This window comes from Pontibacter sp. YIM B11418 (genome assembly GCF_059278805.1).
On sequence record NZ_JCAEMH010000005.1, the window covers coordinates 173,014 to 230,684 of the forward strand.

The following is a 57,671-nucleotide window of genomic DNA, read 5'->3' on the forward strand; positions in this document are numbered from 1 at the left end:
ACTGCTGCAACCGCCATCTCAGGTACTTCCCGTGAACCGGCCGGTACCATTATTCAGGTGCAGCGAAACGGCACCGCGCTGGGCAATACGGCTGTAACGGCTACTGGAAATTGGACATTCACATTACCTAGTGGCGTGACATTGGCAGAAGGTAACCGCATCACAGCAACAGCCACTGCACCAAACCGCCCGGTTTCAGAGGCTTCCAATGCTGTGATTGTTACTGGCGCTGTATGTGCGACGGCGCCTCCGACAATTACCGGAGCGGATGGTCCTAGAAGAGTACTAAATGGTACTTCAGCACCGAACGCTATTATCCGAATCTATCGAAATGGCATACTATTAGCTAACTCCACTGGCGCAAATTTTGTAACTGCCACTAATACAGGCGCCTGGACATTTACTGTTTGCGCACCTGGAGGCGGTAACGGAAATAATAACTGTATTGGCAATGGCATATTTACAGCAACACAGCAGATAGGCACAGGTTGCCAGTCAAATCCATCAGCTCCATTTGTTAACTTACCTACTACAGCAACCAGCCCAGCTACCACTATCACCTCACCCGTTTGTGTAAGTTCGCCTACCGTCTCCGGAACAGCGGCGCCAGACGCTTTCGTGACCTTGTTCCTCAACGATCGCCCGATATACCTGGTAACAACAGCAGATAATGCTTACACAGCACAAGCAGATGCTGCTGGTAACTGGAGTTTCACAGGCAATTTAGGTTTCACTGCCGGAAACATTTTATTCGCCAGAGCCAGAACGGCAACTACTTATTATGGACAGTCAGCTAATGTAACTGTAACAAGCTGCGAAACAACAGCACCCGTTATCTCCGGAGATTACTGCGGCGTGACGACTACTGTTACCGGCACATCAACAGAGCCTGCCGGCACCGCGATTCAGGTATATGCGGGTGGCACAGCGGTAGGCTCCCCAACTACTGTCAACGATAACGGCTTCTGGTCTGTGACAGGGCTTTCCATACCACAGGGAACAGCCTTCACGGCGCGGGCCACTGCCCCAGGTGGTACGCAAAGCCTGGATTCCGAGCCTGTAACCGCTACGGCACAAACATCGGCAGAAGGCCTGACCATCAACAGCCCTATTGTTGAAGGCGCTGCTACTATCTCAGGTACAGGCCCTAGTGGCACACAACTGACACTCTATATCAACGGCACGCCATTCACACCAATCTCTATACCTGAAAATGGCAGTTGGAGCATCACAGGCTTTTCACGCTCAGAGATATTCCCGGGTGCTGACATAAGCGCTACTGTGACGGCCCCAGGCCAGTGCGAGAGTGAATTTGCAGAGAGCGTGATCGTAGAGTGTCAGCCACTGACTACTACCTTCAATGTTTCTTCCAGCACGCCAGCCACTATCTGTGGAGGCAGCACGCCTGTAGTCGTAAACCTGGCCGCGTCACAGTTGGGCGTCATCTATACCTTACTGGCTGATGGAGAAGTATCCGGCGCTTCTGTAATGGGTACGGGCGACGCAATTACTATCATGTCAGGACCTATTAGCAATACAACAAGCGCTAACAGGGATGTGGTGCTCTCCGTGAGAGCCCGCCGAATCACTGGTGCTACAGGTGAGAACCTGCCTGCAAGCTGTGAAGCCATCCTGAACGAAACGATCACCAGATCTGTGCTGCCCCAGGCGCCAACCGATTATACTGTGGAGCCTCTTACAAGCAATGTTTGCGCAGGCTCTGATGTCATACTGCAGCTTAGCTCCTCTGCATCAGGCTATACCTATCAGTTGCTGAATGAGGCAACTGGAGAGCTGGTTGGAAGCCCGATTGCGGGTACCGGATCAGCGATCAACCTGTCAACAGGTCCGGTTAACTTCAATGCAACCTACAGTGTTGTCATTACGAACAATGACAATCAGTGTGTGCTGACGGATGCAGGGCGTTACACGGCTAACATCTCCGGGCCAGCCATCGACAGACCGGTGTTTGCCACCAATGCCAGGGTATGTATCGGAGGTCCGGCAGTAATCAATGTGTCTACCCAAGCTAATGCCACCTATCTGTATGATGTATTTCAGGTTGCCCCCGGTGGTTCTGAAGAACGAATAGCAAATGACTTGCAGGGCACAGGCAATATAATCTCTGTAACTTCAGCAGCATTGGATATACCTGGAACCTACACCTTTTACGTGGAAGTGTCGAGCCCTTTCTGCCCGGCCCGTAGAGTATTGCAAACCGCAACCGTAGAGGTAACGAACAACCCAGGTATAGCCAACGCCGGCGAGGACGCAACAGTCTGCGGCAGTGAAGCCGTCCTTGCCGCTCAATCAGCCGCACCGGGTGTGGGTACCTGGTCTACTGTGACCAAACCTGTGGGAAGTGCTGATCCGACTTTTGCCAACGTAAACGACCCGAACTCCACTGTCAGCGGCCTGGTATCTGGTCCATATGAGTTCCGCTGGTCGGTAGTAACCTCCTGTGGTGGCGCCCCAACTCCGCCAGTGGTAGATATTGTCAGAATCACGGTGAACTGTGAAGCTTCTTACGTGGTGTTGCCTCCTAAATACCGGGATGAGTATCTCCCAGGCGACACCCTGGCTTACACAGTGGACACAGATGGCGGCATTGAGGCTGCTACCCTGCTGAGCGGCACGCCTCCTCCTGGCTTTGTGTTCTCTCCTACCACCGGTAACATCACAGTGGGCAATCCAGATTTACTTGTAACGGGCATTTATGAGCTCAACGTCAGACTGGTTGATAGCTTGGGCGATGTTACAGACTTGGTAGTGACAATTTTGATCAATGAAAACTCCCCCATCATCATCCCGCTCCCTGTAGAGTTGGTATACTTCACGGCTACTGTCCGCAACAACCAGGCGCACCTCGAGTGGTTGACGGCTTCGGAATTGGACAACGACCGCTTTGAGATAGAGCGCAGCCTCGATGCGAGAAGCTTTGAAAAAGTGGGCACGGTGAAAGGCAAAGGCACGACCAGTCTGGAGACCAAGTACCAGTTCACTGATCGCACACCGGTGCAGGGCACGGTGTACTACCGCCTCAAGCAGGTGGATACGGATGGGCAGTTTGCCTACAGCAATGTGATTGCGGTAAATGCCAAAGGACTGGCGCGCGAGCTGGCCACGCAAGCTTATCCGAATCCGTTCCAAGACGTGATCAAGGTAACACTCACAGTACCGGAGGCACAGGTCGCCGCCATGACCATCTACGACATCAATGGTCGCCGCGTCATAGTCAAAGACCTGGATCTGGATGCAGGGGTGAACGTGCTGGAGCTTCAGCTAGGCCAATTACAGACGGGCATGTATATCCTGAAAGTGGTGGGCGAAGGTATGGAGTCTACTACCCGTATCATGAAGAATTAAGAACCAGGTATAACATCCACAGAAAAGGCAGCCGCAAATGGCTGCCTTTTCTTTTTTGACTGCTTATGACACATCTGCCCTGAATTCATTAAATTTGCAGCCGGATTTTGCTCATCTTATACCTTGCAAAAGGATATACCTGACCAGCTCCCGACTATACCTTTATTTCAGACTGATTAGATGAAAGTTTTAAAGTTCGGCGGCACCTCTGTAGGGTCGGCTGAAAGAATGAAAATGGTGGCGGACCTCATCAACGATGGGTCGCCTAAAATAGTGGTGCTCTCGGCCATGTCGGGTACCACAAACCAGCTGGTACAGATAGCGGAAACGCTCTACCAAAATGCCAACCAGGAAGCCAATGCGCTCATTGATGCGCTACACGATAAATATAAACAGGTAGTAGAAGATCTCTACCAGACCGACGAAAAGAAAAAGCAGGCGCTCGAACTGATCTCCCTACATTTTGATCACATCCGTTCTTTCACACTCGACCTCTTTACCATTTACGAAGAGCGAGCGGTGCTGGCACAGGGCGAATTGCTATCAACGGCTTTGTTTCAGTTCTTCCTCGAAGAACAAGGTATAGCATCGGTGCTTTTGCCTGCCCTCAACTTCATGAAGATCGATGAGAACGAGGAGCCGGACACCGCCTATATCAGCAAGAACCTGAAACTGGAACTAGAGAAGTACCCAGACACCACCTTGTTTGTCACACAGGGATACATTTGCCGCAATGCTTTTGGCGAGGTGGACAACCTGAAGCGAGGCGGATCGGATTACTCTGCTTCCCTAATCGGTGCGGCAGCCGATGCCTCCGAAATCCAGATCTGGACTGATATTGACGGGATGCACAACAACGACCCGCGTGTTGTCAAAGACACCTTCCCGATCGCAGAACTGTCGTTTGACGAGGCGGCGGAGCTTGCTTATTTTGGGGCCAAGATCCTGCACCCCTCCAGCGTACAGCCAGCCAAGCAGAAGAACATTCCGGTGCGGTTGCTCAACACCATGCAGCCTCAGGCGCACGGCACCACCATTTCAGCTCGGACCGGAAAAGGCGGCATCAAGGCGGTGGCAGCCAAAGACGGCATCACGGCGATCAAGATCAAGTCAGGGCGCATGCTGCTGGCCTATGGTTTCCTGCGCAGCGTGTTCGAGGTATTCGAAAGGTATAAGACTCCGATCGACATGATCACGACTTCAGAGGTGGCTGTGTCGCTGACTATTGATAACCCGAAGTTTTTGACCGAAATTACCCGCGAATTGCAGGAGTACGGCCAGGTAGAAGTTGACCAGAACCAGAGCATCATCTGTGTGGTGGGTGATTTTATTGCCGAACGCAGCGGCTCGGGACTGAAGATTTTTGAGGCGCTCAAAGACATACCGCTTCGCATGATCTCCTATGGCGGAAGCAAGAACAACATCAGTTTATTGATCAACACAACCGATAAAGAAAGATCCCTGATCCTGTTGAATGAGGGCATCTTTGAAAGGAACCAGAAAAATGCTTAATCTCTCTGTGCAGGAGTTGCAACAGCACGCTACTCCCTTTTATGTATACGACCTCAACCTGTTGCGCCAAACCCTGCAGCAGGTCAGCCAGGAGGCCGCCAGGTATAACTTTCAGGTACACTATGCCCTGAAGGCCAACACAAACGGCCCGATCCTGGATGAAATGCGCGCTGCGGGCTTCGGAGCTGACTGCGTGAGCGGTAACGAGGTGAAGTGCGCCATCGAAAGTGGCTTCCCGGCGCACCATGTCGTATTTGCAGGCGTGGGCAAGTCGGATGCTGAGATCAACTATGCGCTGGATCAGGACATTTTCTGCTTTAACTGCGAGTCGAGCCACGAACTGATCGTGCTGAACGAACTTGCGGAAGCCAAAGGCAAAACGGCCCGCATCGCGCTACGCATCAACCCGAACGTGAATGCCAATACGCACAAGTACATCACAACTGGGCTCGAAGAAAACAAGTTTGGTATCAATGCCTGGGAACTACCCGACGTGCTGGCGCTCCTCAAAACGCTGCCTAACCTGTCGCTGATCGGGCTGCATTTTCACATCGGTTCGCAGATCACAGATTTGTCGGCATTCCGCAATCTGTGCACGCGCGTGAACGAGTTTCAAGAGTGGTTTGAATCGCAGCAAGTACAGTTGGAGCACATCAACGTGGGTGGTGGACTTGGGGTGGATTACTACAACCCGGACGAGCAGCCTATACCTGATTTTGAGGCATACTTTTCTTTGTTCAACCAGTTTCTGGAACTGCGCCCCAACCAGCAGGTACATTTTGAACTGGGACGCGCCCTGGTTGCCCAGAGCGGTACGCTTATCTCGAAGGTGCTTTATATTAAAAAAGGCGTGTCGACTAACTTTGCCATCCTGGATGCCGGCATGACCGAGCTGATCCGCCCGGCGCTGTACCAGTCGTATCACAAAATAGAAAACCTGACCAGCAAGGGCGCCGAAGAGCGCTACGATGTGGTGGGCCCCATCTGCGAGTCGTCCGATTGCTTTGGGAAAGCGGTAGTGCTGCCTGAAACAAACCGCGGTGACCTGATTGCGATCCGCACGGCAGGCGCTTATGGTGAGGTGATGTCTTCTTCGTACAATTTGAGAGAGAAGGCCGCTGCCGTATACCTTGGGTAGCCCTTGAATTTCCCCATTTACAAAATGAAAGCCCCGCTTCCAATTTAAGGAGGCGGGGCTTTCTCACTCTTAACCCAAAACCATCACAATCTGGTATTTTACATGGCCAGCGAAACCACAAAATCTGGCTCTGCATGTTTTATAAGCGGATGCTTGTTGAAAAAGTTTGCCATTTCAAGGGCATTGCCCTGTGAGTTCTTGTTGGCGCGTAACACAAAAGTATCTTCGCTCAGGGCGTTCACCACCTCAGTTCCGGTGGCCCCGCTCAGGCGTTTTAGCACCTGTTCAGCTGGTTGCTTGCCTTCTTCTACAATCACTATGAATTCGTTCGATACACCTAGCAGCTGTCCGCCTGCCGATTCAAAATAAGGGGCGGCGTAGTCCACAGCCGGGTCTTTTGAAATTTCAGAAAGCGCCACTTCTACCTGCCGGCAGTTGAGGCCCGCAGCCAGTTTGGCCGGATACAGCCGGGCGGAGTTTGTCTGGATCGGCTGTCCGAGTTCCTCTATAAACCCATGACGTGCCGCTGCGGCCGTGGCCTGCTCATGACTCAGTTCGTCGCTGAACGACAGAAGAATCATGCCACTGTAAACCGTGCCCAGCGATTTTTCTGCACCATTATAATAATAGGTATGCGCAGTGCAGGGTATACTACCGGCAGCCTGCAGCGGATTTAGCAGACCGGGGTCAAAACGCACGTTCCGGATAGGCGATACGTTGTCGTTCCTACAGGATGAAAATATAATTATCAGAAGTAGAGAGCTGAGCCAGGGTATATAGATTTTCATTGCTTTCAGGTATTTTGAATCGTCCATAAATATTCATTGTACGATAGACAAACCACAAACAGATGAAAATGACTGCGCTATTTATATAAATGTTTTATAATACTAATATAAAGGCTCCAACCCAATTAATTGCATGATACATATACAATTAATATACAATTTTAAATTACAATTATTAAATAAAACAAATTGAATTATTCTTATACAACCGACGCACCTGAATAAGTTTTCCAAATTAGCTCGCTTGGCTGAGCATAAGTTAAACTTATAAGCTTCCTATAGGTATAGCCTCTGTTTGACTAAACACTTCTGGTATTATATCAAGCGGTACACTTGCCGGTATGGACGCTACGAAAATACCTCGTTGGTTCAGCAGGGCCTGATGTTGCCTTAGTTGCTGTGGCGTCAGTGACAGGATGACCTGACTTTGGTCTGGCGTTTGGTGCTGGATGGCAGGCTGCAACAGTTCCAGAAGCTCCGCAATACGTTCTTCCGTGCCTTGTAGCAAAACGGTGAGCTGCCCATCTCCGGATGTGGCAGTCATCTGGCTGGTGCAAAGCTTGGGGTAGGTATAGCGGTATCCGCGCACAGCCGCTGCAACATCTGCCCATACAGCCGATCCTGTTGGGTGACTGCCGGCACCACGCCCTTTCAGGAACTGTTTCCCGGCGAACTGCCCCTCTATCTCCAGTCCATTAAATTCCGCTCCCACCTCATACAAAGCATCACCCTCAGGTATAAACGTTGGCAGCAACTGTAGTGCAACCTCTCCGTCTGCGGCAGCTTTTAAAGACCCGACCAGCTTGATCCGGCAACCTAATGCATCGGCCAGTTCAACGGCTTCGGAGGTAATATGGTGGATACCAAAGTGCAGCACCTCATCCGGGTGCACCAGCAAACCATAGGCATGCGCCGCCATAATGCAAAGTTTGTGCAGCGCATCCGTTCCCTCCACGTCCAGCGACGGGTCGGCCTCTGCAAATCCCAGTTCCTGCGCCTGCGCCAGGGCAGACTGAAAATCACCGTGCTCTGCGTGCAGCTTACTTAATATATAATTAGAAGATCCATTCAGAATCCCGCGCACTTCCACCAGCGGCTCCGAGCCATAGTAGGCCTCAAGTGTGCGCAGCACAGGTATACTGCCGCACACGGAGGCTTCATACAACAACACACCTCCGTGCCGCTGCTGCAGCTGGATCAGTTCCGGCAGGTTTTCGGCAACCACTTTTTTGTTGGCCGACACCACGGTTTTGCCCTGCTGCAGGGCTTGCCGGATTATAACAAGCGCCTCTTTGGGATCGCTGATCAACTCTGCAATGATATCGAGGCTTGGATCCTGCAGTACCTCCTGCACATCATAGGTGAAGGCGGAGGCTGGCAGGGAGCGTGGTTTTTCTTTGTCCCTGACACAGATACTGCCGATTTCCCAGCCACGGTGCCGGTTCGCTTCCACCACATCATACAATCCCTGCCCAACGCAGCCAAAGCCGATCAGTCCGATGCGTTTTTTAAACTTCTGTATTTTCATAGTGAATGTGCTTTACTGTTTCTGTTTCATAAAATTCCCGGATGGCCTGCGTGAGCTGTGCCGTTTCCACCAAAAAACCGTCGTGCCCGTAGCCGGAGTGGAGGAGTGCGAAGCGGGAGCCCGGCACTAGCCGGTTTAGTTGCGCCTGCTCTTCTATCGGAAAGAGCAGGTCAGTGTCCACCCCGACAAAAAGCGCTTTGGCCTGAAGTCGACCCAAGGCCTTCTCGACTCCTCCCCTGTCGCGGCCAATGTTATGCGAGTCCATGGCTTTGGAGAGGAGCCAGTAGGTATAGGCATTGAAGCGACTGGCCAGTTTTTCACCTTGATATACCTGGTAAGAGGCCGCCCTGAAATCGTCGGTGATGCTGTTGCCCGGCTCCTGCTGACTCTCTTCGTAGCAGGTATAGTGCCTGTAAGAAAGCATGGCGATGGCACGGGCCGTTTTGAGTCCCGCTATACCTGCTTCCCGTGTATTGGTCGCCCAGGTTGGGTCCTGCCGGATGGCCATGCGCTGGCTTTCATTGAAGGCGATGCCCCAGGCCGAATGCCGCGCATTGGAGGCTACCTGGATCAGATTTTGGAAAACCTCCGGCTGTAAAATGGCCCACTCCAGTGCCTGCTGCCCGCCCAGCGAGCCGCCTAGCAAGGTATGCACCTGTGCTATACCTAAGTCCTGCCGCAGCAGATCGAAGGCCCGCACAATGTCGCGGTTGGTCAGTTGCGGGAAGCTGTGGTAGTAGGGTTGCAGCGTTTCCGGATTAACTGCAAGTGGTCCCGTGGATCCATAGGAGCCACCCAAGGTGTTCGCACAAACCACAAACCAGTCCACCGGGTCGTATAGTTTTCCCTCGCCAAATAATTCGCCCCACCAGTCAGTGAAGTCCGAGCTGCCCGTGAGGGCGTGGCATACCCACACCACATTGCTTTTTTCTCTGTTGAGTTGTCCATAGGTTGTATAGGCCAGTTGGAAGCCGGGAAGCGAGGCTCCCGACTCCAACTGAAACTGTTTCTGGTAATGAAAATTTAATTGTTCAGGCATTATGCTTCGTTCAAAACGGCTTGGTTGTTCTGCTGACCTACCTTAGCGAAAGCCTGTTCCAAGTCAGCGATTATATCATCAAGGTGCTCTATACCTGCGGACAGGCGCAGTAGCGTTGGCGTTACACCCGCACTCTGCTGCTCCTGCTCCGAAAGTTGCTGGTGGGTAGTAGAGGCCGGGTGTATGATCAGGGTTTTGGCATCGCCCAGGTTGGCCAGGTGACTGATCAGTTGCAGGCTGTTCACAAAAACTTCCGTCTGCTTTTTGTCCCCTTTCAGGTTAAAGGAGAGCACGCCGCCATACCCTCTTTTCAGGTACTTCTTGGCCAGGCCGTGGTACTTGCTGGAAGGCAGTCCCGGGTAGTTCACGCTTTCTACCTGCTCGTGCTGCTCCAGCCACTCGGCCAGCGCCTGCGCATTCTGCACGGTGCGGTCCACCCGCAGTGAGAGTGTCTCCAGACCTTGCAGCAGCAGGAAAGAGTTGAAAGGACTAAGCGCCGGACCAAAATCTCGCAAGCCCTCTACTCGTGCCCTGGTGGCAAAGGCGATGTTGCCAAATGGCCCGTCAGCGCCGAATACCTCCCAGAAGTTGAGTCCATGATAGCCTTCTGACGGCTCCGAGAACTGCGGAAATTTGCCGTTGCCCCAGTTAAAGTTGCCGCCGTCCACGATCACGCCGCCAATGCTGGTGCCATGCCCGCCGATCCACTTGGTTGCCGACTCTACTACCACGTTAGCACCGTGCTCAATTGGTCTGAACAGGTAGCCACCTGCCCCAAAAGTATTATCCACTACCAGCGGAATATTGTTTGCTTTGGCCACTGCAGCGATGGCCTCAAAGTCAGGAATGTTGAAGCGAGGGTTGCCGATCGTTTCCACGTAGATCGCTTTCGTGTTTTCGTTGATCAATTGCGCAAAGCTTTCCGGTTCGTCGCTTTCGGCAAAGCGCACCTCTATACCTAACCGCTTAAAGGATACCTTGAATTGGTTGTAAGTACCGCCGTAAAGGAAGCTGGAGGATACGAAATTGTCGCCGGCCTGCAGGATGTTGTTTAGCGCAATGAATTGCGCTGCTTGTCCCGAGGCCACGGCCACTGCCGCCACACCGCCTTCCAAAGCGGCAATGCGCTTCTCAAACACATCGGTGGTCGGGTTCATGATGCGGGTATAGATGTTACCGAACTCCTTCAGCGCAAACAGATTGGCTCCGTGCTCGGCGTCTTTGAAAACGTAGGAAGAAGTCTGGTAAATGGGCACAGCGCGGGAACGGGTGGTTGGGTCGATTTCCTGGCCGGCGTGTAATTGAAGCGTTTCGAAATGAAGTGTATTAGGCATAGTCGTGCTGTTTAAAATTTTGAAAAATATAGAATAGATTAGCTTGTTTTAAGACAAGAAGAATGAAATGGCTACAGTCGGACGCTCACAGGATCTACCTGAGGCACGACGGCATTGCAGCAAAAAGTTTGGGGGTTGGTCGCGCTAGCAACAGCAGCAGCAACACATGCACATTCGGCTACAGCAGGTAGTAGCACAGGTATAGGCATGCGAAAGAACCGGGCTTTGAGCTGCCAGTGTAAAAAATAAAAGAAGTTGTGTTGGCTTGGTTCCCTTTTCCATAACGTTATCAATTTATATACATCCGGACTTCCGGAATCAGGAATTAGCACCTTGCTCGGGGCTGGTTGCTAGCGCTTCACAGAGCCTGTCTCTCCGCGCTTCTTTATAAATCGATACCCACAAGGGATATCAGACTTGATGATGCAAAGCTAGAGCAGCATTTTAAATAATCCAAATAATTATTTAAAATAATTGCAAGTTCCTCTAATAAATCAATTTCACACATCTGCCTATCAGCAACTTACATACTGTATAATACAAACCATTTATACCTGTTGATTTACTATCTTTGAATAAGTATAATTGCTTTCTCATAACAATACGAAGCTATACCTGTTGTGCAGGTATAAAATACCTGACAAACCCTGATGAAGATACTCCTGACCGGCGCAAACGGCTACATTGGCAAACGACTCCTGCCTGTGCTGATAGAGGCACAACACGAGGTCGTTTGCCTTGTCCGGGACCCGCGTCGCTTCGAGTTGCCTGAGAGTCTGCAGGATAAAGTACAGGTGGTAAAAGGAGATCTGCTCAAGCCGGAAAGTTTGCAGGATTTACCCCGTAACATAGACGCCGCCTACTACCTGGTGCACTCCATGGGCTCCGGCTCCGCAGACTTTGGGGAGGCCGAGAAAGCTTCTGCTTTGAACTTCGTCAACTACCTTGATACAACTAGTGCCAAGCAGGTGATCTACCTCAGCGGCATTGCCAACGACGCGCATTTGTCGAAGCACCTGACCTCACGCCGGCAGGTGGAGGACGTGCTCGCCCAGGGCAAAGCGAGGCTAACAGTACTCCGCGCCGCGATTATCATCGGTTCGGGCAGCGCTTCTTTCGAGATCATCCGTGACCTGGTGGAGAAGCTTCCGGTAATGGTAACACCCCGCTGGCTCAACTCCCGCTGTCAGCCCATTGCCATACGCGATGTCATGTTTTACCTGATTGAGGTGCTCGGCCGCACCGACTGTTATGACAGGCGTTTCGAGATTGGCGGGCCTGATGTGCTCACCTACAAGCAAATGCTGTTGCAACTGGCTAAAGTCCGAAACCTGAAACGACGCATCTATACCTTGCCAGTGCTCACACCCAAGCTTTCTTCTTACTGGTTGTACTTTGTCACGAGCACCAATTACACATTAGCCCGCAGCCTAGTGGAGAGTCTGCGCAACGATGCGGTGGTGAAAGACAGCAGCATACAGCAGTTGATCCCGCACAAGTGCCTGAGCTACGAGAGTGCTCTCAATCTGGCTTTTACCAAGATGGAACAGAACATGGTAGTCTCGAGCTGGAAGGATGCACTGGTGAGTGGCAATATGCAACTCGATTTTATGGATTTTGTACAAATACCAGAACACGGCGTGCTCACCGACCGGCAGCGTATGCGCTTCGACAGAGCCCCTGAGGAGGTGATGGATAACATTTTGCGTATCGGCGGTGAGCGTGGTTGGTACAAGACTGATTTCCTGTGGGAGCTACGTGGCCTGCTCGACAAAATGGTGGGCGGCGTTGGCTTGCAGCGCGGCCGAAGACACCCAATCGACGTAAAGACCGGCGATTCGATCGATTTCTGGCGCGTGCTGGCTGTGGATTACAAGGTTGGCCGTCTGTTGCTTTATGCTGAAATGAAACTTCCCGGCGAGGCTTGGCTGCAGTTCAGAATAAGCCGCGAGGCCGATGGCAACTACCTGGAACAACTGGCCGCTTTCCGCCCGGATGGGTTGGCTGGTAGGCTATACTGGTATGCCATGCTCCCTTTCCATTTTGTTATTTTTAAAGGAATGGCGCACAACATCATTCATTACCAGGAACCGCTTATTGACAAATTATCACCGCCAACACAACATTCTCGATAATGTACAAACAATAGATTTCATAATATAAAACTATCACTATACTTAAGAGTATATAGCAGTGTCTTTACTCAGATGCTTACCTCTTCTGCGCAGGCATTTTACATTTATACCTATACCTTATCACGCTCACCGAGAAAAAATATTTTAACTTTGCCTTTCTCAAACCTAACAGACCTAATGGAGGCCATAAAAGAAACGAATTTCTCCTTCGCCGGGCAGACCGGTTTTTACAGAGGCAAAGTACGCGACGTTTATTATTTTGAAAACCGACTAGCCGTTTTAGCAACAGACCGTATTTCGGCTTTCGATGTGGTGCTGCCAAGAGCTATACCTTATAAAGGTCAGGTATTGAACCAAATAGCGAGCATCAATCTGAAAGCTACTTCGGACCTGGTGCCGAACTGGGTGCTATCGACGCCAGACCCGAACGTGACCATTGGCTACCGCTGCGAACCTTACAAAGTAGAGATGGTGATCAGAGGATACCTGGCCGGGCACGCCTGGCGCGAGTACAAAGAAGGCAAACGCAGTGTGTGCGGTGTGGCGCTTCCTGAAGGCCTCCGTGAGAACGACAGACTGCCAGAGCCGATCATCACCCCGACCACCAAAGCTGACGAAGGACATGACGAAGACATCTCGCGCGAAGAAATTATAGCAAAAGGCATTGTATCTGAGCAAGAATATATTAAATTAGAAGCTTATACCCGGGCACTCTTCGCGAGAGGCACGGAACTGGCCGCGCAGCGCGGACTGATACTGGTGGATACCAAGTATGAGTTCGGCAATTACAATGGCGGGGTATACCTGATTGACGAGATCCACACGCCGGACTCTTCGCGCTACTTCTATCTGGAAGGGTACGAGGCGCGCCAGCAGAACGGCGAATCGCAGAAGCAACTGTCGAAAGAGTTTGTGCGTCAGTGGCTGATCGAGAACAATTTTCAGGGAAAAGAAGGGCAAACCGTGCCTGAAATGACCGACGAAGTGGTGCATAGTATTTCGGACCGCTACATTGAGCTTTACGAGGTTTTCACGGGGCAGCCGTTTCACAAAGAAAGTTACGATAATGTGCTCTCACGCATGGAGAATCAGATCGTAGAAAACATTTTTAACGAGAAAAATTAGAATTATTAACGTGGATTTTGGTACATTCGCGTTTAAATCCTTTACTGGTAGATCTATGAAGTACACGATTGATAAGAAAGAAAACTACACGATTATCACGATAGACGAGAAGAAACTTGATACTTCAATCGCTCCGGATTTGAAATCTGAGTTCGTGAAATTGAATGCCGAAGGGATCACCAACCTGATTCTTGACCTCAATAACGTAAAATATACTGACTCTTCAGGCTTGAGCTCTATCCTGATTGCGAACAGACTTTGCAACTCCTCTAACGGTTTGCTGATTCTGACCAGCCTGCAGGACCATGTGATGAAACTGATCACGATCTCTAAACTAGAGTCTGTGCTTAACATCCTTCCTACGGTGGAAGAGGCGATCGACCGTGTGTTTCTGCACGAGATCGAGCAGGACCTAACCAACAAGGAAGACTAGCAAACCCTACTTTGTGGATTTCGAACTCAGAATACTTGGCAGTTCGTCGGCCACACCCTCGGCAAACCGGCACCATACCGCCCAGTTGCTGACCATCGACAATCAGCTTCATCTGATTGATTGCGGAGAAGGAACCCAAATGCAGCTGATGCTTTACAAAATAAAGCATCAGCGCATTTCTAACATCTACATCAGCCATCTGCACGGCGACCATTACTTTGGTCTGGCAGGTTTACTTTCTACCATGCACCTGCAGGGCCGCCAGCAGCCACTGCATCTCTTCGGCCCTCCCGGCCTTTCCGAAATCCTTAGTCTGCAGCTCAAATACTCCGGCACCAACCTGTGCTATAAGCTTATCTTTCATGAGCTGGACACGGGCCTCTACCGCAAAATTTACGAAGACAAGAAGATTACGGTGCACACCTTGCCTATGGAGCACCGCGTGCCTTGTTGTGGTTTCCTGTTCCGCGAAAAACCAAAGCCACGACCGTTGATCAAAGAAAACCTGCCCGGCTTTTTGACGCCACCACAACTCGTGCGCCTGAAGTGGGGGGAGGACGTGCGCGACGAGCAGGGCCATGTGCTGGTGCGCAACTCCGTGGTAACACTGGAACCCAAGCGCAGCCGCAGTTACGCCTACTGCGCCGACAGCAGGTATAAGCCCGACCTGCTTCCCTATTTAAAAGGCGTAGACCTGCTCTACCACGAAGCCACCTTTACGGACGAGTTGCGTGAACGCGCACACTATACCTTCCACAGCACTGCCCGACAAGCCGCTGAGATGGCCGCCGCCGCGCAGGTGCGCCACCTGCTGCTCGGTCACTTCTCGGTGCGCTACAAAGACCTGACGCCCCTGCTGGAAGAGGCAAAAGAAGTGTTTCCGAAAACCGATCTGGCCGTGGAAGGCAGTATTTTCTGTGTGCAGGAATAAGCACGGCAACTCTCTGCAGCTGCAGGATTCTTAATCGCAAAATCGTTAACTTGCTGCACCATTTCTATACCTATGGCGGCAACCCCTTCTCTCGAGAAAAAACGCACAAACCTGTTCCTTGTCCTGAGTGGCATCTTTCTGGCCAATGCCCTGCTGGCGGAACTGATCGGTGTGAAGATTTTTTCGGCGGAAGCGCTTCTAGGAATGCCCGGTGCCCAGATCGGTCTTATGGGTGAGAAGTTCGACTTTAACCTCACGGCGGGCGTCATCATCTGGCCGGTCGTGTTTGTAACCACCGACATCATCAATGAGTATTTTGGCAAAAAGGGCGTGCAGAAAATCAGTATCCTCACTGTCATCCTGATCCTGTATGCTTTCCTGGTGATCACGATAGTGACGGGTCTGCCACCTGCTGCGTTTTGGCTGGAACTCAACAACCAGGATGCAGCCGGCAATCCTTTTGACATCGACTATGCCTTTAACTCCATTTACAGGCAGGGGCTGGGGATCATTATCGGCTCTTTGGTGGCTTTCCTGATCTCGCAGTTTTTGGATGCTACCGTGTTTCACTGGCTGCGCTCCTTTACAGGCAGCGGTAAGATCTGGCTACGGGCAACGGGCTCTACGCTGGTGTCGCAGCTGATCGACAGTGTGGTGGTGCTTTTCGTGGCCTTCTACATTTTCGGCAATTGGCCGCTTTCGTTGGTCATGTCGGTGGCTGTTATCAATTACATTTATAAATTTTTCATTGCCATAGCCCTCACCCCGCTCCTATACCTAGCGCACTATCTTATAGATGGTTATCTGGGCCACCGCACCACTGAAGCCATGATAGAAGCAGCTGCCAAAGAAAGCGAGGAATAGCCTGTGTTTTAAATAAATTTGCTTTTGAGCTGAATAGGACCCTATCTTTGTGGTCTTGCAAAACAAAATGGCTGCACACTTAGCACATACACAAATTTTCATTACGGGGTACGTCCTGCACGATCTCTAATAGTCGCCATTCCTGAAATTGGGCCCGTGTAGCCCTCCTATTCCTAATTTATTTCATTTTCTAAAGGAACATCTATGTTCAGAGGCATCCTTTTGGTATTCCTCGGAGCGTGTAGCTTCGGCATACTATCCACATTCGTAAAACTGGCTTACCAGGAAGGCTATACCTTGGGTGACGTTACCGGCACACAGGTCTTCTTTGGCTTCGTTATACTTTGGAGCATCGTATTGGTACGTCACTTAATGGGCCACCGCACCCTCGGCGTTTCAACCATGGACAAACTGAAGCTGGTGGCCATGGGCACCAGCACGGGTATGGTAAGCATCTTCTACTACAAGTGTGTGCAGGCGGTACCGGCCTCTATCGCTATTCTGCTGCTGATGCAGTTTACCTGGATCAGCTTGCTGCTGGAAGCGGTGATCAAGCGCAAAATGCCACAGCTCTCGCAGGTTATCATGGTGCTACTGGTGCTGGTGGGCACGGCCATGGCAGGCAGGCTTTTCTCAGGCACTATACCTGACTTCGACCTGGCAGGTATTGGCTTCGGGCTGCTGGCGGCCTTGTGTTATTCGGTATTCCTGATGATCAATGGTGCGGCTGGCAACCACTTGCACCCGACCACCAAAAGTGCGCTCCTGCTAACGGGTGCTACCATACTGGTGCTGAGCATTTTCCCACCGATGTTCCTGTTTAACGGGGCTTTGAGTGATGGCCTGCTCAAGTGGGGATTGTTGCTGGGTGTGTTCGGCACCGTTATTCCGCCGCTGTTCTTTGCCTACGGTATACCTAAAACCGGTCTGGCACTAAGTGCCATCCTCAGCTCGGCAGAGTTGCCGGTGGCGGTGGCCATGTCGTACTTCGTGCTGCAGGAAGAAGTATGGACGGTACAGTGGCTGGGGGTGGCACTAATCCTCCTGGCCATTATTATAAGCAACCTGAACAGGTTATACCGGTCGCAGAAAAATAAAAAGCTGGCAACAGCCTAAACCCTATAAGATTGATTTTTTACTTAACCCCAAGCAAGCCTATGATGTAATTGACTTAGAACAATAAGATTTGATTTGATTTTTTTTGAATGGCTGGGTGTCTGCTCTTAAGTGAAGCGCCTGGTCATTTGCTTTTTAGGGGAATCCATGGCCGCCAAACTAGTGCAATTTGTACCTGACGTCTACCTTTCCCTCAACCCCGCCGCACCGCTTTCGTATCTCACATCCGGGCACAAGGCCAGGTGGCAGCCGCCGCTGCATCGCCTTCGCTACAGCACACAATAAATTATATTTTCAACAGTTAAATCAGTTACAGTCGGCTCAGATTCATGCTTCTGAAAAACTGGTATATTTTCTGATAGGATCAGCCCGAACGATAAACACGAAACGTCATGAAAGCAATAATCGCCCTTTTCGTCCTATTCTCTCTCAGCCTCGGTCTTCAGCAAGTACAGGCCCAATCTGGCAGAAGCTACCAGGAATGGCTGGAGGAAAACCGTGCCGGTGGCAAGAAAACGACAGCAAAAGCCCCGGCCAAAAGCAAAGCCAAACCTACGAAAGCCGAGGCCACTGCAGCTGCAGAGCCTGCCCTGGAGGCAGCTCCTGTACTGGCGTCACCAAGCGGCACTTTCCGGGGCACACTGGCCTGCAAAGACTGCCAGGGTATTAAAACAGAACTCACTCTGAATGGCGATTCCAAAGGCTCGTTCACGATGAAGCAAATCTACATGGGTAAACCGGCAGACAAAAGTGTGGTGAACAGCAGCGGCAAGTGGTTCCTGGCCAAAGGCAACAAGCAAAACCCCGACGCCGTGGTGCTGCAACTTATACCTACCGCCGGCGACATAGACCCGATGTATTTTCTGCAGGTGAGCGATACGGAGGTGAAGCTGCTGACCAAAACGCAGGACGAGATCGGAAGCTCAAAAAATCACTCACTCAGGAAACTTTAAGGCTACAGGTATAGAATTGTCGTAGTCGGGCTAGGCGTGTTCTCAGCAATTTGCGTTATTTTTGCAGCTGTAAATCATTTTCCCGACTATGGCACGATACCTTACGGGCATTCAGAGCACAGGCCGTCCGCATTTGGGCAACCTGCTGGGTGCTATCCTCCCCGCCATCGAACTTTCGAAGGCATCGCAGGAGCAGGCGCTTTACTTTATAGCTGACCTGCACTCACTTACTACCATCCGCGACCCACAGGTGCTGCGCCACAACACCTACTCGGTAGCCGCCGCCTGGCTGGCCTGTGGCTTCGATACTGATAAACACATTCTCTACCGCCAGTCAGACGTGCCAATGGTAACCGAGCTGACCTGGTACCTCAACTGCTTCGCTCCCTTCCCGATGCTGGCCAATGCGCACTCATTCAAGGACAAATCGAGCCGCAGAGGACTTGCTGACGTGAACGCCGGTCTGTTTACTTACCCGGTGCTGATGGCAGCCGACATCCTGATGTATGACGCCAACATCGTACCGGTAGGCAAAGACCAGATCCAGCACCTCGAGATTACCCGCGACATTGCCAGTTCGTTCAACCACATTTACGGTGATACGTTTGTGTTGCCGGATGCGAAGACGGATGAAACGGTGATGACTGTGCCGGGCGTTAACGGCGAGAAAATGAGCAAGTCTTACGGCAACATCATCGATATTTTTGAGGCCGACAAGCCGCTGCGCAAAACGATTATGAGCATTGTGACGGACAGCACGCCGCTGGAAGATCCAAAAGATCCGGACGAGGACACGACCTTCAAACTTTACAGTCTGCTGGCATCCCCGGAAGAGATTCTGCAGATGCGCAACAACTACCAGAACGGTGGCTACGGCTATGGACATGCCAAGCAGGCGCTGTATGAGCTGATTGTGCGCAAGTTTGCCAAAGAGCGTGAGCTGTTCAATTACTACATGAACAACTTGCCTGAAATCGACAAAAAACTGCTCGAAGGCGCCAATAAAGCGAAAGCCATTGCCACGCCGGTTTTGGAGCGCGTACGCCAGAAGCTGGGCTACTAAACGCTATACCTGCCAAATGCAAATCGGCTGCTGAATGATTTCAGCAGCCGATTTGCATTTATACCTATACCTTAGGTTTATACCTATCTTAGGCTCCGGTTCCAATCGGGCGCTCGTTGCGCGACCATTCGCTCCAGGAACCCACATAGAGTGTTGGTATACCTAAGCCGGCATAGTCCATGGCAAGCGCTGTGTGGCAGGCTGTAACGCCAGACCCGCAGTGCACCACCACATGTTCCATATCGCGACCGTCCAACACGGTTTCGTATTTTTCCCGCAGCACTTCAGGTGATAAGTAGGTGCCATCTGCTGTCAGATTTTGTTGAAAAGGAATGTTCGTAGCTCCCGGAATATGTCCGGCTATCAAATCAATTGGTTCAGTCTCACCACGGTAGCGGGCCGCATCACGCACATCCACCACCAAATAGTTTGGGTCTTTAACAGCCTTCGCAACTTCCTCCATCGAAATGGTTGGCAGTTCCCAAGCCTTGAATGGGTATGGTTCGCCTTGCTTTGGCTGTTCTTCTCCGCTGCCCACAGGTATACCGGCCGCTATAGCCGCCTGATAGCCGCCATCGAGCACTTGTACCTGTGTGTGTCCGGCAGCGCGCAACATCCACCAGAACCGGGAAGCAGCGTTGGCACCGCTCATGTCATCATACACTACCACATGGCTGCCATGCGCTATACCTAAGCGACCCAGCAGTTCGGCAAATTTTTCAGGTTCTGGCAGCGGGTGGCGTCCTCCCTGGGCTGCGTCTGGTTTAATATCTGCCAGGTCTTTGTCCAGGTCTACATGCAGTGCCCCGGCCAGATGCTCTTGTTCATACTTGGTACTGCCATTGGGGCCGGAGCGGGCATCGATCAATACCAGGTTTTCATTTTTGAGGATAGAAGCAAGTTCTTGGGCGGTGATGATTGGAGACATGGTATGGTGTGTTTGATGGTGAAAGGCTACGGTATCAGATATGCAAAAAGTACGATGCGTAAACTTACGCAATCACGTGGAGGACTTCTTTATACTCTTCTTGTTTTCAACGGTTATTTCTGAGCCTTCTGCCAGCATCACCGAAGCAGGTGTTTGGCTACTTAAAAAACCAAAACCGGGCCCGTATACCTGCCCAAAATCAACTGTTATGCTATAGTCCAGCACCTCGTATACCTGCCATCTCGGGTGAGTTACCTCGTACTCGTTCGTTTTCGTGTTGCTTGCTTTGGCATAGCCCCAATAATGCTCCGTAATAAATTCTGCTTCACTTAAAGGAGTAATTTCAGTGGCTTGTATACTCGCTTGAACACTGATGTTTTGCCATTTGGCGTTCATTTTGCAGCCATACGAAACGAGCTGTTCGCTTGCAGTTTCACGCCACTCGTGCCGCATCGGCAGCGTTTGATAATTCTCTTTATATACCGTGTTGGCAACAAAGGTCAGTGCAGGTTTCGGAACGATCTCTTTGATAAACACGACGCCCCGTTTCCATACCTTGTCCTCCAGTCGCCGGACATAAAACCGAAGATTGACCTCTTCAAAGTTTACATGAAAGGGAATTTGGATATTCAGCAGCTTTGTGTTTAAAAACATAAACCCCACCAGACTGACATAACATTTGCCGTTCCATAAATCTAACTCGGTGCCATACGGCAGGTAAGGCGCAAGCACCGATTGGTCCACCTCGTAGTTTGCCAGCACTAACTTACGCCACTCTGCTTTCAGGAAACTCATTTTTGTGGAGATTTTATATAGCTAAATAGCAATCTATCCGGCTCATAACCAGCCGAGAGTAGCGGCTTATTGCCTTGCTTATTTACCGAATTGTCTCAGATGATGGTCCGAATGTTTGTATACCAGTATGCCAATTTCTTCCTTCGTCATTTTTCCGAAAAAATCGTGAATGAAGGTGGGGTTGTGGTAATTTTCATATGCCTCGGTCAATGATATCCATTTCAATTTTTCTGCTTCCAGATCTCCGCCCGTTTCTTTCGGTTTGAACTGGGAGGAAGTAGGTATATTTTTATCAAAAGGCTGCTCGTCCTTTATCATTTTCCGCAAGGCTATTTTGCCAAATACTTTACCCAGAAAAGCCTGCTTGTAGGTATGGCTGTCCCTTCCCAGGATCCATCCGTTCCAGTAGGTATTGTGCTCAACCATTTGGTGAATATTCATTTTGCCCCATTGAGGGCTGCTGTCAGCAGTGATGGACGCTACTCTGACAATGATTTCGTCCCGGGTTGGCTTGTCAAAAATGGATTTCATTTTCTGCTCGATTTCATAGCTTTTACTTTCTTTAGATTTGGGTCGGCAGCAAATTTTTCATATTCTGCCGTTTCCACCCCATAGATGGCAATTTTACCTTCGCTGTCGCAATGGACTCCAAAGCCGTAGGTTTTTGTCAGAGGAGATGCTCTGAAACAGGCTTGTCCCTTTGAGAAGAATTGTTCCCTTGCCTGGGTGTATTCGGCTTCGGCCAGATCATTTCTAGTTGCAAAAACATGAAATAACACATCGTCAGAAGTATACCTGTAAGGATGCCTGGCGATCAAATCATACTGCATTTCGGCAATCATTTTTTTGTCACCTTTTGATGTCGGCTTTATCCCACAATCTGTTTTTGAATCCTCTGCCACTTGAATAAAAGTGTCAAAATAATTTGTGGTGTGAACTTTCATTGTGGTTTGATGAGGTTGCTGTTTGTAAAATCCGCTGACGGTCTGCGCATGTAACTTGTAACGGTTTTCAACAAACTTACTTAAAAGCACAAAATCTGAATTTACCAATTTCCCGCCATATGTTATATGCACTGTTATTCGCTGGTCTTTTTCTTCGCCCTTTGTTGCTTTTTATGATCCAGACGTTGTATATAAAAGTCGTAGCTTTTTTTGATCAAATTCTCGATTTGGGCGTCAATGTCCTTTTCGTTTTCAATAATAATATGGTGTGTCCAATAACCTTTCTTCGGCTGTACGGATGCAACTATTCTGTCATTCGTTAATTTTTCGCCGGTAACGATCGTTAGCACTAAACTGCCCTCCGGTCTATTAGCGACCCACATTTGAGGAAGCCATAGCCAAATGTATTTATAGATTTCACCAAATGATATCTGTGTCTTGGAGACCTTTATTTCGGGAGAACAATTCCTTTCGATAGCCTGTCGAATAAGTCTGAACAATTTAAATGAGGATTCTCGCCCCTTAAAGAATTCTATAATAGCATCCTCAGTTTTGTCCGCCATAGTTCGAAGCGTTTAGTTATCACCCGGGCTTGTATTATGTGTTTGTGTAAAAGGCGAGCGAGTCATAGCAAAAGTATGCCTTCTATGCCTTGTTAGCAGTCAGTAATTCTTTTATAGTGCATGCCAAATTTCACGATGTACATTAGCTGTAAGCGTGATTCTATGCCTTGCTATTTCTGGTGATTTAAAGTTAAGTACTGGCAAATTGTACCCATAAGTTAAATTAACTGCACCCAATAAACTTATTCCAGCTTCTGGTAATAATCTCAAGTCCAACCTTTTATCATCTATGTAGCCAACTACATTACCACGCACAGCTATCAATAAACCCGAAAGTTCAAAACCAAGCTTAGGAGCATAGATAAATCTGTCCTTGTTTATGTTAGCTTCTATACCTACTCTAGGTCCCCAAATGGCGTTGCCACCATGCCCAATGTATTGGCTTGCATACATCAAGTTTATCTCTCCAAGGAATTGTCCCTGATATGATATACCTGGTGATAAAATCAACTTTGGTTTATCTTTTATCGGTGTGTCCTGTCCCTTGGCTGATAGTACAGTAACACATACTATAAAAAAAGCCAAAATTGTTTTCTTCATAAATTACTTATTCCTGCTAACGTGCTGGGCTATAAGGTGGTGGTGCTACCTTATATGTTTTGTTGTAAGAAGATTTTTATTCTATAATCAACTCGCTATTTTCTTCTTTTGCTTTTCCAATAGCTTCAAATATCACTTCGAATAAATCTTCTCCGTCTGAAGTCACAAAATAGGTAGATAGGTCTGTGATGTCTGAACTAATATCATCACCCCATGGCGGTTGCTTCAACAAGTCCGTTTTATCCCAAACTACCTTTGATGGCTCAAACTTTTTTAAGCGTTCCCGAATGTCCTTTAATTCTTTTTCGGCATTTTCTAAATTCTTAACAGACAGTTTGCCATTGTAGAATTCCTTCAGAATTGTTGGGTATTTTTTCACAAACCAACTTCTTGCGAGACGAATCTCAATAGTGTCAAAGAAGCAGATCAAGAAGTCCTTTGAGCCTATTTCATAGATAAACTGATTTGTTCTTAAATGTACTCCCATCTTATTTTAGAAATTACTTACAACTTTACTATAAAAGGAGCTATTCGGGTTATTGGCACTATATGCAGAGGTTAGTTTATTATACCTGGGATTCCATTATGGAGTCGTTCATCCATAGCATAATACTAATATAAGAAATGTTAGCAGTAGCCAAAGCATAGAGGCGAAGTTTCTTACGACTTCATGGCATGTTGTGAGCCGGAAGCATGCTCTACCCGTTTAGTCATTTGAGTTAATCTTTAGAACCACTATTTTAATGCCCGACTTCCTGCATAGAGTCAGCAAAGCCTTTCTCTAAACGCACCCAAACGTGACTAAACGTTTCAAAAAACGGATGCTCGTGACTATACACGAAAAAACCACACGTACCCTTATTACCTAAGAGCACGTGTGGTTTTATCACAAAGCAGACCGCAGCCTGCTACTTTTTTCTAAAGCTATACCTTACTCAGCTTTCCAAAGCTCACGCTCCTGGTCGCCGATCAGCACCACGAAACGGGCAGGGTTGGCGGTCAGCACCAGGCGCATCTCTGTACCCGGAAACTCATCTGACTCTACCCATACACCCTCTTTTTCGCCATTGGCGTTCAGGATGCCACCTTCCAGCGTATTGGCCAGGTAGGCAGTGGGCAGCAGGATATCCGCGTCAGAGCGTAGCTTGCCGTGCACTTCTTCCAGCGCGTCTTCCAGGTAGTCGCCATACTCCTCGTTGAAATCATCTTCCATATCGTGGAGTTCCTCTTCCATATCGTCGTAGCGCTCGTCGTTGTAGTCCAGCGCGTTCAGTTCTTCTTTTTTGCTGATGATAGCCACCAGCGAACTGTTCAGTGCATTTGCGTTCATAGCGTCGTTCTGTTTTTTACAAAGTTGGAAACATGCTCTAGTAATTGCAAGAATTAACAATGATAATTTGCCCCAAGAGTCCTTGGGTTTTGATAAACGTTTAAAAGCTGTATTTTTACAGCATCTTATGATTTAAACCATATCTATACCTATGGCAACAGATATTCTGCCCCTGAACGGCACCGACCATATTGAGTTTTATGTGGGTAACGCCAAGCAGGCTGCTCACTTCTATCAGACAGCTTTCGGCTTTAAGCTGGTAGCTTACGCAGGCCCTGAAACGGGTGTGCGCGATCGTGCTTCTTATGTGGTGCAGCAGGAGAAAATCCGTTTGGTACTGACTACTTCACTGGACCCGAACTCAGATATTGCCCAGCATGTGCACCTGCACGGCGACGGCGTAAAAGTGCTGGCCCTGTGGGTAGACGATGCCGAAGCCTCTTTCCGCGAGACGGTAGGTCGTGGAGCAAAACCAGCCCTGGAGCCGAAAACACTAACCGACGAGTATGGCGAAGTGAAAGTAGCCTCCATCCATACCTACGGCGATACCATCCATACCTTCGTGGAGCGCAAAAACTATAGCGGTGCGTTCATGCCGGGTTATGTGCCACGCCAGAGCGAACTCGACATTGAGCCGGTTGGCCTGAAGTATGTAGACCATTGCGTAGGCAACGTAGAACTGGGTCGTATGAACGAGTGGGTGAAGTTCTACGAGGATGTGATGGGCTTTAAGCTGCTGCTCACCTTCGACGACAACGACATCAGTACGGAGTATACTGCGCTTATGTCTAAAGTGGTGTCGAACGGGAACGGCTACATCAAATTCCCGATCAACGAGCCGGCTGAGGGCAAGAAGAAGTCGCAGATCGACGAGTACCTCGAGTTTTACCGTGGTGCCGGTGTGCAGCACATTGCCGTAGCCACCAACGACATTCTGCATACCGTAGCAGAGCTGCGCCGCCGTGGCGTGGAATTCCTGCGTGTGCCGGAAACCTACTACGAAGACCTGATCGACCGTATCGGCCACATCGACGAAGATATGGCAGACCTGCGCAAACTCAACATCCTGGTAGACCGCGACGATGAGGGCTATCTGCTCCAGATTTTTACGAAACCAGTGGAGGACAGACCAACTGTTTTCTATGAAATCATCCAGCGCAAAGGAGCCAAATCGTTCGGCAAAGGCAACTTCAAAGCCCTGTTCGAAGCCATCGAGCGTGAGCAGGCGCTACGCGGCAACCTTTAGACCGCAAGCAAAGTATAGCACGGTGTAAACCGAATCAGATACCTCTATTTTGATATACCAATATCACACCAGTTCTCAGAACCGCTACGCGGCAAACGAAGGGCTGGTGTGATTTTTTGTGGTGTCAGAGGTATAGCGGAAAGGAGTTAGTGGATTAGTGGGTGAGTGAATTAGTGAGTAAAGTCCAGGTATAGATACACTAGTTTCTTTCTTAATAAACCACTGACAGGTATAGTAAGACTAACTTGCACGCTGGCTACGAAGGTATAGCTTGAGCCCGGTGCACCCATGACGATTTTGTGTTGGGGGTAGGGGTCCTCGACAAAGAGCGGTCAGCGAGTCTAAAAGCGTCTTAATTTTTTTGCTTACTGGGGGTAGGGACTCTCTTTTTTTTCATCAAAGAAAAAAGTAAGCGCCCGCCGCACAGGCGAAGCTACAAAGTAATACTAGTTGCTATACCTACAAAAGCAGTAGCTATACCTGGGCCAGAGGCCCCACGATAACAGATCACGAGCGAGGACACTCGCGCCATATTACATCATACTACAAAAGACATTAACATCAACACATACATTACTAATAAGAACTATGATCGAACCAGCTATACAGCATAAAATAGACGCCTGGCTGAGCGGCAACTACGACGAGGCAACCAAATCAGAAATAAACGGATTACTGGAACGCAACGAGCACGAGACACTTGCCGACGCATTCTACAAGGACCTGGAGTTCGGTACAGGCGGTCTGCGTGGCATTATGGGTGCAGGCAGCAACCGCATGAACCGCTATACCTTAGGTATGGCCACGCAGGGGCTCTGCAATTACCTGAAACAGAACTTCCCGGGAGAGCGTGTGAAAGTGGCTATTGCCCACGACTGCCGCAACAACTCTGACGTATTTGCCCGCATTGCCGCTGATATTTTCTCGGCCAACGACATCGAGGTATACCTGTTTGAGGCCCTCCGCCCTACCCCGCAATTGTCTTTTGCTATTCGTCACCTTGGCTGCCACAGCGGCGTGGTCGTAACAGCTTCTCACAACCCGAAAGAGTACAACGGCTACAAGGTATACTGGAACGATGGTGCGCAGGTAACCACTCCGCATGACAAGAACATCATTGCCGAGGTGAACAAAATCACTTCCATTGATGAAGTGAAGTGGGAAGCAAAGTCTGGCAACATCCACATGCTTGGCCAGGAGATGGACGAGGCTTACATGGCCAAAGTGCAGAGCCTTTCCGTTTCTCAGGAAGCCATCCGCAACCAGCATGATCTCAAAATTGTATTCTCCTCGATCCATGGCACAGGTATAACGCTTGTACCGGAGGTGCTCAAGCGCTTCGGTTTCACGAACGTGCACATCGTAGAAGAGCAGGCTATACCTGACGGCAACTTCCCAACGGTGGTATACCCGAACCCGGAAGAGAAAGAGGCCATGACTTTGGCCCTGAACAAAGCCAGGGAAATCGACGCCGATCTTGTAATGGCCACCGACCCGGACTCTGACCGTGTAGGTATAGCCGTGAAAAACCTGAAAGGCGAATTCGAGCTCCTGAACGGCAACCAGACCGGTGCTCTATTGATGAACTACTTACTGCTGGCCTGGCAGAAAGCGGGCAAACTGACGGGCAAGGAGTTCATCGTCAAAACCATCGTGACCACCGACCTGATCAAGGATATTGCCGACAGCTACAACGTAAAAATGTATGAAACCCTGACCGGCTTCAAATACATCGCCGAGAAGATCCGTGAACTGGAAGGCAAAGAACTATACATTGGCGGCGGCGAGGAAAGTTACGGCTATATGATTGGTGACTTCGTGCGCGACAAAGATGCCATCTCTGCCTGTGCGCTCATCGCTGAAATGGCAGCTGTGGCAAAAGACAGAGGCCAGAGCCTGATGGAGATGCTGGTGGAAATCTATACGCAGCATGGCTTCTACAAAGAAGAACTGGTATCGTTCACCAAAAAAGGACAGCGTGGCGCGGAGGAAATCCAGCAGATGATGGCCGACATGCGCGCCAATCCGCCTCAGGTTATTGCCGGCTCTAAAGTAGTAGAGTTAAGTGACTTCAAACATAGCACACGCAAAAACCTGATCACCGGCGAAGAATCAAAGCTTGACCTGGAAAGCTCTAACGTGCTGCAATACCTGACGGAAGACGGCAGCAAAATCTCAGCCCGCCCATCCGGTACCGAACCGAAGATCAAGTTTTACATCAGCGTAAACGAGCCACTGGCTTCTAAGGAAGATTTTGACGCTGTTGACCAGCAACTGAATCAGAAGATAGAACAGATTCTGGTGGATTTGAAGCTAAAATAAGCTTCTATCAAAATAAAGGAGGCCGGTTATGTAACATAACTGGCCTCCTTTATTTTATAGCTATACCTGCTTGAGCCGCTCGTCTAAACCAGAAAGAATTTGAATAAACTGGTCCGACTTGAAGTCCACTTCCTTGAGGCCATCGTGAGCCTGTTCAATTTGCCCGTTACTATAAAGTTTATGCAGGTTTAAAACTAGCGTAGTTAGCTGCTGGTGAGGCCGGATAAGCTGCAGGATTTCGGGCTCACGTGCATAGCGTATGGTACCCACTGTAGAAAACCAGATGTCTATAGGCCCCGCAGCGGAAAAAAAAGTATTGTCAAATGTTCCGCCGTACAGAAATGAACGCACCTTCGACTTATATAGAATATGCTTTATTCTGAGCTGTTGAAAATCCAGTCGTGCTGCCTCCATCTACCTAACTTCCTCGGTTGTATTTGTAACAAACTGAAAATAAAGGGCTACAGATTTTCCAACTTCTTCCTGAACAGTATTTCATTTGTTATATCGTAGCCAAAAGCCAGTATACCTGTAATTTTCTGAGCTTCATATATAGGCTGATAAGAGAAGTTAAAGAACCTTTCTTCCATCTCATCGGAACCGGCCTTAGGCAAAATGATGGGTACGCCCTCAGCGATATAAGTTTCACCCGTCTGGTATACCTTGTCGAGCAATTTGGTAAAGCCCTGCGCTTTAATATCAGGCAGCGCCTCCCCTAATGGCATTCCGATCAGGTCCCGTCCCGGGTACAATTGCCTGTATCTGTCATTCATCAGTTCAAACCTGTGCTCAGAACCTCTGAGTATGACAAACATAGCAGGGGCTTCCATAATAAGTCTTTCCAGTGTTTTACGCTCTGATTCAGCTTTTTCATAGGCATGCTGCACCTGGTCTGCCAGCAGTACCATCTGTTCGTTGGAGTCCAGCAGTTCCTGCACCAGTTTTCTTGTATCGTGTATATCAGTCGAGCTGCCTATCCACATCGTAATGTTGCCCTCAGCATTTTTCATAGGTATGGAACGGCACAGATGCCAGCGATAGGTGCCGTTTTTATCGCGCTTGCGCAACTCTATCTGCATCTCGGTGCCTGAGTTGGCAGCCGTCTCCCATTTAGCCATCGTATTTTCCAGATCATCAGGGTGAATGACCTGTTGCCATCCAGTCTGCATCAGCTCCTGCAAACTTTTGCCTGTGTACTCCTCCCAGCGCTTGTTGAAATAGGATATGCTTCCATCCTGATCTACAGTAAAAACCAACTGTGGCATGGCATCTGCCATAAACCTGAACTTCCCTTCACTTTTTTGCAAAGCTGCCTGTGATGTTTCGCGTTCTGTTACATCCAAGGGTTTCTGGATAATGTATGTTACATTCCCCTCGCTGTCAAGAACCGGAGTCTGGTTTATTTCCCAATAGCGCACTTCATAGGCACCTTCTTTCGATCCAGGTGTATGAATATCGTAGCGCATTACCCCCAGCCGGACGGGTTGTTTGGTTTCCAGCACCTGATCTAACCCTTTTCTGACCAGGTTGTCCTGGTAAGCGAGTTCTTTCTCTGGAAATGCCTCCAAAAGAAAATGTGATCCTATTAGCTGTTCTCTTGTACGCAGGCTTGTTTCCAGAAAAGCATCCGTTGCTGCCACAACTTTGTACTCCCGGGAAAGCACCACAATAGGTTCAGGTATGCTATCAAATAATAGATTAAAGTCCATAGAGAATTACTAACGTCTGAAAAGGGTCTGAAAGATAGTGAAACTTGTGCAGATACTGTGGTGCACCGAACTAAAGCTATTCCCGCATCAGTATTGTTTCAAATTATCCAGCTGTTTCTGACAGTAGTAAGTAACAGTTGGGAAGGGGCAATATCAGTCCGTACCTTTGCAGTAATCAAAAAGCCATCACTATGAACGCATCATTCTCTGAAATAAGCCACATCATACAAAATCGCAGAACGACGAAGCCCGGCAAAATGAACGGACAGCGTATACCTGACGAGCAGATAAAGCAACTACTCGAACTGGCAGACTGGGCGCCTACGCACGGCCACACGGAGCCCTGGCGCTTCAAGGTATACGCCGGCGACAAAGTACAGGACTTTTGCCTGGCGCATGCTGAGCTGTACAAAAAGCACGTGGAAGAAGAGAATTTCCTGCAGCAGCGTTATAACAAATTGCTACACATGGGCGACCAGGCTTCGCATGTGCTCGTGGCGTACATGCAGCGTGGTGACTTGCCCAAAATTCCCGCTCTAGAGGAGATTGCTGCCACTTCCTGCGCCATCCAAAACCTATTGCTGGGTGCTACGGCTTTAGGTATAGCGAGCTATTGGGGCTCTGGCGGCATGGCGTATCAACCACCTATGAAAGAGATGCTGCACCTTCGCGATGAGGATGTCGTGCTGGGCATTCTATACTTGGGCTATGCGGATGCTTCTGCCGGAGAAGGCAAACGCACGGTGCCACTGGATGAGAAAGTGGAGTGGATGTAAAATAGAAAAGCCGCCGGCTCTGGGGCGCAGCGGCTTTTCTTCCTTTGGCTTAAGATTTTATAAGGACTTCATTTAGAATGAACGCTAGAACAGGGCTAATTCCCCGTTCGTCTGTTTTCTTTATCAAAGTCCTTTGTCCTTTGTCAAAAATGTCTTTTGTCTAAAACTTAAAACGGTGGTTCGTCGTCGAAGCCTGAGGCAGGGAATCCTCCCCCACCCTTACCGCCGTCGTTCATGCGGCTACCCAATCGGATGGCGCCTGGCGTTTCGGTGTCGAAGCTGCTGTTAGGCAAGGCATTAAAACCGCCGTCACCACCGAAATCAGAGTCCAGGTTTGTGAACTTGGTGTATTTGCCGATAAACTTCAGCTGTACGTTCTCCAGCGAGCCGTTACGGTGCTTGGCTATGATTACCTCTCCCACTCCGGCTGTCGGGTTGCCCATTTCATCCTCCGTGATGCCGTAGTATTCCGGACGGTAAAGGAAGAGTACCATATCGGCGTCCTGCTCGATGGAACCGGATTCACGCAAGTCAGACAGCTGCGGACGCTTGTCACCGCCACGGGTTTCCACGGCACGGCTCAGCTGCGAAAGCGCAATCACCGGCACGTTCAGTTCCTTGGCTAGCATTTTCATGGCCCGCGAAATAGAGGCAATTTCCTGTTCACGGTTACCCCCACCCTTGCCTTCCGCGTTTCCACTCATCAGCTGCAGGTAGTCAATAATCACCATCTGGATGTCGTACTGTGCTTTGAGGCGGCGGCACTTGGTCCGGAGCTCACGAATAGAGAGACCCGGTGTATCGTCGATAAAGATCGGCGCTTCGGTCAGTTTCGCTATTTTATGGTTGAGCTGCGCCCATTCGTAATCCTCCAGACTGCCTTTTTTGATCTTCTCTGAATCAAGTTCGGCCTCCGAAGAGATCAGACGATTCACCAGCTGCAGCGAGGACATCTCAAGCGAGAAGATCGCCACCCCCTTTTTAAAGTCAACGGCTGCGTTGCGCAGGCAGGAAAGCACGAAGGCTGTCTTACCCATGGCAGGGCGGGCCGCCAGAATGATCAAATCCGATTTCTGCCAGCCAGAAGTTACGCGGTCCAGGGCCGTCATGCCGCTTGGCACACCGGTCAGACCGTCTGTTTGCTTGCGCTTCTCTTCCAGTTCCTTGATAGCGGCATGCATCAATGAGCGCATGTCGTCGAAGTTCTTCCGGATGTTGGATTCCGATACTTCGTAGAGTTTGGCCTCGGTTCTGTCGAGGAGTTCGAATACGTCGGTGGTATCTTCAAAAGCGCTCGAAAGTACTTCAGATGAGATCGAAATCAGGTCTCGCTTGATCGAGTTTTCCGTGATGATACGGGCGTGGTACTCGATGTTGGCCGCCGAGTTAACGCGGGTTGTCAGCTGTGTAACGTAGTAAGCACCTCCTGCCAGCTCCAACTCACCATTCTCGCGCAGTTCGTGCGTTACGGTCAGGATATCGATTGGCTCTGACTTGTCGAACAGGGCCAGGATCGCTTTAAAAATTCGTTGGTGCGCCTCTTTGTAAAAAGAGTTGGGTCGCAAAATGTCGATAACCGTAGTAAGCGCATCCTTCTCCAACATCAGAGCGCCTAGCACGGCCTCCTCCAAATCCAGTGCCTGCGGCGGTTTTTTACCCAACTCTGCCACGGCAGGCACTTTTTTGCTCCAGGTGCCGCGGTTGCCAGTTGGCCGCACGTTCATTTTCATCTCCTCCATACCACAAATTTAAAAAGTAAGCCGCCCAAGTAATCCACAAAATACGGAAGATATCCACATATTAGCGTATAGCTATTTACATTTAAGTCAGGAATGATAAATTTGTCGGTTCGCTAAATGGATAGCACGGATTATGGAGAGAACGGATTTTAAACACATTCACCTGATTGCCACAGGTGGCAGCATCATGCACAACCTTGCGCTGGCGCTGCACGATCAAGGTATAAGAGTGACTGGCTCGGATGATGAGATCTACGAGCCGGCCAAAAGCCGACTGGCTGCTGCAGGTATACTGCCGGCTGAGGAAGGCTGGTTTCCGGCGAAACTGGACGACCGCCCGGATGCTGTTATCTTAGGGATGCATGCCCGCGCCGAAAACCCGGAGCTGCTTCGCGCTCAGGAACTAGGTATACCGGTTTACTCTTTCCCGGATTTCATTTACGAGCTGAGCAAGCACAAGCAGCGCATCGTGATCGGCGGCAGCCATGGCAAGACTTCCATCACTTCCATCATCATGCACGTGCTCCAGCATTGTGGCCGCCTGTTCGACTACGCCGTAGGTGCGCAGCTACAGGGCTTCGACCGCATGGTGCGGCTCACGGATGACGCCCCGATCATTATCATCGAAGGCGATGAGTACCTTTCCGACCCGATCAAGCGCGTACCGAAATTCCACCTGTACCACCACCACATCGGTGTGATCAGCGGCATCAGCTGGGACCACATCAACGTATTTCCAACGCCCGAAATATACCGTGAGCAGTTCCGCATTTTCGCGGAGATGACGCCAAAGGCCGGCACCCTCATCTACAACCAGGACGACGAGCAGGTACAGCTGGTAGCCGTGCCACGCAACCCCGCCGACATCAACTACATTGGCTATACAGTACATCCGCACAGCATCGTTAACGGCAAGACCATTCTACACACGAAAAAAGAGGGTGATGTGGAGATCCCGCTTTTCGGGGAGCACAACCTCCGGAATATCAGCGCAGCCCGGGAAGTCTGTAAGAAGATTGGTATTAAGGCACCTGACTTTTACGAAGCGCTCAAGACTTTTAAAGGGGCTGCCAAGAGACTGGAGAAACTCGGCGAAAACGACAAAACCGTGATTTTCCGTGACTTTGCCCACGCGCCTTCTAAAGTAAAAGCAACGACCGAAGCCGTAAAAACACAGTACCCGCAACGCAAGTTGGTGGCCTGTGTGGAGCTGCATACCTTCAGCAGTCTTAACAAGAACTTCCTGCCGCAGTATGCCCGCTCACTTGACAGAGCTAATGTACCCATAGTATTTTTCAGCCCTAAAACGGTGGAACACAAGCGCATGGAGATGCTCTCAGAAGAAGATCTTCGCAATGCTTTCGGCAACCCGAAGCTGCAGGTATATACCGACTCAACCACCCTGCTCGAGCACCTGAAAGGGATGGACTGGCAAAACGCCAATCTGCTGCTCATGAGCTCCGGCACTTATCAAAATCTTGACCTGGAGGCGCTAAAAAAAGCGGTTCTGTAAACCATCCAACCATGCAATTGAACCTGAAGCGCCCCATCGTATTCTTCGATCTTGAAACCACCGGTACCGACATTTGTAAGGACCGTATCGTCGAGATCAGCGTGTTAAAAGTGATGCCTAACGGAGAGGAAATCCTCAAAACGCGTCGCATCAACCCGACCGTGCCGATCCCGCTCGAGTCGAGCCTGATACACAAAATATACGACGAGGACGTGAAGGATGCTCCTACTTTCCAGCAGGTGGCCCGCAACCTGCACCAGTTTATGGAGGGCTGCGACCTGGGCGGTTACAACCTGGTGCGCTTCGACATACCATTGCTGGCCGAGGAGTTCCTGCGCGTAGGTATAGACTTCGACATCGACAACCGCCATGTGGTGGACGCCTGCCGTATTTTCCACATGATGGAAAAGCGCACACTCTCGGCTGCCTACAAATACTACTGCAACAGAACGCTCGAGAACGCCCACAGCGCTGAGGCCGACACCGTGGCCACTTACCACATCCTCAAAGCGCAACTGGAACGCTACGAAAACACCGTGGTAGAGGTAGCCGAAGGTATAGAAGATACCCCGATCCAGAACGACATGGCCCAGCTCCACAAGTTCACATTTGAGAAGTCCGCCGACCTGGCGGGCCGCATTGTGTACAACAACGCCGGGCAGGAAGTATTTAACTTCGGCAAGCACCGCAATGTGCCCGTAGAGGAAATACTCAGCAAAGAGCCAAGCTACTACGACTGGATGATGAAAGGCGACTTCCCGCTCTATACCAAAAAAATCCTGACTCGCATAAGATTGAGAAACATGCAGAGTAGCGTGTCTTAGCACTAATAGCGAAACACAGACGCAAAAAGAGCGGGCTGCCAGATAAACTGGCAGCCCGCTCTTTTTTGGTTATACTCTGGACTACTTCTGTCCCGAATTCTTCAACCTCACACCTTGCAGCAGGTTGTTGCCTTCCTGCACTTTATGACGGCAGTCGTAACCGGCGGCGCGGATCGAACACTGGCAACCGGTGATTCTGTTGTCCTCGAAGGAGAAATAACAGAAATCGCAGCCGGCTGTAGCCTCGCAAATGTGCTTCACTGACTTACTGCTCAGGTATAGGCTATTGTCTGAAGCCACATCCAGCTCCAGCGCCATTGAGCGGAAAGAGCCGTTGTACATGCCCAGACCCACCAGGTAATAAGTAGCAGGCAGGTTTTTATTGTCCTGCACTTTGTGGATCGTTACTTTGTTCACCACCGTGCCGTTGCCAAACTCCTTTATAAAAGGCTGCACCAGTTCCTGCTCCGACACTACAAAATCGATCTCATCCAACACCACTTGTGCCAATAGTTGCCCGTCATACTTAGGTCCTGCCTCCTCGTCGAGTGGCATCTCTTCACTTTCCTCCGGGAAAGCTTCGCGGCGCGAACAGCCAGCCGCTACCACTAGGATCAGAGTCAGGGCCAGCGACCAGCGCAGGCAGGTCAGCAGCAATTGCCGGCCATTGGCTAAGGGTGATGGAGTCATGTAGGTTTATCGGGTTAGTGATTATTTCTTGTAGTATTTCAGCGCTTCCGGCATATAGCTCTGCAGGTTAGCGCGACGTGTACCTGCGCTCGGGTGCGTGCTCAGGAATTCCGGTGGTGCCTGACCGCCGGACTTAGCCTCCATACGCTCCCAGAAAGGGATTGCCTCCTGCGGATTGTAACCTGCCATAGCCATAAAGATCAGACCCAAACGGTCGGCTTCGCTCTCCTGATCTCGGCCATACTTCAGCACACCAAGTCCGGAACCTGCGCCATAGGCCGTCATGAGCAATTGCTGCGCTATACCTGGCTGAGCACCGGCCAGCGCAGAAAGCGTCTGTCCACCGAATTGTTGCGCCAATTGTAAGCTCATGCGCTCATTGCTGTGCTTGGCGATAGCGTGGGCGATTTCGTGACCCATTACCACAGCAAGGCCTGTTTCATTCTGAGCGATCGGCAGTATACCTGTGTAAGTCACGGTTTTACCACCGGCCATGGCCCATGCGTTCACCTGGTCATCCTCGATCAGGTTGTGCTCCCACGCGAAGCCCTGCAACTGATCTGACATGTTGTTGGCAGCCATATACTGCTCCACTGCACGCTGAATGCGCTGTCCGGTGCGCTTCACCATAGCCGTGGCCTGTGCATCGCGCGATAGCTTGTTCTCTTTCAGGAACTGGTCGTAGGCGTCGTAACTCATTTGCATCATCTGCGCGTCTGACACGAGACTCAGCTGTCTGCGGCCTGTGATCGGTACTGTCGTACAGGCGACCATCATCACTACCGCTATTGAAAAGGCAATTAACTTCTTGTACATAGTTTTAAAATTTAAATGACTCTTTCAAAAAGGCTTTTCAAATTTTGAACCAATTTTTAAGAATCAGGATAGAGTGGATCGTTTAATATGATAAAATTACTATACTTTAATCGATAAAACAAAGTGCAAACTGACACAAAACTACAGACTGTCACCTTGTCCGGCATAATGGAGGTATACGAACGCTGTATTATAAAATGTTGTGCGCCCCGTATGCACAATAAAGCAGAACTTCTCTTGTTAAAGTATAAAAATGGCTGTAGCTGTTCGCAGGTGTGGGATGCCTTAAAAAATTGTTCTGAAACAGATTCTTTTTGCAGAATCATGCTGCATGAAAACCGGATATAGCCTATTTTTGAGAATCGATAAAGAAAACGCCCTTAACATTTTATGAAAATAGTAGCCATCGGCCGCAATTACGCCGATCATATAGCCGAACTGAAGAACGAAGTGCCGGACGAACCGGTGATATTTTTTAAGCCTGACACAGCCATCCTCCGCAACAACGAGCCTTTTTACTACCCGGAATACAGCCAGGACATCCACCACGAAGTAGAGTTGATTCTTCGAATCGGCCGCGAAGGCAAAAACATTGACAAGAAGTTTGCGCACAAATACTACGATGCCATTGGCCTAGGTATAGACTTCACGGCCCGCGACCTTCAGGCCAAGGCCAAAGCCAAGGGACTGCCGTGGACGCTTGCCAAAGGCTTTAACGGTTCTGCCCCGGTGTCTGAGTTTCTGCCGCTTGATCAGTTTGAGGATTTGCAGGACATCAACTTCAAGCTCGAAGTGAATGGCGAGACAAGACAGAATGGCAACTCAAAGATGATGCTGAACACTTTTGACGACATCATCGCCTATATCTCCCGCTTCATTACCTTGAAGAAAGGCGATATTATCTTTACAGGTACGCCTGAGGGAGTGGGCCCGGTGCAGATCGGCGACAGATTGGAAGGCTATGTTGAAGATAAAAAACTACTTGATTTTGAAATTAAATAAGCGCCTCGCGCTCCTTTTCGCTTACGTATTTACTACCCTCGGACTGGCCGCCCAACCGGCGCCGGAACAGGGTTACTTTATGTTCCCCATAAAGCCAGGAGTGCGCAACTTCCTGTCCGGCTCCATGGGCGAAATACGCGCCACACACTTCCACGGCGGCCTCGACATCAAAACCGACCAGCGCGAAGGTTTGTCGGTATATGCTGCCGCAGACGGTTATATCTCGCGTGTGAAGATGTCGACTTACGGGTATGGCAACATCATTTACGTGACGCACCCGAACGGCCTCACCACTACCTACTCGCATTTGCTGGCTTTTTATGATCCTTTGGCGGATTATATCCTGCAGAAACAGTACGAGAAGGAGACCTTTGAGCTGGAGGTGTTCCCGGAGAAAAACCTGTTTCCGGTAAAGAAAGGGCAAATCATCGCTTTATCCGGTAACACAGGGGGCTCCGGTGGTCCGCACCTGCACTTCGAGATTCGCGATGCAGAAGACCGCCTGTACAATCCGCTTCGCTGGGGTTTTAAGGAAGTCATCGACACCACGCCGCCCGATTTGCTGGGACTGGGTATACAGCCGCTGAACATTCACGCCCGCATCAATGGTGAGTTTGCCCGGAGGGAGTTCACGCCAAAGAAAACTAATGGCGTCCATACCTTGCCGGACACGGTGTTCGCACACGGCCTGATCGGCTTTGAGCTGCAGACCATCGACCGCTATGACGATACTCAAAACCGCAACGGTACGCAGGATGTGACCGTGTATGTGAACGACCGGCAGGTATACAACCACCACATCGACCGCGTGCCTTTTGAGCTTTCGAAGCAGGTATCGCAACACGTGAACTACAACGTGTACCGCCGCACGGGCCGCACTTTCCAGAAAGCGTATGTAGACTACGGCAACGACCTGCCGCTCTATACCGCACCGCAGAACCGGGGCAGGCTCAATGTGCAGGCCGACTCGATTTATCACATCCGGCTTGTCGCGAAAGACACTTATAACAATGCGTCTACCCTGACTTTTGTAATGAAGGGGCAGAAACCGACTTTCACGCAGGCGGCAAATGGCAAAGTAACTAAACCGCAATTGAGCTACGAGATCATCGGGAACATCCTGAAAGTGAACGCATCTGATACATCATCTACACCGCGCAACGTGGAGATGGTGGTGAACAACCAACGGCTGATGCTGGTGCCTAGCTATACAAAAGGTGCTGCCTCGGTGAGTCTGTACGACCTTCGCGGCGGTCTGCCAGAGTCGCTCGAGTACTGTGGTACCACCACCCTACTCGACCTGCAGGCTGCTATACCTGCGGGGCAGGAACACAGCTTTACAAACCGTGACATGACCATCCGCTTTAGCAAAGAAAGTTTATACGACACACTATACCTGCAGGCCAGAAAAGAAGGCGAAGTGTATACCATTGGCGACTACTACACGCCTTTGCACAAGCCTATCAAAGTGACCATTACGCCGGGCACCCCGGTAACTGACAAAAGCAAGGCTGCTGTTTACTATCTCGGTTTAGGCAAAGGCCGCGGCATGCTGGGTGGCGTTTGGGATGGCAACAGCATCACCTTTTCGGCTCGAGCGATGGGCAAGTTCAAGGTGCTTGAGGACGTGAAAGCTCCTACTATTAAACTACTCAGTAAAAGCCCGACGCAGATCAAATTCCGGATTGGCGACAACCTGTCGGGCGTCAACTCTTTCCGCTGCGAAGTGAACGGCAAGTGGTTGCTGATGAAGTACGAGCATAAAACTGCCACCATATACTCCGAAAAATTAGATAAAAGCCTACCTTTGTCTGGGAAAGTAGTCTTGAAGGTAAAAGACAATGCAGGAAACGAGGCCGTGTTTACGACCACTATCTAGCTTGTAATTGACTCGCGCAACAATTGCTAGCGTAAAACTACTTGCACAGGACATTACCTACTGGATAAAACTGAAAAGACTGGTATTATAAAGGTATAGCCTATACCTGCGGAACCAGCGAAAAACAGAAACCATGGAACTGAAAATCGGAGATAAAGCGCCGGAGTTTGAGGCAAAAGACCCGCACGGCAACACGGTGAAGCTGAGCGACTACTGCGGCAAAAAAGTGGTCATGTATTTCTACCCGAAAGACAACACGCCCGGCTGCATCGCCCAAAGCTGCAACCTGCGCGACAATTACAGCGAGCTGCAGGCACAAGGCTACGAAGTGATCGGGGTGAGCATCGACAGCGAGAAGTCACACCAGAATTTCATTGGGAAATTTGAACTGCCTTTTACACTGCTGGCCGACACTGACAAAAAGCTGGTAGAGCAATATGGGGTCTGGCAAGAGAAATCGATGTATGGCCGCAAGTACATGGGCACCATGCGATTCACCTTCATCATCGACGAGGAGGGCACCATCGAGGACATTATCACGAAAGTGAAAACGGCCGACCACGCCGCCCAGATTCTGAAAAACTAACGCAAAGCGCAGTTGTCCGAAAAGACGGCTGCGCTTTTTTCGTTGTATATTTGTTTCCGGAAGAGAGACAAGACACCTGGCTACAGCATTTCAGGTATAGCCTGACCCGTGTGCTGGAAGAAAATACACTTGATTGTTATCAGGAATGAACAATTCAGCAATCAAAAATTAGAAAATTTAGCAATCAACAATTTAACAATTCATAAAACGTGAACCCACACAACAAAAGCATCGACGAGCTGAAGCAAATTGCGGCACAGGTTCGCCGTGACATCGTGCGCATGGTGCATGCGGTAAACTCCGGCCACCCGGGCGGCTCGCTCGGCTGCACGGATTATTTCGTGTCGCTGTACTTCAAGGTGTTGAACTACAAGGCAAAACCTTTCAACATGGATGGCGAAGGCGAAGACCTTTTCTTCCTGTCAAACGGACACATCTCGCCGGTATGGTACAGTGTGTTGGCTCGCGCCGGCTTCTTTGAAGTGTCAGAACTGGCTACTTTCCGCAAGATCAACTCCAGGCTGCAGGGTCACCCGGCTACAGAAGAAGGCCTGCCAGGTATACGCGTAGCTTCCGGCTCGTTGGGCCAGGGCCTTTCGGTGGCAGTTGGTGCTGCTCAGACTAAGAAGCTGAACAAGGACAACAACCTGGTATACGTGCTGATGGGCGACGGCGAGTTGGGCGAAGGACAGGTATGGGAAGCGGCCATGTATGCTGCTCACAATAAAGTGGATAACCTGATCGCGACAGTGGACCGCAACTACCAACAGATCGACGGCGGTACGGAAGAGGTACTGGCGTTGGGCGACCTGCGTACCAAATTCGAAGCATTCGGTTGGCATGTACTGGAGGCGGACGGCAACAACTTTGAAACCCTGCTACCCGCACTCGAAGATGCGAAGAAAGCTACTGGCAACAGCAAACCAGTGATGATCCTGATGAACACCGAGATGGGCTTTGGAGTGGACTTCATGATGGGTTCGCACAAGTGGCACGGCGTAGCACCGAACGACGAGCAGCTCGAGATCGCACTTCAGCAATTAGCCGTAGAGGCAGCTTCAGATTACTAAGCTTTAAAACATAGCAATGAAAGAGTATACATATACAGAGAAAAAAGACACCCGTTCTGGTTTTGGCGTAGGCTTGCTGGAGCTTGGCCGCACCAACCCGAACGTAGTAGCCCTTTGCGCTGACCTGATCGGTTCGCTTAAAATGGATGCCTTCAAAAAGGAATTCCCAGAGCGTTTTTACCAGGTAGGTATAGCCGAAGCCAACATGATGGGTCTGGCAGCAGGTATGACGATCGGCGGCAAGATTCCTTTCACAGGTACGTTTGCGAACTTCTCAACGGGCCGCGTGTACGACCAGATCCGCCAGTCGATCGCTTACTCTGGCAAGAACGTAAAAATTTGCGCATCGCACGCCGGTTTGACCTTGGGCGAAGACGGTGCCACACACCAGATTCTGGAAGATGTGGGCATGATGAAAATGCTGCCGCACATGACCGTGATCAACCCATGCGACTTCAACCAGACGAAAGCCGCCACTATCGCGATTGCCGACTACGAAGGTCCGGTATACCTGCGTTTTGGTCGTCCGGCAGTCCCTAACTTCACTCCTGCCGACCAGAAATTCGAGATCGGTAAAGCCGTGATGCTGAACGAAGGTACCGATGTAACCATTCTGGCTACAGGCCATTTGGTATGGAAAGCTATCGAGGCGGGTCACAAACTGGCCGAGAAAGGTATCAACGCTGAAGTAATTAACATCCACACCATCAAACCGCTTGACGACGAAGCTATCCTGAAATCAGTTGGCAAAACCAAGTGCGTGGTAACCGCTGAAGAGCACCAGATGAATGGTGGTCTGGGTGATTCGGTAGCACAGCTATTGGGCCGTCAGCTGCCTGCTCCACTGGAGATGGTAGCTGTGAACGATTCATTTGGTGAGTCTGGCACGCCAGACCAGCTGATGGAGAAATATGGCCTGAGCACTGAGAATATTGTGGCCGCCGCTGAGCGTGTAATCAGCCGCAAGTAATACAAGGGCTATACCTTAGCTTTTTTTCAAAAACAGAAGGGGCTGTACTGTTAAAGTGCAGCCCCTTCTGTTTTTATGCATTATATTGCATATTCAGACAGGTATAACCGCCCTGCCCCTGCTACCTGACGCGTGGAAGACAAAGAGATTCTAGAGAAATTCGCCAACCCCGATAGCCGCAACGTGGCCTTCAATCAGCTTGTCCGGAAATACCAGCAGAAGATCTACTGGCACATCCGGAAGATGGTGATAGACCACGACGATGCGGATGACCTCACGCAGGAGGTCTTTATCAAGGTATGGAAGAACCTGGAGAATTTCCGGCAGGACGCGCAGCTTTATACCTGGCTTTACCGTATCGCCACCAACGAGTGCCTTACCTTCCTTTCGAGTAAGCGCAAAAAATTCTTTCTGCCCATAAACGACGTGGCCGCAGAACTCACCGAAAAGATCGATTCCTCGCCCAACATTGACGGAGACGAGATACAGCTAAAACTTCAAAAAGCTTTGCTAAAGCTGCCAGACAAGCAACGGCTGGTCTTTAACATGAAGTATTATGACGAGCTCAAGTACGAGGAAATGTCTGAGATTCTGGGTACTTCGGTGGGTGCTTTGAAGGCATCCTACCACCACGCAGTAAAAAAAATTGAAGAATTTATTAAACGGGATTAAACTTTAGCGCGCTATGCCCATCTAACCCATAAGTACATTAACCATGAAAGACGATTTTAAACTAAGCGACCTGCCCAAGCGCAACATCTACGAGGTACCGGAGAAGTACTTCGACAGACTGCCTGCGCAGATCATGGAGCGCACTGCCGGCGCCGGGTATAGCCCTGCTCCCTGGTATGCCGCCGCCTGGAAGCCGCTGCGTTTGGCACTGGCTCCTCTGATGCTGGTATTGGTGCTGGGTGTGCTTTACTTTGCGAATCTGAATAACAAGGCGGATCAGCAAAATGTGAACCTGGCTGGCATTCAGGACGAAGATATACTGAATTACCTGAGCACCTATGCTGTGCTCGAGAGCTCTGATTTTGCCGAGTTGCAAACCGTTTCAGATAGGGAGATGACTTCTGAATTTCTGAACGTGAGCTCCAAGGCCGCCGAAGAAGAGCTGGAGTACTACCAACTGGATACGATTGACTATTAAAGCACTGATGAAACGATTACTGATTTTATTTCTCTTTTGCGCCTTCACCCTGAGCGGTACTGTTGCCATGGCCCAAAGTGGCCGTTCGCAGGACAGAAGAGAGAACGTGGAAGCTGCCAAAGTGGCCTTCCTGACGGACAAAATGGGACTGACCGCAGAGCAGTCGCAGAAGTTCTGGCCGCTCTACAATGAGTACGAGGCCAAGCGCCGCGAACTGGTTCGCTCCTACCGCAGCGGCTACCGCGAAGACGTGGACCAACTGAGCGACCAGGAAGCGAAAGCCCGCCTTGATGGCATGTTCAATACCCAGGAAAAGGAACTGGAACTGGAGAAAGAATACGTAGCCCGCTACCAGCGAGTGATCTCTTCGAACCAGATCATCAAACTTTACCGCAGTGAGCGGGAGTTTACCAAGCTCCTCCTGAAAAAGCTGGAGGCCAATAACAAAGTACAGTAGTTTTTTTGAATAGATAATTATAGTGAGAACAGCAAAAGGACCTGGCATTTTGCCTTGTTTTTTTCAATCAAAAAGCCCCTGCTATACCTTAGCAGGGGCTTTTGACTTTCAGTAGGTTTCGGTTTAGTAAACCTCCAGCAAAAAGTTTATATCGTCGGTCGGCTTAAATTCCATCGCGGACTGTCCCTGCAGAAAGATGCGCGCCGGGTGCGGCCCTAGCAGGTTAATCTTCTCCCCCGTAATGCGCAGCATGCTGCCCTCGCGCAAACCTACTACGGGTTGGCGGTTGTGCACATGAAACTCCTGAATGCGCGTCTCGCGCGTTTCGCCCATATGAGTAGTATCAGGTAGCGGGTCAAGGTAGTGGGGATTGATATTGAAAGGAACCAGTTGTAGTGCGTCGAATGATTTGGGGAACACGATCGGCATATCATTAGTAGTACCGATGGTTTTGCCTGCCACGTTAGTGCCGGCGCTGGTGCCCATGTATGGCATGCCCTGCTCTACCCGCTTCTGTAGCGGCTCGATCAGTTTGTTGGCATATAATTGGCGCAGCAGCAGAAACGTGTTGCCCCCGCCAATAAACACCGCCTCGGCCTGCTCCACAGCTGTAACCGCGTTCTCCGCCTCGTGCACACCGCTTAATCTGATGCCCATTGCTTCAAAGGCTTCGCGTGCTTTGGCCGTATAGTCGGTGTGGGAGATACCGCCCGGACGGGCATAAGGTATAAACAGGATGCTTTGACGGTCGCCGAGCAGTTCTTTGATCTCGTCCTGGCAATGTTCCAGGTACCCTGTGCCGTGGGTCGTGGAGGTACTCACTAAAAGGATATGCTTCTTTGGTAAGGCTTTTCTCATTTGTCTCTATTTTGAATGGTACGGCTCGCGTATACCTGCAAAAGTATCAAATTCCGGCGAACACCCGTCCATATCCTCCTGCAAACAACACGCTATACCTGCATAGGAGTAAACTGCGCGGGCGCTCACTGAATGACAGTCTGGCTATACCTTCAGGTTTTGACTCTGAGCTTGATTGTTTCCAGGTAGGGGTCGAGCGAGGCCTTATTTGTGAGGGCGCGGACCAGCCCGATGGTTTTCAGATCGTACAGGAACCAGACCTCCACATAGTAGTTATGAAACCAGTACAAATCAATTTTGCACCACCCACGGATAATGTGATGCAGATAGCGCCCCTGTTCTAACACCATAGCGGCCTGCTCCCGGGACGAGAGCGAATTAAACTCAGTAATAGTCAACATAAAAATCTACTCCATACCTTATGCAAAGAAAAAGGCTGCCGGGGCAGCCTTTTGGTTAACGAAAATATCGACGATTTTGATATTAATTCAAATGAAGGGTATACAATTCAAATCTGGTGGAGGCAAAACTCCAGTGCGAAGAAGAAGGATGGATCTCAACACCGTCCTCATCCACGATCGTCACGGCAAAGCCGTCACCCTGGTTGAGGGGCTCAGTAAAGTGCTTCACAGGATACACTCTCCCTTCCTCTATCCACTCTTCCGGTTCGAAAGCGGGCATCGACGCATCCACACACTTCGCGTAGACAGACATATAGCTTGGGGGAACAAATAAATTTACCATGTGTATGTAACGTTTTCAGAAAGATAAATAATTCCTGCCAATCAGGAAACATTGTCCACATTAATTTTAGTGGATGTCTGCTTAAGAATTAACACAAAAAGTATGCCTTTGTTTCAAGGTACAAGTTCCAATACCCCACATCGGCCAACCCTGGCGTTATGGCAGCAATACAAGCTCCTCTCGAGTTAATAAATGACAATCAGCCAAGTGGGTGTTAAATGTGCAGGCTTTCTGCAGCCAATTGCTACTACAGCCGTAGTATATATTCCGCCCGTTATCATTTAAAAACAAAACATAGTAAATGCCTATGGAAACATCTTATCGTACCTCGACCCACGATAGCAAGGAAGCTTTTGCGGTTGCGCCGGGAGTATGGGGACTCAAGACCATGTTCGTCAACCTCTTTTTTGTGGCCTTGCCCGACGGCTCATGGGTGCTCGTAGACACCGGCATGTACGGTGCCGCCCCTAAAATCAGAAAAGTGGTGGATGAACTCTTTGGCGGTCAGCGTCCCAAAGCCATCCTGCTCACGCACGGCCATTTTGACCACATCGGCGCCGTAAAGGAGCTGGCCCGGGAATGGGACGTGCCCGTGTACGCCCATCCACTGGAGATGCCCTACCTGAACGGAAAGTCGTCCTACCCGCCACCAGACCCGAGCGTGGGCGGCGGGGGCATGGCTTATATGTCGTTCCTGTACCCAAAAAAGCCGATTGATATTCACGAGTACCTGGAGTTCCTGCCAGCCGATGGCTCGGTTCCTGGTCTGCCAGACTGGCACTGGATCCACACGCCGGGCCATACGGCGGGGCACGTTTCCTTCTTCCGCGAGAGCGACCGGGTGCTGCTGGCAGGCGACGCCTTTATTACGCGCGACGGGGAGTCGATGCTGGCTGTGATGACGCAGAAGCGGGAGGTACATGGCCCACCCAAATATTATACCTCCGACTGGGGAGCGGCGCACCACTCTGTGGAGAAACTGATGGAGCTAAACCCCAGTGTGGTGGGGACCGGCCACGGACTGCCGATGGAGGGGCCGCAGCTCATGCGCCAGCTGGAAGAGCTGGTGAAGGATTTCTGGTCAGTGGCGGTGCCAGCCCATGGGCGCTACGTGCACGAGCCCGCCATTGCCGACGAGCAGGGTGTGCTCTCTGTGCCTCCGGCAACTGACAACACCATCCCGAAAGTGATGGCCGCAACAGGACTGGTGGCGCTGGCCGGGGTGGCGCTGGTGGCCTACAGCCGCCGGAACAGAGACAACAACAGGAAGCAGCATGAGCGTGCCATGCGAGAGCGCCCCTTCTCACACAACAGACCGATGCAGGGTATGCCGCCCACGGTGCCTGCCACGCTGGACGAAGACGACCCAATTGCGCACACCAACAATTACCCCTAAACAGGAAAGGCCGGGAGCAAACGCTTCCGGCCTTTCTTTTACAAATTTATGTGGTTTCCTATACCTTACTTTCCTCTTCCGGAGCCGCTTTTCTTGCCGCCCCCGTCCTGCTTGTTTACCGTGGCCCAGGCACGCTTTTCGGCTTCTTCATTGCTCACGTCTTTTTTCTCGTAGCTTTCTTCGATGTGCTCTGCCTGACGCTTTTGCTTGTCTGTATAAGACGATTTATCTCCTTGTGGCATTTGATCCTCCTTTTTTAAAGTTCAACATCTCAGGCCGGTCTTTTTCACCGGTCCCTCCTATTGTACGCAAATCAGGCAATTGTGAACAAGCAGAAAGCGGAAATGGCCCCGTTAAAGCTCCAAAATGACTAAATTGCAACATGATTTCAATGAGACAGCTGTTTTTGCAGCACCAGGCACAGACAAGTGACTTTCCGCTGATGATCGAAGTGGAGAAGGCAGAGGGGATTTACATGTACGGCAGCGACGGCCACCGTTACATCGACCTGATTTCAGGTATAGGCGTGAGCAACGTAGGGCACCGCCACCCCAAAGTATTACGGGCCATCCACGACCAGCTCGACCGCTACATGCACCTGATGGTGTACGGGGAGTTTGTGCAGGGGCCGCAGGCGCAGCTGGCGCAGGCGCTGTGCAGTACACTGCCCGACCGGCTCAACAACGTATACCTGCTCAACTCCGGCGCAGAGGCAGTGGAGGGCGCCATGAAACTGGCCAAGCGCTATACTGGTCGCACTGAATTTGTGTGCTGCCGCAATGCCTACCACGGCTCCACGCAGGGGGCGCTTTCGGTCAACGGCAGCGAGGGTTTCAAAAATGCTTTCCGCCCGCTCCTGCCCGATGTGCGCGTCATCAACCACGGCGCTATTCCTGATCTGGAGCAGATCACGGAGCGCACAGCCGCCATCATCCTTGAAACAGTGCAGGGCGAAGCAGGTATACGCGTGCCGGAGGTGAGCTACATGCAGGCCCTGCGGGCACGCTGCACCGAGGTAGGCGCTTTACTTATACTGGATGAAATACAGACCGGCTTTGGACGAACCGGCACCTTCTGGGCCTTTGAGCAGTTCGGCATCGAGCCCGAAATCCTTCTTTGCGCCAAAGGCATGGGCGGCGGTATGCCGATCGGGGCCTTCATCGCCCCGCAGGAGATCATGGCCGTGTTCAAAAACGATCCGATTCTGGGCCACCTGACTACTTTTGGCGGTCATCCGGTTTCCTGCGCCGCCTCGCTGGCCACGCTCCAAACCATACAGGAAGAGAACCTGCTGGCCGGCGTGGAAGAGAAGGCGCAATTATTCAAAGATTTGCTCGTGCACCCGCGCATCAAGGGCATCCGCAACCAAGGGCTGATGATGGCGGCAGAGTTTGAGTCATTTGAAGTGTTGAAGGCAGTGATCGACCAGGCTATTCTAAATGGTGTGCTAACGGATTGGTTCCTGTTCTGCGACAACTCCATGCGCATCGCCCCGCCACTCACCATCACAGAGGAGCAGATTCGCGAAGCCTGCCAGATCATCCTGGCCTCTATTGACCAGGCAGTGGCTTAGTTTCTTATACCTGACAGGTATACCAGCAGACGACCCTGATCCGGTATAGGGAAAATATTTTTGAGCAAGATGCTATCAGCAACGGCTTTGTCACGTAAAAGCCGTTGCTATACCTTACATCAGGTGTATCTCCCAATCTGCTCTTATGGAAATAGCCATTGTACTGTCTTTGCTGTTGATAGCGGTTGTGCTTTTTGCAACCGAAAAGGTGTCCATCGAACTGGTCACCCTGTCTATGCTGATCATACTGGCAGGTTTGCGCATCATCAGTCCCGAGGAGGCTTTTGCAGGCTTCAGCAGCGACTTCATCATCATCATCGCCTCTATCTTCATACTTAGTGCTGCGCTTCAGGAAACCGGTATTCTCGATTTTGCCGTGGTGCGACTCGCGCGGCTGGCAAACAAGAGCAACAACCTCATGCTGCTCACCATCATGCTGATAACGGGCACGGTCTCGGCTTTTATGAACAACACCACCGTGACGGCCATGTTCATCACGCCGCTCGTGGGCCTCTCCAAGCGCATCAACATGAGTGCCTCGAAACTGCTGATGCCGCTGGCCTATGCTGCTATTCTGGGGGGTACCTGCACCCTGATTGGCACTTCTACCAACGTGGCCGTGAGTGGCTACGTCGCCAAGGCGGGCCTGGAGCCGATCGGGCTGTTCGAGATCTCGGGTATAGGCTTTGTTATTTTCCTGGTGGGCACCATCTACATGATGACCATCGGGCAGCGCCTTTTACCGGACCACGCCGACCAGGAGCTGGCCGAAGAGTACAAGCTCCAGAAATATGTGACCGAAGTAGTAGTGTTGCCTGACTCGCCGCTTGTAGGGCAGTTGGTTTTCACCTCTGAACTGACCACACTCAACCTGCGCATGCTCAACGTGATCCGCGCCAAGGACAACTTCCTGCCTGACTTCCGCACCCGCATCCGCGCCAACGATATTCTGCTGGTGGAAGGGGACGTAGACACGCTCATTAAAGTGAAGGAGACCAAGGGGATTCAGATCATGGCAGATGCACTTATCTCCCAGGACCTGGAAACAGAGAACATCCGGCTGGCCGAAATTATGATCCCGCGGCAGTCTAACCTGATCAACCGCACGATCAAGGAGTCAGAGTTTTTGCGGCGCTTTGGTCTGGTGGTGCTGGCGGTGTCGCGGCACGGCGAAACGCTGCGAAGCAAACTGGGCAGCATAGAACTGCACATGGGTGACGTGCTGCTGGTGCAGGGCGCTCCTGAGCGCTTTGAGCAGGTCCGTAACTCGAACCACATTGCCGTGCTTGACGAGTTTGAGCCGGTGTTCTTCAAAAAGAAAAAGGGCCTGATCGTGATTGCCTGTTTTGCGCTGGCCATACTAGCAGGTACACTGGAGTTGCTGCCGCTCTCCATCGCCTTTTTGTCGGCGGCCGTGGCGAGCATCCTGCTGCGGGCCATCAGTGCCGAGAAAGCCTACAATGCCATCGACTGGCGCCTGCTCATACTCATCGGCGGTATGACGGCTTTTGGAGCGGCCATGGAAAACTCCGGCGCTGCCGAGTTTCTGGCGCAGGGCATTGTGCAGGTGATGGAGCCCATTGGCGGCACTGTCGGTATACTGGCGGGTTTTGTGATCCTGACCGTGCTTCTGACCCAGCCCATGTCGAATGCGGCAGCGGCGCTGGTGATCCTGCCAGTGGCGTTGCGCTCTGCCATGGAACTTGGCGCAGACCCGCGCGCCTTTGCCATCGCGATTATGCTGGGGGCCTCTGTGTCGCTGGTAACGCCTTTTGAGCCGGCCTGCATCCTGGTCTACAGCCCGGGCAAGTACCGTTTTCTGGATTTTATACGGATCGGCACGCCACTCACCGTCCTGCTCATAACCGTGATCATGGTATTGGTGCCCGTGTTCTGGCCATTGTAGGGGATTATGGCAGGCGGCTGAGCGTGACAATGACGACGGCGAAGAAAGCGGCAGAAAGACCTACCGCCAAGATCAGTTTGCCCGCCTGCATGGCCACAGTTTTTTCGGCGCGGGGCAGCCAGAGGTAATTCAGGCTCAGGTTGAGCAGGTATACCATGACCGTTAGCAGAAAGCTGATGAACCAGAAGGCAAAAAAGCGCAGCATGAAGTCTTCGGAGAGAAAGGTAGCCTCGTAGGAGATGAGGTGCAGTTCGTGGGCAAAAAAGAAATAAGCCAGCAGTAACAGCGCCAGGGCATAAGATACCAAAATGGCGCCGTTCCACACGCGCAGGTTTTTCATGCAATGTTAATTAGTAATTCAGGAATGACTGTGCATCCTCCCGTATCTGTTCGCGGGTGAGCCCGTCTTTTACGCCGATGGAGATTCTGCGCACCAGCACCCCAACAATAGACTTCCTGAAACCGAGCCGAACAGCCATATTCACACAGAACTCCATCTCATTTTCGTCTACAATGCCATCGGCCAGCATCATTTCCACCAGGTCATAGATCTGGTCAAAGCGCTCCGTATCATTAGACGGCATCTGCGGTTTTATGGATTCCACATTCGAGAGCAGGTTGCGCACCTGGCTTGATTTCATGCCGTGGCGCTTGCCGATGGAAATGATAAACTCCATTTCGGTTGGGTCCACGTGGCCATCTGCCCTGGCGAGGGCACCAAGGTTGGTGATATGGCTCTTTAATTTTTTCTCTGCCTCGCTTTCAAAAAAACTAAACATATGGCTCCCTTTTGACTATGTACAAATTCATAACAAATTAATAACTACTGCACTAAGTATTGCTATACCCAGGCAGTTAATTTTGCAGCGACTTTAGTAGAAACGAATTTTCCCGGCTTTAAGTCTGCAGATGATGGTGCATTTACATACGGTTTTTGCTATCTTATAAGTTATGATTTTGTATTCTTTTTTTATTTCCACTTAAATTAACAAATGGCTACCTTGCGGATTCATTAAAACCGCAACGAATACCGCGGCTATCTATCGAATGGGGCCGGATTCCGGCTTCCACAGGGAACACATTTAACAGCAACTCTTTATGAAGAGGATTGGAGTATTTACATCAGGAGGCGACGCACCGGGCATGAATGCCTGCATCCGGGCGATCGTACGAACAGCCGTGTACAACGGATTGGAGGTTTACGGTATCAGGAGAGGCTACAACGGCATGATCAAAGGCGACATTTTCAAAATGGAGTCATTGACAGTGAGCAACATCATACAGAAAGGCGGCACGATCCTGAAATCGGCACGCAGCAAGGAATTCGCAACCAAGGAAGGCCGCCAGGCGGCTTACGAGCAACTGAAAGCGCACGGAATTGAGGGACTGGTGGCCATTGGCGGTGACGGTACCTTTACCGGTGCCAACATCTTTTACGAGGAATACGGCATCCCCACCATCGGCGCACCCGGCACGATCGACAACGACCTGTACGGCACGGATTATACCATCGGCTACGACACCGCAGTGAACACAGCACTCGATGCCATTGACAAGATCCGCGATACGGCTGACAGCCACGAGCGCGTGTTTTTTGTGGAGGTAATGGGTCGTGACTCAGGCTACATTGCCATCCCTTGCGCCATTGGCGGGGGCGCAGAAATTGTGATGATCCCGGAAACGGACACGTCCATCGACTATGTGATTGACCAGTTGAAAGCAGGCTGGAGTCGTTCCAAAACATCCTTTATCGTGATCGTGGCCGAAGGCGACGAAGAGGGAAGCGCCACTGAGATCGCAGCCAAGGTGTCCAGCATCATCCCGGACATGGATGCCCGCGTTACCATACTCGGGCACGTGCAGCGTGGCGGAGCTCCTTCCGCAGCCGACCGCATGCTGGCAAGCCAGTTAGGCATTGCCTGCGTAGAAGGCCTGATAGCGGGACGCACGAACGAAATGGCTGGTATCATCAACAGAGAACTGGTGTATACCCCCTTCATCGAAACCATTACCAAACAGAAACTGATCAACCCGAACTTTACCAAGATGGTGGATATTCTGTCGGTATAGTTTTGCTATACCTGCAAAACAGTGAAGCCGGTACTTTTAAGTGCCGGCTTCACTGTTTCTATACCTATCCCTATACCTGTCTGGGCTGCTGCATTTGGTCTGTGATGAAAGCCAGCAGCTCATCCCATTGCTCCGGATGAAACCAGGTATAGTCGGCATGCTTGTGGAACCAGGTGAGCTGCCGCTTGGCATAGCGCCGGCTGTTGCGCTTCAGCAGGCGTACGGCTTCCTCCCAATCATACTGGCCCTCCAGGTAATCGAAAATCTCTTTGTAGCCAACCGTTTGCAGGGCGTTGTGTGCGCGGTAAGGGTATAGGGCTTTGGCCTCATCCAACAGCCCCTGCGCCAGCATTAGGTCCATGCGGCGGTCAATGCGCTCGTACAGTTCCTGCCGGTCACGGGTCAGGCCGATCTTGATGATGTGAAAAGGGCGCTCCCGGGTACCCGCTTTCCGGAAATCAGAGTAAGGCTGTCCGCTTGAAAGGCATACTTCCAGCGCACGTATAACACGCTGTGGGTTGGCCTTATCTACCCGCTCGTAATAGGCCGGGTCGAGTTGCTGCAGCTGCTCTAACAGGGGTTGTAGTCCCTCCTGCTGGTAGCGGGCGGTCAGGCCTTCCCGCACAGCTGGTTCTGTCTCCGGCATTTCGTCCATGCCATCGGTGACGGCCCGCACGTACAGCCCCGAGCCGCCCGTCAGGATCACGGCCTCGTGCTGCTGAAACAACTGCCCGAGCAGCGCCAGCACATCCTGCTCGTAGGCGCCTGCATTGTACGTCTCTGTGATCGGGTGCGAGTCCACAAATTGGTGGGCTATACCTTGCTGCTCCTCCAGCGTGGGCTTGGCAGTTCCGATCGACATCTCCTGGTAAAATTGGCGGGAGTCGGCCGAAATGATCTCGGTACCGAAATGCTGCGCCAGGTGCACGCACAAGTCAGTTTTGCCCACGGCAGTAGGGCCAACTACCACTATCAGAAAACGGGGGGCTTGTGCTGCAGACATGGACTGAACAGAGATTTTACTTCGTGAATTTGCCACAAATTAACCTCCTTTCTTTTTATTCAGGAAGCAAAAGTGCCTTTGCTTCTGTTTTTTTACTAATTTATGGGTTTAAACGAGAACTGATTTACTCCAGATGCCACTGATACCTACCAGACAAACGACTGATAACCTGACAACAATGGCCGAAAACCTGCTACAGGTGCTCAGTCAGCTATACCCTGCTGGCCACGCCCTGCTGGTTGCCTCTGCCACAGGGGAGCTGCTGGCTGCCAACCCCAAAGCAGATACGATACTTCCCATGGAGCAGGGCACAGCCATTCGTCCGTTCATCGGCCTGGCTGATGAAGATGATTTCGCTGCCTTTAAGGTATCACTGGCCCGCCAGGAGAAAGTGTCAGGTGAACTAAAGGACCGCCAGGGCAATGTGTGTACCTTCCATTGTCAGCAACTGCAGTTTCAGGGGCAGCCATTTCTGTATTTCGATATTCCGGAGAGCGTAGCGGCAGAAGCTGACGACTCGAGCTACCACAACCTGTTTGACGACAGCGCGGAGCCGCTCTTCATCCTCGATCGCGATGGTGTCTTCATCGACATTAACCAGAGCGCCTCGAACCTGGTAGGGTTGAAAAAAGAAGAGATCAGGGGCAAGTCCCTTTTTAAACAGTTTGAACTTAACCTGTTTGAGCGCGTCGCCCTGCGCAATCAACTGCAGAACACGCTGAAGGGGGAATCGCAGCGCTTCGAATGGTGGCTTCGTGAGACAGATCAGCAACTGATGCCGGTGGAGATTTCCCTGAAAAAAGGGAGCTTCAATGGCCAGATGGTCATATTCGGTTCTGCTAAAAACCTCTACGAAGCAGCTGGTGCAGAACGCAACGTGCGCTTCCGTAATCACCAGCTTGAATTCGTCAACCAGCTGATCACCAACCTATCGGGTGCTGAGAGTCGTGAAGATGTGCTGCGCTACACCCTGAAAGAGCTGCTGGACAAGACCGATGTTATTGGCGGTGCCGTTTATACCTACGATGCCGAAGCGGGCAGAATATTTCTTTCCTTCAGCAAAGGCGAGACGGTTTCGGGCAGCCTCCCTACTTCGATCCCGATGCCGCAAACACAGGCTGAGCAGCTCATCCAACCGGATCGCCACCAGGCCCTGCACAACATCATTCAGCAGATGGAAGAACTGCTGGGCCAGCACCTGACGGTGCTGCCTGTCAGTTCGGAGGCAGGACTGACGGCACTAATGCTGGTGTGGCCGGGGCACGATGCCAAGATCACCCAGTCGTTTATGTCGCTGCTCGACTTTATCGGGGGCGCCATTGGTAACTACATTGCCAAGCATGACCTGCAGCAAAAGCTCACCTATACCGAGGATAAGTATAAGATCATGTTTGAGTCTACTTACGACGCAATCCTGCTTTTCCGGGATGGTATTGTGGTAGACTGCAACGAGAAGGCGCTGGAGTATTTCCGCTGCAACCGTGAGGATCTGATTGGCAAGTCTCCTACGGACTATTCGCCGGAATATCAGCCAGACGGTATGCGTTCGACCGAAAAAACTGCCATGCTGATCGATCAGCTGATGGCGACCGGAAAGGCGGTAACGGTGGACTGGAAAAACATCCGCAAAGACGGCACCACCATGGACACCGAACTCAACCTGAACCGGGTCGTGATCGATGGTGCTTATCACATTCTGGTGTTTAAGCGCGATATCACGCAGCGCAAGCAGGTGCAGAACTCAAAGCGCCGCGAAGAGATTGCCCGCGAGTCCATGGCCCACTTCCGCAGCTTCCTCGAAAAGGTAAACCTGATCTACTACAGCCTCGACAAAGAAGGCAACATTGCTTATGCCAATGACTACTTCCTGACCTATGTGGAATATAGCCGCGAGGAGCTGATCGGGCAGAACTTCTACGAACTGCTGGTTCCGGAGGCCGACCGGGAAGCACGCTTCGCCGACTTCAGGCGATCAATGGAGACCAGGCAACTGAACTCCTACTACGAACGCGATCTGATCACAAAGTCCGGGCAGGTGAAGACCGTGCGCTGGAACTGCATGTTCGAATACGGACCGGAGGGCGAGCTGGTCGGGCTGACCAGCGTGGGCAAGGACATGACCGACAAGCGCATCGCTATGGAAGCCCTAAAAGACAACAAGATCCGTCTGCAGGACCTCTTCGACAATGCCCATGACCTGATCCAGAACATCTCGGTAGACAACAAGTTCATCTTCGTGAACAAGGCCTGGAAAGACCGACTGGGCTATACCGACTACGACATTGAGTCGCTCACGCTCAACGACATCGTGCACCCCTACTACAAGGCCAAGCTGATTTACCAGCTGCGCAATTTGTACAAGGGCGAGAACGTGAACAAGATGGAGACTGTGTTCCTGACCAAGGCCGGCAAGCCTGTGCACCTGATCGGCTCCATTACCTGCAGCTGGCAGGACGGGCGTCCGGTGGCCACGCGCGCCATCCTGCACGACATCACCGACCGCATCAAGGCCGAGCGCCTGCAGAAGGTATACTACAGTATCGCTAACCTGGCCATCAGCAGCAAGGACCTGAACTCACTCTACTCGGCCATACACCGCGAGCTGAGCAAGATCATCGAGACACGCAACATTTACATTGCCCTCTGCGACGATAGCCACCGCCACCTGCACTTCGCTTATCTGGTGGACCAGTTTGTGGACAAATCCTCTAAAACGCAGATGCGCCGGCCGTTTTCACGCGGCTTGTCAGAGTACATCATTGAGACGGGCAAGCCGCTTTACATGCAGAAGGCAGAGCTGTTGGAACTGGCCAAGGAGCAGGACATTACCTTACACGGTGCTATACCTGAAGTGATCCTTTGCTCCCCGCTGGCTATCGGCGACCGCATCATCGGGGTGATTACGCTGCAGGACTACCAGGACCCGAACGCTTACGTGCACACTGACATTGAGATACTGCACTTTATCTCGAACCAAGTGGCGCTGGCCATTGAGCGCAAGCGCAACGAAGAGCAGATCAACAACCAGAACGCCCGTCTCAACGCCATCTTTGAATCCGGGACGCACCACATGTGGTCTCTCAACCGTGACTTTGAGCTTACTTCTTTCAATAAAAACTTTGCTACCGCCTTCTTCAACCGAAGTGGCCATGAACTGGAGCTCTACAGCAAGCTAAATGACGACGAAGTGCTCAACTTCCACGAAAGTTCGTTTGAGTTCTGGAAAGACAAGTATATGCAGGCCTTTCAGGGGCAGCCACAGCACTTTGAGATACACCTGCACAATCCGGAAAGCTGGCGCGAGGTATACCTTAACCCGATCTACCTGGAGGACGGAAGCTTTGAGGAGATTTCAGGTATAGCCCTTGATATCACGGATAAGAAGCGCTCGCAGCTGGCACTGGCCCAGAGTGAAGTGAAATTCCGCAGTATATTCGAGTCCTTCCAGGATGTGTACTACCTCACCACTATGGGCGGCGCGTTTGAGCTGGTCAGCCCTTCTGTATACAACCTGCTGGGGTATAACGAACAGGAGGTTCAGCGTATCTCATCGGAACAGCNGCACCACTATGGGCGGCGCGTTTGAGCTGGTCAGCCCTTCTGTATACAACCTGCTGGGGTATAACGAACAGGAGGTTCAGCGTATCTCATCGGAACAGCTTTATGCCAATGCAACTGACCGGGTGCTGGTAAAAGAGCGGGTACTGCAACAGGAGAGCATCCGTGACTTTGAGATTGAGATGATCTGCAAGGACGGCTCCACCAAAACCGTACTGCTCGATGCACGCCTGACCTATGACCAGGAGGGAAATCCGGCAGGTATGGAGGGTGTGCTGCGCGATGTGTCAGAACTGAAGCGCACGCAGGTTGCCCTGTTAAAGGCCAAAGAAGAAGCCGAAAACCTGCTGAAAGTGAAGACACAGTTCCTGGCCAACATGAGCCACGAGCTGCGCACACCAATGAACGGCATCATCGGTATGATCGACCTGCTGAGCCAGATCGTCAGCGATGAAGAGCAGAAAGAGTACATAGACACGCTGCGCAAATCATCGGATGCCTTGCTCGCGATACTAAACGATATACTGGACCTCTCGAAAATGCAGGCCGGCAAGCTAGTGCTGCATGAGAGTGGTGTGGACGTGCACGACACGCTCAACAAGATACACTCGCTGTTTGCGAACCGTGCCCAGCAGAAGGACCTGAACTTCACCTACACCGTTACACCGGAAACACCGCGTTACGTGCTCACTGACGAGACACGCTTCCTGCAGGTATTATCGAACCTTACCTCCAACGCCATCAAGTTTACGAACGAGGGCGAAGTGAGCATACACGTAGATGCCGAGCCATTGAAAAACGGCCAGGAATATAAACTGAAGGTGCGCGTGAAAGACTCCGGTATAGGCATAACCGAAGACGACCAGCGACTGCTTTTCACGGACTTTACGCAGCTTGACAATTCATCTACCAAAACCTTTGGCGGCACTGGTCTCGGTCTGGCCATCTCGAGGCAGCTTACGCACTTACTTGGCGGTGATATCGGGGTAGAGTCCAAACCAAACGATGGCAGTACCTTCTGGTTCACGATAAAAGTAAAAAAAGCCAACAATGAGGAAGTGGAGGCACAGTTGCAGCGTATGCAGCTACAGAATGCCGAAGCAGAAGTGCTGGAATTCTCTCCTTACGTGCTACTGGTAGACGACAACCAGATCAACCAGAAGGTGGCCTTTAAGCTACTGGAGCGACTAGGCTGCCGCACAGATGTGGCGTCCAACGGCTACGAGGCCATCGACAGAGCCCTTAACAATGGCTATGACATGGTGTTCATGGACATCCAGATGCCGGAGATGGACGGCGTGACGGCCACAACCATCCTCAAAGAGAAAC

Annotated in this window: 54 protein-coding genes and 1 riboswitch (2 of these 55 only partly in view); of the genes, 30 read left to right on the forward strand and 24 right to left on the reverse strand. The window is 50.9% G+C overall.

Annotated elements, in window-relative coordinates; translation table 11 throughout:
• The 3 genes from AC4QZR_RS13585 to lysA form a co-directional block, all read left to right on the forward strand.
• On the forward strand, positions 1–3,366 hold the 3' portion of the coding sequence (locus AC4QZR_RS13585) for a T9SS type A sorting domain-containing protein (RefSeq protein ID WP_494481404.1). 888 nt of this gene lie to the left of the window's left edge; 3,366 of the gene's 4,254 nt are visible here — the last part of the coding sequence; its start codon lies off the left edge, out of view; it ends in the stop codon at positions 3,364–3,366.
• A 180-nt stretch (positions 3,367–3,546) separates the two neighbouring features.
• Entirely contained in the window at positions 3,547–4,878 is a 1,332-nt protein-coding gene (locus AC4QZR_RS13590; RefSeq protein ID WP_494481405.1) for an aspartate kinase, read from the forward strand.
• Positions 4,871–6,016 carry a diaminopimelate decarboxylase gene (gene lysA / locus AC4QZR_RS13595; protein ID WP_494481406.1) on the forward strand — a complete coding sequence of 382 codons (1,146 nt, stop codon included), beginning with the start codon at positions 4,871–4,873 and terminating at the stop codon, positions 6,014–6,016. Before AC4QZR_RS13590 ends, lysA begins: the two co-directional genes overlap by 8 nt.
• Positions 6,017–6,114: 98 nt before the next feature.
• On the opposite strand, the gene AC4QZR_RS13600 is transcribed toward lysA, so the two are convergent.
• From AC4QZR_RS13600 to AC4QZR_RS13615, 4 genes are all read right to left on the reverse strand, one after another.
• The gene (locus AC4QZR_RS13600) at positions 6,115–6,804 is read right to left on the reverse strand and encodes a hypothetical protein (RefSeq protein WP_494481407.1); all 690 of its coding nucleotides are present in this window, start codon (positions 6,802–6,804) and stop codon (positions 6,115–6,117) included.
• Between the two features lie 265 nt (positions 6,805–7,069).
• Complete coding sequence (locus AC4QZR_RS13605) at positions 7,070–8,332, reverse strand: homoserine dehydrogenase (RefSeq protein WP_494481408.1); 1,263 nt, start codon at positions 8,330–8,332, stop codon at positions 7,070–7,072.
• The gene (locus tag AC4QZR_RS13610; RefSeq protein ID WP_494481409.1) at positions 8,313–9,371 is read right to left on the reverse strand and encodes a homoserine O-acetyltransferase family protein; all 1,059 of its coding nucleotides are present in this window, start codon (positions 9,369–9,371) and stop codon (positions 8,313–8,315) included. The genes AC4QZR_RS13605 and AC4QZR_RS13610 overlap by 20 nt, the downstream gene beginning before the upstream one ends.
• Positions 9,371–10,705: an O-acetylhomoserine aminocarboxypropyltransferase/cysteine synthase family protein gene (locus tag AC4QZR_RS13615; protein WP_494481410.1), complete on the reverse strand. Its 1,335-nt coding sequence runs from the start codon at positions 10,703–10,705 to the stop codon at positions 9,371–9,373. Before AC4QZR_RS13615 ends, AC4QZR_RS13610 begins: the two co-directional genes overlap by 1 nt.
• A 291-nt stretch (positions 10,706–10,996) precedes the next feature.
• A riboswitch (SAM riboswitch) is annotated at positions 10,997–11,099 on the reverse strand.
• Between the two features lie 256 nt (positions 11,100–11,355).
• Between AC4QZR_RS13615 and AC4QZR_RS13620 the strand changes: the two genes are divergently transcribed.
• The 8 genes from AC4QZR_RS13620 (at position 11,356) to trpS (ending at position 19,325) form a co-directional block, all read left to right on the forward strand.
• A complete protein-coding gene (locus AC4QZR_RS13620) occupies positions 11,356–12,840 on the forward strand; it encodes an SDR family oxidoreductase (RefSeq protein WP_494481411.1) in 1,485 nt (494 codons plus the stop codon).
• Between the two features lie 177 nt (positions 12,841–13,017).
• Positions 13,018–13,965, forward strand: a complete 948-nt coding sequence (locus AC4QZR_RS13625; RefSeq protein WP_494481412.1) for a phosphoribosylaminoimidazolesuccinocarboxamide synthase — start codon at positions 13,018–13,020, stop codon at positions 13,963–13,965.
• Between the two features lie 55 nt (positions 13,966–14,020).
• Positions 14,021–14,398, forward strand: a complete 378-nt coding sequence (locus tag AC4QZR_RS13630) for an STAS domain-containing protein (RefSeq protein WP_007657896.1) — start codon at positions 14,021–14,023, stop codon at positions 14,396–14,398.
• A 13-nt stretch (positions 14,399–14,411) separates the two neighbouring features.
• The gene (locus AC4QZR_RS13635) at positions 14,412–15,329 is read left to right on the forward strand and encodes a ribonuclease Z (RefSeq protein ID WP_494481413.1); all 918 of its coding nucleotides are present in this window, start codon (positions 14,412–14,414) and stop codon (positions 15,327–15,329) included.
• A gap of 72 nt (positions 15,330–15,401) precedes the next feature.
• Complete coding sequence (locus AC4QZR_RS13640) at positions 15,402–16,193, forward strand: queuosine precursor transporter (protein WP_494481414.1); 792 nt, start codon at positions 15,402–15,404, stop codon at positions 16,191–16,193.
• Positions 16,194–16,397: 204 nt separating this feature from the next.
• A complete protein-coding gene (locus AC4QZR_RS13645) occupies positions 16,398–17,309 on the forward strand; it encodes an EamA family transporter (RefSeq protein ID WP_494481415.1) in 912 nt (303 codons plus the stop codon).
• Positions 17,310–17,701: 392 nt separating this feature from the next.
• Positions 17,702–18,262, forward strand: coding sequence for a copper resistance protein NlpE N-terminal domain-containing protein (locus AC4QZR_RS13650; protein ID WP_494481416.1), 561 nt, complete (start codon positions 17,702–17,704; stop codon positions 18,260–18,262).
• Between the two features lie 88 nt (positions 18,263–18,350).
• Positions 18,351–19,325 (forward strand): tryptophan--tRNA ligase, encoded by a 975-nt coding sequence (trpS, locus tag AC4QZR_RS13655; RefSeq protein ID WP_494481417.1) that lies wholly within the window; start codon positions 18,351–18,353, stop codon positions 19,323–19,325.
• A gap of 88 nt (positions 19,326–19,413) precedes the next feature.
• Here trpS and AC4QZR_RS13660 read toward each other — a convergent pair whose 3' ends face one another.
• From AC4QZR_RS13660 to AC4QZR_RS13695, 8 genes are all read right to left on the reverse strand, one after another.
• Entirely contained in the window at positions 19,414–20,253 is an 840-nt protein-coding gene (locus AC4QZR_RS13660) for a sulfurtransferase (protein WP_494481418.1), read from the reverse strand.
• Between the two features lie 72 nt (positions 20,254–20,325).
• Positions 20,326–21,048 (reverse strand): YqjF family protein, encoded by a 723-nt coding sequence (locus AC4QZR_RS13665; RefSeq protein ID WP_494481419.1) that lies wholly within the window; start codon positions 21,046–21,048, stop codon positions 20,326–20,328.
• A gap of 78 nt (positions 21,049–21,126) precedes the next feature.
• On the reverse strand, positions 21,127–21,579 hold the full coding sequence (locus tag AC4QZR_RS13670) for a DUF1569 domain-containing protein (protein ID WP_494481420.1): 453 nt from the start codon (positions 21,577–21,579) through the stop codon (positions 21,127–21,129).
• Positions 21,576–21,992: a DUF6157 family protein gene (locus AC4QZR_RS13675; RefSeq protein ID WP_494481421.1), complete on the reverse strand. Its 417-nt coding sequence runs from the start codon at positions 21,990–21,992 to the stop codon at positions 21,576–21,578. Before AC4QZR_RS13675 ends, AC4QZR_RS13670 begins: the two co-directional genes overlap by 4 nt.
• A gap of 134 nt (positions 21,993–22,126) precedes the next feature.
• Positions 22,127–22,555 carry a DUF5655 domain-containing protein gene (locus AC4QZR_RS13680; protein WP_494481422.1) on the reverse strand — a complete coding sequence of 143 codons (429 nt, stop codon included), beginning with the start codon at positions 22,553–22,555 and terminating at the stop codon, positions 22,127–22,129.
• A gap of 111 nt (positions 22,556–22,666) precedes the next feature.
• Positions 22,667–23,155 (reverse strand): hypothetical protein, encoded by a 489-nt coding sequence (locus tag AC4QZR_RS13685; protein ID WP_494481423.1) that lies wholly within the window; start codon positions 23,153–23,155, stop codon positions 22,667–22,669.
• A 76-nt stretch (positions 23,156–23,231) separates the two neighbouring features.
• Complete coding sequence (locus AC4QZR_RS13690) at positions 23,232–23,642, reverse strand: immunity 70 family protein (RefSeq protein WP_494481424.1); 411 nt, start codon at positions 23,640–23,642, stop codon at positions 23,232–23,234.
• Positions 23,643–24,086: 444 nt separating this feature from the next.
• Entirely contained in the window at positions 24,087–24,485 is a 399-nt protein-coding gene (locus AC4QZR_RS13695) for a hypothetical protein (RefSeq protein ID WP_253403204.1), read from the reverse strand.
• 151 nt (positions 24,486–24,636) lie between these two features.
• Between AC4QZR_RS13695 and hppD the strand changes: the two genes are divergently transcribed.
• A complete protein-coding gene (hppD, locus tag AC4QZR_RS13700; protein WP_494481425.1) occupies positions 24,637–25,731 on the forward strand; it encodes a 4-hydroxyphenylpyruvate dioxygenase in 1,095 nt (364 codons plus the stop codon).
• A 588-nt stretch (positions 25,732–26,319) separates the two neighbouring features.
• Positions 26,320–28,053, forward strand: a complete 1,734-nt coding sequence (locus AC4QZR_RS13705) for a phospho-sugar mutase (protein WP_494481426.1) — start codon at positions 26,320–26,322, stop codon at positions 28,051–28,053.
• Positions 28,054–28,113: 60 nt separating this feature from the next.
• On the opposite strand, the gene AC4QZR_RS13710 is transcribed toward AC4QZR_RS13705, so the two are convergent.
• Positions 28,114–28,467: a histidine kinase gene (locus AC4QZR_RS13710; RefSeq protein ID WP_494481427.1), complete on the reverse strand. Its 354-nt coding sequence runs from the start codon at positions 28,465–28,467 to the stop codon at positions 28,114–28,116.
• Positions 28,468–28,514: 47 nt separating this feature from the next.
• Positions 28,515–29,762, reverse strand: a complete 1,248-nt coding sequence (locus tag AC4QZR_RS13715; RefSeq protein ID WP_494481428.1) for a PAS domain-containing protein — start codon at positions 29,760–29,762, stop codon at positions 28,515–28,517.
• Positions 29,763–29,953: 191 nt separating this feature from the next.
• Between AC4QZR_RS13715 and AC4QZR_RS13720 the strand changes: the two genes are divergently transcribed.
• Positions 29,954–30,538, forward strand: coding sequence for a nitroreductase family protein (locus tag AC4QZR_RS13720; protein ID WP_253403196.1), 585 nt, complete (start codon positions 29,954–29,956; stop codon positions 30,536–30,538).
• 167 nt (positions 30,539–30,705) lie between these two features.
• Here the strand turns inward: AC4QZR_RS13720 and dnaB are convergent, their stop codons facing one another.
• A complete protein-coding gene (gene dnaB / locus AC4QZR_RS13725) occupies positions 30,706–32,277 on the reverse strand; it encodes a replicative DNA helicase (RefSeq protein WP_494481429.1) in 1,572 nt (523 codons plus the stop codon).
• A 133-nt stretch (positions 32,278–32,410) separates the two neighbouring features.
• Here dnaB and AC4QZR_RS13730 point away from each other — a divergent pair, with 133 nt between their 5' ends.
• Positions 32,411–33,790 carry a UDP-N-acetylmuramate--L-alanine ligase gene (locus AC4QZR_RS13730; RefSeq protein WP_253403194.1) on the forward strand — a complete coding sequence of 460 codons (1,380 nt, stop codon included), beginning with the start codon at positions 32,411–32,413 and terminating at the stop codon, positions 33,788–33,790.
• Between the two features lie 11 nt (positions 33,791–33,801).
• Positions 33,802–34,614: an exonuclease domain-containing protein gene (locus AC4QZR_RS13735; protein WP_494481430.1), complete on the forward strand. Its 813-nt coding sequence runs from the start codon at positions 33,802–33,804 to the stop codon at positions 34,612–34,614.
• An 81-nt stretch (positions 34,615–34,695) separates the two neighbouring features.
• On the opposite strand, the gene AC4QZR_RS13740 is transcribed toward AC4QZR_RS13735, so the two are convergent.
• Together AC4QZR_RS13740 and AC4QZR_RS13745 are read right to left on the reverse strand one after the other, a co-directional pair.
• A complete protein-coding gene (locus tag AC4QZR_RS13740) occupies positions 34,696–35,304 on the reverse strand; it encodes a hypothetical protein (protein WP_494481431.1) in 609 nt (202 codons plus the stop codon).
• A gap of 21 nt (positions 35,305–35,325) precedes the next feature.
• Complete coding sequence (locus AC4QZR_RS13745) at positions 35,326–36,120, reverse strand: M48 family metallopeptidase (RefSeq protein ID WP_494481432.1); 795 nt, start codon at positions 36,118–36,120, stop codon at positions 35,326–35,328.
• A 390-nt stretch (positions 36,121–36,510) separates the two neighbouring features.
• Between AC4QZR_RS13745 and AC4QZR_RS13750 the strand changes: the two genes are divergently transcribed.
• The 8 genes from AC4QZR_RS13750 (at position 36,511) to AC4QZR_RS13785 (ending at position 43,234) form a co-directional block, all read left to right on the forward strand.
• A complete protein-coding gene (locus tag AC4QZR_RS13750; RefSeq protein WP_494481433.1) occupies positions 36,511–37,122 on the forward strand; it encodes a fumarylacetoacetate hydrolase family protein in 612 nt (203 codons plus the stop codon).
• Positions 37,109–39,001 carry a M23 family metallopeptidase gene (locus AC4QZR_RS13755; protein ID WP_494481434.1) on the forward strand — a complete coding sequence of 631 codons (1,893 nt, stop codon included), beginning with the start codon at positions 37,109–37,111 and terminating at the stop codon, positions 38,999–39,001. Before AC4QZR_RS13750 ends, AC4QZR_RS13755 begins: the two co-directional genes overlap by 14 nt.
• Positions 39,002–39,134: 133 nt before the next feature.
• Positions 39,135–39,587, forward strand: a complete 453-nt coding sequence (gene bcp, locus AC4QZR_RS13760) for a thioredoxin-dependent thiol peroxidase (protein ID WP_494481435.1) — start codon at positions 39,135–39,137, stop codon at positions 39,585–39,587.
• A gap of 209 nt (positions 39,588–39,796) precedes the next feature.
• A complete protein-coding gene (locus AC4QZR_RS13765) occupies positions 39,797–40,657 on the forward strand; it encodes a transketolase (protein WP_494481436.1) in 861 nt (286 codons plus the stop codon).
• Positions 40,658–40,673: 16 nt separating this feature from the next.
• The gene (locus AC4QZR_RS13770; RefSeq protein ID WP_494481437.1) at positions 40,674–41,627 is read left to right on the forward strand and encodes a transketolase family protein; all 954 of its coding nucleotides are present in this window, start codon (positions 40,674–40,676) and stop codon (positions 41,625–41,627) included.
• A gap of 132 nt (positions 41,628–41,759) precedes the next feature.
• Positions 41,760–42,299: an RNA polymerase sigma factor gene (locus AC4QZR_RS13775; protein WP_253403176.1), complete on the forward strand. Its 540-nt coding sequence runs from the start codon at positions 41,760–41,762 to the stop codon at positions 42,297–42,299.
• Positions 42,300–42,342: 43 nt separating this feature from the next.
• The gene (locus AC4QZR_RS13780; RefSeq protein WP_253403175.1) at positions 42,343–42,777 is read left to right on the forward strand and encodes a hypothetical protein; all 435 of its coding nucleotides are present in this window, start codon (positions 42,343–42,345) and stop codon (positions 42,775–42,777) included.
• A 7-nt stretch (positions 42,778–42,784) separates the two neighbouring features.
• Positions 42,785–43,234 carry a hypothetical protein gene (locus AC4QZR_RS13785; protein WP_494481438.1) on the forward strand — a complete coding sequence of 150 codons (450 nt, stop codon included), beginning with the start codon at positions 42,785–42,787 and terminating at the stop codon, positions 43,232–43,234.
• A 123-nt stretch (positions 43,235–43,357) separates the two neighbouring features.
• Here the strand turns inward: AC4QZR_RS13785 and pepE are convergent, their stop codons facing one another.
• The 3 genes from pepE to AC4QZR_RS13800 form a co-directional block, all read right to left on the reverse strand.
• Positions 43,358–44,092 carry a dipeptidase PepE gene (gene pepE, locus AC4QZR_RS13790; protein ID WP_494481439.1) on the reverse strand — a complete coding sequence of 245 codons (735 nt, stop codon included), beginning with the start codon at positions 44,090–44,092 and terminating at the stop codon, positions 43,358–43,360.
• Between the two features lie 152 nt (positions 44,093–44,244).
• The gene (locus AC4QZR_RS13795; RefSeq protein WP_253403172.1) at positions 44,245–44,493 is read right to left on the reverse strand and encodes a hypothetical protein; all 249 of its coding nucleotides are present in this window, start codon (positions 44,491–44,493) and stop codon (positions 44,245–44,247) included.
• 82 nt (positions 44,494–44,575) lie between these two features.
• Complete coding sequence (locus AC4QZR_RS13800) at positions 44,576–44,806, reverse strand: hypothetical protein (RefSeq protein ID WP_494481440.1); 231 nt, start codon at positions 44,804–44,806, stop codon at positions 44,576–44,578.
• A gap of 337 nt (positions 44,807–45,143) precedes the next feature.
• Here AC4QZR_RS13800 and AC4QZR_RS13805 point away from each other — a divergent pair, with 337 nt between their 5' ends.
• Entirely contained in the window at positions 45,144–46,232 is a 1,089-nt protein-coding gene (locus AC4QZR_RS13805; protein WP_494481441.1) for an MBL fold metallo-hydrolase, read from the forward strand.
• 65 nt (positions 46,233–46,297) lie between these two features.
• Here AC4QZR_RS13805 and AC4QZR_RS13810 read toward each other — a convergent pair whose 3' ends face one another.
• The gene (locus AC4QZR_RS13810; RefSeq protein WP_494481442.1) at positions 46,298–46,474 is read right to left on the reverse strand and encodes a hypothetical protein; all 177 of its coding nucleotides are present in this window, start codon (positions 46,472–46,474) and stop codon (positions 46,298–46,300) included.
• 143 nt (positions 46,475–46,617) lie between these two features.
• Here AC4QZR_RS13810 and AC4QZR_RS13815 point away from each other — a divergent pair, with 143 nt between their 5' ends.
• Both AC4QZR_RS13815 and AC4QZR_RS13820 read left to right on the forward strand, forming a co-directional pair.
• Positions 46,618–47,805, forward strand: coding sequence for an aspartate aminotransferase family protein (locus AC4QZR_RS13815; protein WP_494481649.1), 1,188 nt, complete (start codon positions 46,618–46,620; stop codon positions 47,803–47,805).
• Positions 47,806–47,950: 145 nt separating this feature from the next.
• Positions 47,951–49,711 (forward strand): SLC13 family permease, encoded by a 1,761-nt coding sequence (locus tag AC4QZR_RS13820; RefSeq protein WP_494481443.1) that lies wholly within the window; start codon positions 47,951–47,953, stop codon positions 49,709–49,711.
• Positions 49,712–49,715: 4 nt separating this feature from the next.
• Here the strand turns inward: AC4QZR_RS13820 and AC4QZR_RS13825 are convergent, their stop codons facing one another.
• Entirely contained in the window at positions 49,716–50,051 is a 336-nt protein-coding gene (locus AC4QZR_RS13825) for a hypothetical protein (RefSeq protein WP_494481444.1), read from the reverse strand.
• Positions 50,052–50,061: 10 nt separating this feature from the next.
• Positions 50,062–50,490 (reverse strand): tellurite resistance TerB family protein, encoded by a 429-nt coding sequence (locus tag AC4QZR_RS13830; protein WP_253403165.1) that lies wholly within the window; start codon positions 50,488–50,490, stop codon positions 50,062–50,064.
• A gap of 319 nt (positions 50,491–50,809) precedes the next feature.
• On the opposite strand from AC4QZR_RS13830, the gene pfkA reads away from it, so the two are divergent.
• A complete protein-coding gene (gene pfkA / locus AC4QZR_RS13835) occupies positions 50,810–51,781 on the forward strand; it encodes a 6-phosphofructokinase (RefSeq protein ID WP_188499643.1) in 972 nt (323 codons plus the stop codon).
• Between the two features lie 70 nt (positions 51,782–51,851).
• Here pfkA and miaA read toward each other — a convergent pair whose 3' ends face one another.
• A complete protein-coding gene (gene miaA, locus AC4QZR_RS13840; RefSeq protein ID WP_494481445.1) occupies positions 51,852–52,784 on the reverse strand; it encodes a tRNA (adenosine(37)-N6)-dimethylallyltransferase MiaA in 933 nt (310 codons plus the stop codon).
• Between the two features lie 298 nt (positions 52,785–53,082).
• Between miaA and AC4QZR_RS13845 the strand changes: the two genes are divergently transcribed.
• Both AC4QZR_RS13845 and AC4QZR_RS13850 read left to right on the forward strand, forming a co-directional pair.
• Entirely contained in the window at positions 53,083–56,370 is a 3,288-nt protein-coding gene (locus AC4QZR_RS13845) for a PAS domain S-box protein (RefSeq protein ID WP_494481650.1), read from the forward strand.
• Positions 56,354–57,671, forward strand: the 5' portion of a protein-coding gene (locus AC4QZR_RS13850) for a PAS domain-containing hybrid sensor histidine kinase/response regulator (protein WP_494481446.1). The gene runs 557 nt beyond the window's last position; only the first 1,318 of its 1,875 coding nucleotides appear in the window; it begins with the start codon at positions 56,354–56,356; its stop codon lies beyond the right edge, outside the window. Before AC4QZR_RS13845 ends, AC4QZR_RS13850 begins: the two co-directional genes overlap by 17 nt.

What these genes read in the sequence shown, in the direction of transcription:
- AC4QZR_RS13670 (WP_494481420.1), bottom strand. Translation starts at nt 21,579, where the DNA reads ATGAAATCCATTTTTGACAAGCCAACCCGGGACGAAATCATTGTCAGA.
- AC4QZR_RS13665 (WP_494481419.1), bottom strand. Translation starts at nt 21,048, where the DNA reads ATGAGTTTCCTGAAAGCAGAGTGGCGTAAGTTAGTGCTGGCAAACTAC.
- AC4QZR_RS13730 (WP_253403194.1), top strand. Translation starts at nt 32,411, where the DNA reads ATGGAGAGAACGGATTTTAAACACATTCACCTGATTGCCACAGGTGGC.
- AC4QZR_RS13605 (WP_494481408.1), bottom strand. Translation starts at nt 8,332, where the DNA reads ATGAAAATACAGAAGTTTAAAAAACGCATCGGACTGATCGGCTTTGGC.
- AC4QZR_RS13660 (WP_494481418.1), bottom strand. Translation starts at nt 20,253, where the DNA reads ATGTCTCCAATCATCACCGCCCAAGAACTTGCTTCTATCCTCAAAAAT.
- pfkA (WP_188499643.1), top strand. Translation starts at nt 50,810, where the DNA reads ATGAAGAGGATTGGAGTATTTACATCAGGAGGCGACGCACCGGGCATG.
- AC4QZR_RS13690 (WP_494481424.1), bottom strand. Translation starts at nt 23,642, where the DNA reads ATGGGAGTACATTTAAGAACAAATCAGTTTATCTATGAAATAGGCTCA.
- AC4QZR_RS13645 (WP_494481415.1), top strand. Translation starts at nt 16,398, where the DNA reads ATGTTCAGAGGCATCCTTTTGGTATTCCTCGGAGCGTGTAGCTTCGGC.
- AC4QZR_RS13630 (WP_007657896.1), top strand. Translation starts at nt 14,021, where the DNA reads ATGAAGTACACGATTGATAAGAAAGAAAACTACACGATTATCACGATA.
- AC4QZR_RS13600 (WP_494481407.1), bottom strand. Translation starts at nt 6,804, where the DNA reads ATGAAAATCTATATACCCTGGCTCAGCTCTCTACTTCTGATAATTATA.
- hppD (WP_494481425.1), top strand. Translation starts at nt 24,637, where the DNA reads ATGGCAACAGATATTCTGCCCCTGAACGGCACCGACCATATTGAGTTT.
- AC4QZR_RS13805 (WP_494481441.1), top strand. Translation starts at nt 45,144, where the DNA reads ATGGAAACATCTTATCGTACCTCGACCCACGATAGCAAGGAAGCTTTT.
- AC4QZR_RS13620 (WP_494481411.1), top strand. Translation starts at nt 11,356, where the DNA reads ATGAAGATACTCCTGACCGGCGCAAACGGCTACATTGGCAAACGACTC.
- AC4QZR_RS13795 (WP_253403172.1), bottom strand. Translation starts at nt 44,493, where the DNA reads ATGTTGACTATTACTGAGTTTAATTCGCTCTCGTCCCGGGAGCAGGCC.
- lysA (WP_494481406.1), top strand. Translation starts at nt 4,871, where the DNA reads ATGCTTAATCTCTCTGTGCAGGAGTTGCAACAGCACGCTACTCCCTTT.
- AC4QZR_RS13680 (WP_494481422.1), bottom strand. Translation starts at nt 22,555, where the DNA reads ATGGCGGACAAAACTGAGGATGCTATTATAGAATTCTTTAAGGGGCGA.
- AC4QZR_RS13770 (WP_494481437.1), top strand. Translation starts at nt 40,674, where the DNA reads ATGAAAGAGTATACATATACAGAGAAAAAAGACACCCGTTCTGGTTTT.
- AC4QZR_RS13780 (WP_253403175.1), top strand. Translation starts at nt 42,343, where the DNA reads ATGAAAGACGATTTTAAACTAAGCGACCTGCCCAAGCGCAACATCTAC.
- AC4QZR_RS13810 (WP_494481442.1), bottom strand. Translation starts at nt 46,474, where the DNA reads ATGCCACAAGGAGATAAATCGTCTTATACAGACAAGCAAAAGCGTCAG.
- AC4QZR_RS13640 (WP_494481414.1), top strand. Translation starts at nt 15,402, where the DNA reads ATGGCGGCAACCCCTTCTCTCGAGAAAAAACGCACAAACCTGTTCCTT.
- AC4QZR_RS13705 (WP_494481426.1), top strand. Translation starts at nt 26,320, where the DNA reads ATGATCGAACCAGCTATACAGCATAAAATAGACGCCTGGCTGAGCGGC.
- AC4QZR_RS13740 (WP_494481431.1), bottom strand. Translation starts at nt 35,304, where the DNA reads ATGACTCCATCACCCTTAGCCAATGGCCGGCAATTGCTGCTGACCTGC.
- AC4QZR_RS13715 (WP_494481428.1), bottom strand. Translation starts at nt 29,762, where the DNA reads ATGGACTTTAATCTATTATTTGATAGCATACCTGAACCTATTGTGGTG.
- AC4QZR_RS13695 (WP_253403204.1), bottom strand. Translation starts at nt 24,485, where the DNA reads ATGAACGCAAATGCACTGAACAGTTCGCTGGTGGCTATCATCAGCAAA.
- AC4QZR_RS13820 (WP_494481443.1), top strand. Translation starts at nt 47,951, where the DNA reads ATGGAAATAGCCATTGTACTGTCTTTGCTGTTGATAGCGGTTGTGCTT.
- AC4QZR_RS13590 (WP_494481405.1), top strand. Translation starts at nt 3,547, where the DNA reads ATGAAAGTTTTAAAGTTCGGCGGCACCTCTGTAGGGTCGGCTGAAAGA.
- AC4QZR_RS13750 (WP_494481433.1), top strand. Translation starts at nt 36,511, where the DNA reads ATGAAAATAGTAGCCATCGGCCGCAATTACGCCGATCATATAGCCGAA.
- AC4QZR_RS13685 (WP_494481423.1), bottom strand. Translation starts at nt 23,155, where the DNA reads ATGAAGAAAACAATTTTGGCTTTTTTTATAGTATGTGTTACTGTACTA.
- bcp (WP_494481435.1), top strand. Translation starts at nt 39,135, where the DNA reads ATGGAACTGAAAATCGGAGATAAAGCGCCGGAGTTTGAGGCAAAAGAC.
- AC4QZR_RS13745 (WP_494481432.1), bottom strand. Translation starts at nt 36,120, where the DNA reads ATGTACAAGAAGTTAATTGCCTTTTCAATAGCGGTAGTGATGATGGTC.
- AC4QZR_RS13625 (WP_494481412.1), top strand. Translation starts at nt 13,018, where the DNA reads ATGGAGGCCATAAAAGAAACGAATTTCTCCTTCGCCGGGCAGACCGGT.
- AC4QZR_RS13825 (WP_494481444.1), bottom strand. Translation starts at nt 50,051, where the DNA reads ATGAAAAACCTGCGCGTGTGGAACGGCGCCATTTTGGTATCTTATGCC.
- AC4QZR_RS13650 (WP_494481416.1), top strand. Translation starts at nt 17,702, where the DNA reads ATGAAAGCAATAATCGCCCTTTTCGTCCTATTCTCTCTCAGCCTCGGT.
- dnaB (WP_494481429.1), bottom strand. Translation starts at nt 32,277, where the DNA reads ATGGAGGAGATGAAAATGAACGTGCGGCCAACTGGCAACCGCGGCACC.
- AC4QZR_RS13785 (WP_494481438.1), top strand. Translation starts at nt 42,785, where the DNA reads ATGAAACGATTACTGATTTTATTTCTCTTTTGCGCCTTCACCCTGAGC.
- AC4QZR_RS13830 (WP_253403165.1), bottom strand. Translation starts at nt 50,490, where the DNA reads ATGTTTAGTTTTTTTGAAAGCGAGGCAGAGAAAAAATTAAAGAGCCAT.
- AC4QZR_RS13710 (WP_494481427.1), bottom strand. Translation starts at nt 28,467, where the DNA reads ATGGAGGCAGCACGACTGGATTTTCAACAGCTCAGAATAAAGCATATT.
- AC4QZR_RS13610 (WP_494481409.1), bottom strand. Translation starts at nt 9,371, where the DNA reads ATGCCTGAACAATTAAATTTTCATTACCAGAAACAGTTTCAGTTGGAG.
- AC4QZR_RS13675 (WP_494481421.1), bottom strand. Translation starts at nt 21,992, where the DNA reads ATGAAAGTTCACACCACAAATTATTTTGACACTTTTATTCAAGTGGCA.
- AC4QZR_RS13720 (WP_253403196.1), top strand. Translation starts at nt 29,954, where the DNA reads ATGAACGCATCATTCTCTGAAATAAGCCACATCATACAAAATCGCAGA.
- AC4QZR_RS13800 (WP_494481440.1), bottom strand. Translation starts at nt 44,806, where the DNA reads ATGTCTGTCTACGCGAAGTGTGTGGATGCGTCGATGCCCGCTTTCGAA.
- AC4QZR_RS13615 (WP_494481410.1), bottom strand. Translation starts at nt 10,705, where the DNA reads ATGCCTAATACACTTCATTTCGAAACGCTTCAATTACACGCCGGCCAG.
- trpS (WP_494481417.1), top strand. Translation starts at nt 18,351, where the DNA reads ATGGCACGATACCTTACGGGCATTCAGAGCACAGGCCGTCCGCATTTG.
- pepE (WP_494481439.1), bottom strand. Translation starts at nt 44,092, where the DNA reads ATGAGAAAAGCCTTACCAAAGAAGCATATCCTTTTAGTGAGTACCTCC.
- miaA (WP_494481445.1), bottom strand. Translation starts at nt 52,784, where the DNA reads ATGTCTGCAGCACAAGCCCCCCGTTTTCTGATAGTGGTAGTTGGCCCT.
- AC4QZR_RS13735 (WP_494481430.1), top strand. Translation starts at nt 33,802, where the DNA reads ATGCAATTGAACCTGAAGCGCCCCATCGTATTCTTCGATCTTGAAACC.